General features: G+C 67.6%; 57 protein-coding genes (2 of these 57 only partly in view). 25 read left to right on the plus strand and 32 right to left on the minus strand.

Annotation, left to right across the window (positions count from 1 at the left end):
• Together ACN0RJ_RS04765 and ACN0RJ_RS04770 are read left to right on the plus strand one after the other, a co-directional pair.
• A protein-coding gene (locus tag ACN0RJ_RS04765; protein ID WP_417723560.1) for a DUF1028 domain-containing protein crosses the window boundary here: on the plus strand, window positions 1–515 show its 3' portion. The gene continues 163 nt to the left of window position 1, outside the view; only the last 515 of its 678 coding nucleotides appear in the window; its start codon lies beyond the left edge, outside the window; its stop codon occupies window positions 513–515.
• Between the two features lie 4 nt (window positions 516–519).
• On the plus strand, window positions 520–1,464 hold the full coding sequence (locus ACN0RJ_RS04770) for a LysR family transcriptional regulator (RefSeq protein ID WP_417723561.1): 945 nt from the start codon (window positions 520–522) through the stop codon (window positions 1,462–1,464).
• Here the strand turns inward: ACN0RJ_RS04770 and ACN0RJ_RS04775 are convergent.
• A complete protein-coding gene (locus ACN0RJ_RS04775; protein WP_417719497.1) occupies window positions 1,461–1,745 on the minus strand; it encodes a YrhK family protein in 285 nt (94 codons plus the stop codon). The two genes, ACN0RJ_RS04770 and ACN0RJ_RS04775, sit on opposite strands and share 4 nt — an antisense overlap.
• Window positions 1,746–1,866: 121 nt before the next feature.
• The gene (pheS, locus tag ACN0RJ_RS04780) at window positions 1,867–2,937 is read right to left on the minus strand and encodes a phenylalanine--tRNA ligase subunit alpha (protein WP_417723562.1); all 1,071 of its coding nucleotides are present in this window, start codon (window positions 2,935–2,937) and stop codon (window positions 1,867–1,869) included.
• Window positions 2,938–3,130: 193 nt separating this feature from the next.
• On the opposite strand from pheS, the gene ACN0RJ_RS04785 reads away from it, so the two are divergent.
• Window positions 3,131–3,799, plus strand: a complete 669-nt coding sequence (locus tag ACN0RJ_RS04785) for an SGNH/GDSL hydrolase family protein (protein WP_417723563.1) — start codon at window positions 3,131–3,133, stop codon at window positions 3,797–3,799.
• A gap of 72 nt (window positions 3,800–3,871) precedes the next feature.
• Here ACN0RJ_RS04785 and rplT read toward each other — a convergent pair whose 3' ends face one another.
• The 4 genes from rplT to pyk form a co-directional block, all read right to left on the minus strand.
• A complete protein-coding gene (rplT, locus tag ACN0RJ_RS04790; RefSeq protein ID WP_417719500.1) occupies window positions 3,872–4,237 on the minus strand; it encodes a 50S ribosomal protein L20 in 366 nt (121 codons plus the stop codon).
• A gap of 15 nt (window positions 4,238–4,252) precedes the next feature.
• Entirely contained in the window at window positions 4,253–4,453 is a 201-nt protein-coding gene (rpmI, locus tag ACN0RJ_RS04795) for a 50S ribosomal protein L35 (protein ID WP_009504408.1), read from the minus strand.
• A 123-nt stretch (window positions 4,454–4,576) separates the two neighbouring features.
• On the minus strand, window positions 4,577–4,801 hold the full coding sequence (locus ACN0RJ_RS04800) for a hypothetical protein (RefSeq protein WP_417719501.1): 225 nt from the start codon (window positions 4,799–4,801) through the stop codon (window positions 4,577–4,579).
• Between the two features lie 76 nt (window positions 4,802–4,877).
• On the minus strand, window positions 4,878–6,323 hold the full coding sequence (gene pyk / locus ACN0RJ_RS04805; protein WP_417719502.1) for a pyruvate kinase: 1,446 nt from the start codon (window positions 6,321–6,323) through the stop codon (window positions 4,878–4,880).
• A 155-nt stretch (window positions 6,324–6,478) separates the two neighbouring features.
• Between pyk and ACN0RJ_RS04810 the strand changes: the two genes are divergently transcribed.
• On the plus strand, window positions 6,479–7,216 hold the full coding sequence (locus ACN0RJ_RS04810; protein WP_417723564.1) for an N-formylglutamate amidohydrolase: 738 nt from the start codon (window positions 6,479–6,481) through the stop codon (window positions 7,214–7,216).
• Window positions 7,217–7,228: 12 nt separating this feature from the next.
• On the plus strand, window positions 7,229–7,543 hold the full coding sequence (locus ACN0RJ_RS04815) for a DUF1244 domain-containing protein (protein WP_417723565.1): 315 nt from the start codon (window positions 7,229–7,231) through the stop codon (window positions 7,541–7,543).
• 83 nt (window positions 7,544–7,626) lie between these two features.
• Here the strand turns inward: ACN0RJ_RS04815 and ACN0RJ_RS04820 are convergent, their stop codons facing one another.
• The gene (locus ACN0RJ_RS04820; RefSeq protein ID WP_417719505.1) at window positions 7,627–8,883 is read right to left on the minus strand and encodes a glycosyltransferase; all 1,257 of its coding nucleotides are present in this window, start codon (window positions 8,881–8,883) and stop codon (window positions 7,627–7,629) included.
• A gap of 192 nt (window positions 8,884–9,075) precedes the next feature.
• Between ACN0RJ_RS04820 and leuS the strand changes: the two genes are divergently transcribed.
• From leuS to holA, 3 genes are read left to right on the plus strand one after another with little or no spacing between them, the layout of a single operon-like run.
• Window positions 9,076–11,646 carry a leucine--tRNA ligase gene (gene leuS, locus ACN0RJ_RS04825; RefSeq protein WP_417723566.1) on the plus strand — a complete coding sequence of 857 codons (2,571 nt, stop codon included), beginning with the start codon at window positions 9,076–9,078 and terminating at the stop codon, window positions 11,644–11,646.
• Window positions 11,633–12,115 (plus strand): LPS assembly lipoprotein LptE, encoded by a 483-nt coding sequence (gene lptE / locus ACN0RJ_RS04830; protein ID WP_417719507.1) that lies wholly within the window; start codon window positions 11,633–11,635, stop codon window positions 12,113–12,115. Before leuS ends, lptE begins: the two co-directional genes overlap by 14 nt.
• Window positions 12,112–13,140, plus strand: coding sequence for a DNA polymerase III subunit delta (holA, locus tag ACN0RJ_RS04835; protein ID WP_417723567.1), 1,029 nt, complete (start codon window positions 12,112–12,114; stop codon window positions 13,138–13,140). The genes lptE and holA overlap by 4 nt, the downstream gene beginning before the upstream one ends.
• A gap of 18 nt (window positions 13,141–13,158) precedes the next feature.
• On the opposite strand, the gene ACN0RJ_RS04840 is transcribed toward holA, so the two are convergent.
• The gene (locus ACN0RJ_RS04840) at window positions 13,159–13,680 is read right to left on the minus strand and encodes a DUF3576 domain-containing protein (RefSeq protein ID WP_417719509.1); all 522 of its coding nucleotides are present in this window, start codon (window positions 13,678–13,680) and stop codon (window positions 13,159–13,161) included.
• A 273-nt stretch (window positions 13,681–13,953) separates the two neighbouring features.
• Between ACN0RJ_RS04840 and ACN0RJ_RS04845 the strand changes: the two genes are divergently transcribed.
• The 3 genes from ACN0RJ_RS04845 to ACN0RJ_RS04855 all read left to right on the plus strand — a co-directional run bounded on the left by ACN0RJ_RS04845 (window position 13,954) and on the right by ACN0RJ_RS04855 (window position 17,119).
• Window positions 13,954–14,928: a porin gene (locus tag ACN0RJ_RS04845; protein ID WP_417723568.1), complete on the plus strand. Its 975-nt coding sequence runs from the start codon at window positions 13,954–13,956 to the stop codon at window positions 14,926–14,928.
• A 77-nt stretch (window positions 14,929–15,005) separates the two neighbouring features.
• The gene (locus ACN0RJ_RS04850) at window positions 15,006–16,475 is read left to right on the plus strand and encodes a tetratricopeptide repeat-containing sulfotransferase family protein (RefSeq protein WP_417723569.1); all 1,470 of its coding nucleotides are present in this window, start codon (window positions 15,006–15,008) and stop codon (window positions 16,473–16,475) included.
• Window positions 16,466–17,119, plus strand: a complete 654-nt coding sequence (locus ACN0RJ_RS04855) for a YggS family pyridoxal phosphate-dependent enzyme (protein WP_417723570.1) — start codon at window positions 16,466–16,468, stop codon at window positions 17,117–17,119. Before ACN0RJ_RS04850 ends, ACN0RJ_RS04855 begins: the two co-directional genes overlap by 10 nt.
• Before the next feature lie 4 nt (window positions 17,120–17,123).
• On the opposite strand, the gene ACN0RJ_RS04860 is transcribed toward ACN0RJ_RS04855, so the two are convergent.
• On the minus strand, window positions 17,124–18,122 hold the full coding sequence (locus ACN0RJ_RS04860; protein ID WP_417723571.1) for a hypothetical protein: 999 nt from the start codon (window positions 18,120–18,122) through the stop codon (window positions 17,124–17,126).
• A 289-nt stretch (window positions 18,123–18,411) separates the two neighbouring features.
• Here ACN0RJ_RS04860 and ACN0RJ_RS04865 point away from each other — a divergent pair, with 289 nt between their 5' ends.
• From ACN0RJ_RS04865 to ACN0RJ_RS04875, 3 genes are read left to right on the plus strand one after another with little or no spacing between them, the layout of a single operon-like run.
• Window positions 18,412–18,672: a hypothetical protein gene (locus ACN0RJ_RS04865; RefSeq protein ID WP_417723572.1), complete on the plus strand. Its 261-nt coding sequence runs from the start codon at window positions 18,412–18,414 to the stop codon at window positions 18,670–18,672.
• 45 nt (window positions 18,673–18,717) lie between these two features.
• Window positions 18,718–19,383, plus strand: coding sequence for a ligase-associated DNA damage response endonuclease PdeM (gene pdeM / locus ACN0RJ_RS04870; protein ID WP_417723764.1), 666 nt, complete (start codon window positions 18,718–18,720; stop codon window positions 19,381–19,383).
• A 39-nt stretch (window positions 19,384–19,422) separates the two neighbouring features.
• Window positions 19,423–19,836 (plus strand): PaaI family thioesterase, encoded by a 414-nt coding sequence (locus ACN0RJ_RS04875; RefSeq protein WP_417723573.1) that lies wholly within the window; start codon window positions 19,423–19,425, stop codon window positions 19,834–19,836.
• Between the two features lie 9 nt (window positions 19,837–19,845).
• On the opposite strand, the gene folD is transcribed toward ACN0RJ_RS04875, so the two are convergent.
• The 12 genes from folD to tolQ form a co-directional block, all read right to left on the minus strand.
• Window positions 19,846–20,748 (minus strand): bifunctional methylenetetrahydrofolate dehydrogenase/methenyltetrahydrofolate cyclohydrolase FolD, encoded by a 903-nt coding sequence (gene folD / locus ACN0RJ_RS04880; RefSeq protein ID WP_417723574.1) that lies wholly within the window; start codon window positions 20,746–20,748, stop codon window positions 19,846–19,848.
• Window positions 20,749–20,857: 109 nt separating this feature from the next.
• Window positions 20,858–22,534: a formate--tetrahydrofolate ligase gene (locus ACN0RJ_RS04885; protein WP_417719518.1), complete on the minus strand. Its 1,677-nt coding sequence runs from the start codon at window positions 22,532–22,534 to the stop codon at window positions 20,858–20,860.
• 117 nt (window positions 22,535–22,651) lie between these two features.
• Entirely contained in the window at window positions 22,652–23,251 is a 600-nt protein-coding gene (locus ACN0RJ_RS04890; RefSeq protein WP_417723575.1) for an MOSC domain-containing protein, read from the minus strand.
• Window positions 23,252–23,346: 95 nt separating this feature from the next.
• Window positions 23,347–24,048 (minus strand): methyltransferase domain-containing protein, encoded by a 702-nt coding sequence (locus ACN0RJ_RS04895; protein ID WP_417723576.1) that lies wholly within the window; start codon window positions 24,046–24,048, stop codon window positions 23,347–23,349.
• 74 nt (window positions 24,049–24,122) lie between these two features.
• Window positions 24,123–26,036 carry an ATP-dependent zinc metalloprotease FtsH gene (gene ftsH / locus ACN0RJ_RS04900; RefSeq protein WP_417719521.1) on the minus strand — a complete coding sequence of 638 codons (1,914 nt, stop codon included), beginning with the start codon at window positions 26,034–26,036 and terminating at the stop codon, window positions 24,123–24,125.
• Window positions 26,037–26,112: 76 nt separating this feature from the next.
• Window positions 26,113–27,441, minus strand: coding sequence for a tRNA lysidine(34) synthetase TilS (gene tilS / locus ACN0RJ_RS04905; RefSeq protein WP_417723765.1), 1,329 nt, complete (start codon window positions 27,439–27,441; stop codon window positions 26,113–26,115).
• Between the two features lie 29 nt (window positions 27,442–27,470).
• A complete protein-coding gene (ybgF, locus tag ACN0RJ_RS04910; RefSeq protein WP_417723577.1) occupies window positions 27,471–28,307 on the minus strand; it encodes a tol-pal system protein YbgF in 837 nt (278 codons plus the stop codon).
• A gap of 11 nt (window positions 28,308–28,318) precedes the next feature.
• The gene (gene pal, locus ACN0RJ_RS04915; RefSeq protein WP_417719523.1) at window positions 28,319–28,849 is read right to left on the minus strand and encodes a peptidoglycan-associated lipoprotein Pal; all 531 of its coding nucleotides are present in this window, start codon (window positions 28,847–28,849) and stop codon (window positions 28,319–28,321) included.
• A gap of 113 nt (window positions 28,850–28,962) precedes the next feature.
• Complete coding sequence (tolB, locus tag ACN0RJ_RS04920) at window positions 28,963–30,285, minus strand: Tol-Pal system beta propeller repeat protein TolB (protein WP_417723578.1); 1,323 nt, start codon at window positions 30,283–30,285, stop codon at window positions 28,963–28,965.
• Window positions 30,286–30,404: 119 nt separating this feature from the next.
• A complete protein-coding gene (locus ACN0RJ_RS04925; RefSeq protein WP_417723579.1) occupies window positions 30,405–31,613 on the minus strand; it encodes a cell envelope biogenesis protein TolA in 1,209 nt (402 codons plus the stop codon).
• A gap of 76 nt (window positions 31,614–31,689) precedes the next feature.
• Window positions 31,690–32,172, minus strand: coding sequence for a protein TolR (gene tolR / locus ACN0RJ_RS04930; protein ID WP_417719526.1), 483 nt, complete (start codon window positions 32,170–32,172; stop codon window positions 31,690–31,692).
• Between the two features lie 3 nt (window positions 32,173–32,175).
• Window positions 32,176–32,871: a protein TolQ gene (gene tolQ, locus ACN0RJ_RS04935; protein WP_417719527.1), complete on the minus strand. Its 696-nt coding sequence runs from the start codon at window positions 32,869–32,871 to the stop codon at window positions 32,176–32,178.
• Between the two features lie 223 nt (window positions 32,872–33,094).
• Here tolQ and ACN0RJ_RS04940 point away from each other — a divergent pair, with 223 nt between their 5' ends.
• Genes ACN0RJ_RS04940 through ACN0RJ_RS04950 form a run of 3 tightly spaced genes read left to right on the plus strand, consistent with a single transcriptional unit; the run spans window position 33,095 to window position 33,964 of the window.
• Entirely contained in the window at window positions 33,095–33,433 is a 339-nt protein-coding gene (locus ACN0RJ_RS04940) for an ArsR/SmtB family transcription factor (RefSeq protein ID WP_417723580.1), read from the plus strand.
• Window positions 33,430–33,627 carry a hypothetical protein gene (locus tag ACN0RJ_RS04945; protein ID WP_417723581.1) on the plus strand — a complete coding sequence of 66 codons (198 nt, stop codon included), beginning with the start codon at window positions 33,430–33,432 and terminating at the stop codon, window positions 33,625–33,627. The genes ACN0RJ_RS04940 and ACN0RJ_RS04945 overlap by 4 nt, the downstream gene beginning before the upstream one ends.
• Window positions 33,581–33,964: an SRPBCC domain-containing protein gene (locus ACN0RJ_RS04950; RefSeq protein ID WP_417723582.1), complete on the plus strand. Its 384-nt coding sequence runs from the start codon at window positions 33,581–33,583 to the stop codon at window positions 33,962–33,964. Before ACN0RJ_RS04945 ends, ACN0RJ_RS04950 begins: the two co-directional genes overlap by 47 nt.
• 212 nt (window positions 33,965–34,176) lie before the next feature.
• Here ACN0RJ_RS04950 and ybgC read toward each other — a convergent pair whose 3' ends face one another.
• Complete coding sequence (gene ybgC / locus ACN0RJ_RS04955; protein ID WP_417719530.1) at window positions 34,177–34,563, minus strand: tol-pal system-associated acyl-CoA thioesterase; 387 nt, start codon at window positions 34,561–34,563, stop codon at window positions 34,177–34,179.
• A gap of 130 nt (window positions 34,564–34,693) precedes the next feature.
• On the opposite strand from ybgC, the gene ACN0RJ_RS04960 reads away from it, so the two are divergent.
• Both ACN0RJ_RS04960 and ACN0RJ_RS04965 read left to right on the plus strand, forming a co-directional pair.
• Entirely contained in the window at window positions 34,694–35,881 is a 1,188-nt protein-coding gene (locus ACN0RJ_RS04960) for a hypothetical protein (protein WP_417723583.1), read from the plus strand.
• An 88-nt stretch (window positions 35,882–35,969) separates the two neighbouring features.
• Complete coding sequence (locus ACN0RJ_RS04965) at window positions 35,970–37,157, plus strand: TIGR03862 family flavoprotein (protein WP_417723584.1); 1,188 nt, start codon at window positions 35,970–35,972, stop codon at window positions 37,155–37,157.
• A 57-nt stretch (window positions 37,158–37,214) separates the two neighbouring features.
• On the opposite strand, the gene ACN0RJ_RS04970 is transcribed toward ACN0RJ_RS04965, so the two are convergent.
• The 3 genes from ACN0RJ_RS04970 to dgcN form a co-directional block, all read right to left on the minus strand.
• Window positions 37,215–38,078, minus strand: a complete 864-nt coding sequence (locus ACN0RJ_RS04970; RefSeq protein ID WP_417719533.1) for a D-amino-acid transaminase — start codon at window positions 38,076–38,078, stop codon at window positions 37,215–37,217.
• 62 nt (window positions 38,079–38,140) lie between these two features.
• Window positions 38,141–39,106 (minus strand): N-acetyl-D-Glu racemase DgcA, encoded by a 966-nt coding sequence (gene dgcA / locus ACN0RJ_RS04975; protein ID WP_417719534.1) that lies wholly within the window; start codon window positions 39,104–39,106, stop codon window positions 38,141–38,143.
• 91 nt (window positions 39,107–39,197) lie between these two features.
• Window positions 39,198–40,199 carry an N-acetyltransferase DgcN gene (gene dgcN / locus ACN0RJ_RS04980; RefSeq protein ID WP_417723585.1) on the minus strand — a complete coding sequence of 334 codons (1,002 nt, stop codon included), beginning with the start codon at window positions 40,197–40,199 and terminating at the stop codon, window positions 39,198–39,200.
• A 238-nt stretch (window positions 40,200–40,437) separates the two neighbouring features.
• Between dgcN and ACN0RJ_RS04985 the strand changes: the two genes are divergently transcribed.
• Window positions 40,438–41,397 carry an L-malyl-CoA/beta-methylmalyl-CoA lyase gene (locus ACN0RJ_RS04985; protein ID WP_417723586.1) on the plus strand — a complete coding sequence of 320 codons (960 nt, stop codon included), beginning with the start codon at window positions 40,438–40,440 and terminating at the stop codon, window positions 41,395–41,397.
• A gap of 42 nt (window positions 41,398–41,439) precedes the next feature.
• Here ACN0RJ_RS04985 and ACN0RJ_RS04990 read toward each other — a convergent pair whose 3' ends face one another.
• Window positions 41,440–43,875 (minus strand): PIG-L family deacetylase, encoded by a 2,436-nt coding sequence (locus tag ACN0RJ_RS04990; RefSeq protein WP_417723587.1) that lies wholly within the window; start codon window positions 43,873–43,875, stop codon window positions 41,440–41,442.
• A gap of 438 nt (window positions 43,876–44,313) precedes the next feature.
• On the opposite strand from ACN0RJ_RS04990, the gene ilvD reads away from it, so the two are divergent.
• Complete coding sequence (gene ilvD, locus ACN0RJ_RS04995) at window positions 44,314–46,143, plus strand: dihydroxy-acid dehydratase (protein ID WP_417719567.1); 1,830 nt, start codon at window positions 44,314–44,316, stop codon at window positions 46,141–46,143.
• Window positions 46,144–46,165: 22 nt separating this feature from the next.
• On the opposite strand, the gene ACN0RJ_RS05000 is transcribed toward ilvD, so the two are convergent.
• From ACN0RJ_RS05000 to ACN0RJ_RS05015, 4 genes are all read right to left on the minus strand, one after another.
• Window positions 46,166–46,969: a metallophosphoesterase family protein gene (locus ACN0RJ_RS05000; RefSeq protein ID WP_417723588.1), complete on the minus strand. Its 804-nt coding sequence runs from the start codon at window positions 46,967–46,969 to the stop codon at window positions 46,166–46,168.
• A complete protein-coding gene (locus ACN0RJ_RS05005) occupies window positions 46,966–47,856 on the minus strand; it encodes a diacylglycerol/lipid kinase family protein (RefSeq protein WP_417719539.1) in 891 nt (296 codons plus the stop codon). Before ACN0RJ_RS05005 ends, ACN0RJ_RS05000 begins: the two co-directional genes overlap by 4 nt.
• A 93-nt stretch (window positions 47,857–47,949) precedes the next feature.
• Window positions 47,950–49,326, minus strand: a complete 1,377-nt coding sequence (locus ACN0RJ_RS05010; RefSeq protein ID WP_417723589.1) for a phosphomannomutase — start codon at window positions 49,324–49,326, stop codon at window positions 47,950–47,952.
• Window positions 49,327–49,421: 95 nt separating this feature from the next.
• The gene (locus ACN0RJ_RS05015; RefSeq protein ID WP_417723766.1) at window positions 49,422–49,871 is read right to left on the minus strand and encodes a hypothetical protein; all 450 of its coding nucleotides are present in this window, start codon (window positions 49,869–49,871) and stop codon (window positions 49,422–49,424) included.
• A gap of 281 nt (window positions 49,872–50,152) precedes the next feature.
• Here ACN0RJ_RS05015 and ACN0RJ_RS05020 point away from each other — a divergent pair, with 281 nt between their 5' ends.
• Window positions 50,153–51,070, plus strand: coding sequence for a YihY/virulence factor BrkB family protein (locus tag ACN0RJ_RS05020; RefSeq protein ID WP_417719542.1), 918 nt, complete (start codon window positions 50,153–50,155; stop codon window positions 51,068–51,070).
• Window positions 51,071–51,270: 200 nt separating this feature from the next.
• Here ACN0RJ_RS05020 and ACN0RJ_RS05025 read toward each other — a convergent pair whose 3' ends face one another.
• Window positions 51,271–52,320, minus strand: a complete 1,050-nt coding sequence (locus ACN0RJ_RS05025; protein WP_417719543.1) for an AI-2E family transporter — start codon at window positions 52,318–52,320, stop codon at window positions 51,271–51,273.
• Window positions 52,321–52,566: 246 nt separating this feature from the next.
• Here ACN0RJ_RS05025 and ACN0RJ_RS05030 point away from each other — a divergent pair, with 246 nt between their 5' ends.
• Window positions 52,567–53,169: an exopolysaccharide biosynthesis protein gene (locus tag ACN0RJ_RS05030; RefSeq protein WP_417723590.1), complete on the plus strand. Its 603-nt coding sequence runs from the start codon at window positions 52,567–52,569 to the stop codon at window positions 53,167–53,169.
• A gap of 7 nt (window positions 53,170–53,176) precedes the next feature.
• Here the strand turns inward: ACN0RJ_RS05030 and ACN0RJ_RS05035 are convergent, their stop codons facing one another.
• Window positions 53,177–53,629 carry an Lrp/AsnC family transcriptional regulator gene (locus ACN0RJ_RS05035; protein ID WP_417719545.1) on the minus strand — a complete coding sequence of 151 codons (453 nt, stop codon included), beginning with the start codon at window positions 53,627–53,629 and terminating at the stop codon, window positions 53,177–53,179.
• Window positions 53,630–53,701: 72 nt separating this feature from the next.
• Between ACN0RJ_RS05035 and ACN0RJ_RS05040 the strand changes: the two genes are divergently transcribed.
• Complete coding sequence (locus ACN0RJ_RS05040; RefSeq protein ID WP_417719546.1) at window positions 53,702–54,295, plus strand: LysE family translocator; 594 nt, start codon at window positions 53,702–53,704, stop codon at window positions 54,293–54,295.
• A gap of 116 nt (window positions 54,296–54,411) precedes the next feature.
• Window positions 54,412–54,551 carry the start of an acetyl-CoA carboxylase carboxyltransferase subunit alpha gene (locus ACN0RJ_RS05045; protein WP_417719547.1) on the plus strand. Its footprint extends 823 nt past the window's final position, so the window shows 140 of its 963 coding nt (coding positions 1–140); the start codon lies at window positions 54,412–54,414; its stop codon lies beyond the right edge, outside the window.

Raw genomic sequence — 54,551 nt, forward strand, 5'->3', positions numbered from 1 at the left:
TCGACCGCCTCGCCGCGGGCGACACGGCCTCCGCCGCCGTCGCGGCGGCACGCGACAGCGATGACTTCAGCGCCTTCCGCCAGATCCTCTGTGTCGACGCGGACGGGCGCGCCGCCATCCATTCGGGAGCACGGGCGCTGGGGATCTGGACACAGGCCGAGGGTCCGGGCTGTGCCGCCGGGGGCAACATGCTGGCCGATGCCGGCGTCCCCGCGGCGATGATCGCAGCATTCGGGACAACCGCCGGCGCGCTCGGCGGCCGGTTGGTTGCGGCCCTGCGCGCAGGACTCGCCGCCGGCGGAGAGGCCGGTCCCGTGCATTCCGCCGGGCTGCTGATCGTGGACCGCGAAAGCTGGCCCTACGCCGAGCTGCGCTGCGATTGGGAGCCCGAGGCCTGTCCGATCGCGCATGTCGCGCGGGCCTGGGCGGTCTACGCTCCGCAGGCGGCAGACTACGTGACCCGCGCGCTGTGCCCCGAGGCGGCGCCCTCCTACGGCGTCCCCGGCGACGACTAGGACCATGCCGCTCCGCTTCACCCTGCGCCAGCTCGAATACCTCGTGACCGTAGGAGACTGCGGGTCGATCTCCGAAGCGGCGGCGCGGCTGAACGTATCGTCGCCCTCGATCTCCTCGGCGATCGCACAGCTGGAAACCGAATTCGGCCTGCCGCTTTTCGTGCGCCGCCATGCGCAGGGACTGAGCCCGACCCAGAGCGGGCGCAGGATGATCGCGGGGGCGCGGCAGGTGCTGGAAGGTGCGGCGGGCCTCAACATCCTCGCCGGCGACATCGCGGGGCTGGTGCGCGGCCCGCTCAACGTCGGTTGCCTCGTCACCTTCGCACAGATCGTCCTCCCGCGGCTCCGCAGGGGATTCTGCGACGCGCATCCCGCCGTCGCCTTCCACCAGTTCGAACGCGACCAGACCGAGCTGTTCGATGCGCTGCACCGGGCGGAACTGGATGTCGCGATGACCTATGACATGCAGATTCCTTCGGATCTGGACTTCGTGCCGCTGGCCTCCCTGCCGCCCTACGTGCTGCTGCCCGAGGCGCATCCACTGGCGGAGCACGAGGCCGTATCGGTCACGGATCTGGCGGCGCACCCGATGATCCTGCTCGATCTGCCGATGTCGGCGGACTACTTCCTGTCCTTCTTCGAGGCGCAGGGACTGTCGCCGGAAATCGCCGAGCGGACGCGGGATTTCGCGGTGATGAGGTCGCTGGTGGCGAACGGTTTCGGCTATTCCATCGCCAATATCCGCTACCGGTCCGACCTGGCGCCGGACGGACGGCGCCTGCGCCACGTTCCCTTGGTCGGTGCGCCGCGGCCGATGCGTCTCGGCCTGCTGACCGCGCGCGGCGCACGCGCGTCGATGACCGTCCGGGCCTTCATCGATCATTGCACGGCAGAGGTCGCCGGGGGCGAGGTGCCGGGCCTCGCGCCCCTGCCGCCGGAGCGCAGCTAGTCCTCCTCGACGCGCTCGGCGAGACGGTCGAGCTTGCCCATCCGGTAGAGCTTGATCTCGCGCGCGAGGCGGAGCGTGGGCTTGGCCATGAAGAACAGCGAGCCGACCGTGAACAGCCAGATGGCCTGAACCTCGAACTGCTTCCAGAAGAACAGTACGGAGCCGATGGTGAAACAGAGCGCGGCCGCGAAGTCGACGAAGGTATGGACGAGCTCGAAGCGGGCATAGACGCGCCGGGTGTCGGCATTGCGCTGGCGGTTGGAGTGGTCGAACAGCTTCATCCGCGCACCCTACCCCTCCCCGGACGCCATGTCAGCCAGCGGCGCGGCGCAAATTCCTTCCAAGGAATTTGCAAATTTGTTCGAACAAATTTGCGTCGCACCCGGTGGCCGGCGGCGGTCCCTAGCGGCTCAGACCGCCGTGCAGGGTCGGCACGTCCAGCGAGGCGAAGCCGTAGTGCCGCAGCCAGCGCAGGTCGGAATCGAAGAACGCCCGCAGATCGGGAATGCCGTACTTGAGCATGGCAATCCGGTCGATCCCCATGCCGAAGGCAAATCCCTGCCATTTGTCAGGGTCGATCCCGCCTGCGCGGAGCACGTGCGGGTGCACCATGCCGGACCCGAGGACTTCGAGCCAGTCGTCGCCCTCTCCGACGGCAACGGAACCGTCCTTCCACTGGCACTGGATGTCGACCTCGGCCGAGGGTTCCGTGAAGGGGAAGTGCGAGGCCCGGAACCGGGTCTTCACCGCCGTACCGAAATAGGCCGAGAAGAATTCCTCCAGCACCCATTTCAGGTTCGCCATCGAGATGTCCTTGTCGATGGCGAGGCCCTCGATCTGGTGGAACATCGGCGTGTGGGTCTGGTCGTAGTCGGCGCGGTACACGCGGCCCGGAGCGATCACGCGGATCGGCGCGCCCTGCGCCTGCATCGAGCGGATCTGCACGGGCGAGGTATGGGTGCGCAGCACGTGCGGCGGACGGTCGTCGCCCTCGGCGCGGTGCATGTAGAACGTGTCCATCTCGGCCCGCGCGGGGTGGTGGCCGGGGATGTTCAGCGCGTCGAAGTTGTACCAGTCGGTTTCGATCTGCGGCCCCTCGGCCACGGCAAAGCCCATGTCGGCGAAGATGGCGGTGCATTCCTCCCAGACCTGGCTGACCGGGTGGATGGTGCCGGAGCGCCGATCGCGTCCGGGCAGCGTCACATCGAGCCATTCGGCCCGCAGACGTTCCTCGAGCGCGGCATCCCCCAGCGCGGTCTTGCGCGCGGCGAGGGCCGAATTGATCTCATCCTTCAGGGCGTTCAGCTTCGGGCCCATGATCTGGCGCTCTTCCGGGCTCATCTTGCCCAGTTCGCGCATCTTCAGGCTGATCTCGCCCTTCTTGCCGACGGCCTGCACGCGCAGGTCCTCCAGCGCGGCTTCGTCACCCGCGCCGGCAATGAGGTCGACATACTTGTTTCTCAGATCGTCCATGTCCGGGCTCCCAGATACGCGAGGGTCGGGTTACCGGGCAAGGACGCCGGTGACAAGGCCGCGCAGGCGCGCGGCAGGCGGAAAGTGCAGGAACCGGGGGCGCAGACCTGCCCGCACGACGACGCCGGGGCTTGAACCCCGGCGCCTTCGCGCCACCATCCCGGTCTGGTGCCCGGTTTGAAAGGTGGTCGTGATGCGTCTTGTGGTTTGGGCTGTTCTGGTCGTGCTTGCCGGTTGCGGGCGGGGTGTTCCCGAAAACGCGCGGGTGGTCGTCGCGGGCGACTCGGTCATGGCGTGGAACCGCTCGGCGGGCGGCGCCGTCGCGGACGAACTCTCGCGTCTGCTGGCAGAGCCGGTGGGGGACGTCTCCCTGCCCTATGCCAAGGTCACCGGCACATCGGCGCTTCCCGGCCTCGACATCCGTCGGCAGGTGGCGGGGCTCTCGGCGCACTGGGTCGTCCTGAACGGCGGCGCCAACGACCTGGGCGTCGGCTGCGACTGCACCGATTGCGGCGATGTCCTGGCGCGGCTGATTTCGGATGACGGGCGCAGCGGGGCCATTCCTGCGCTCGTCTCCGGGCTGCGGGCGCGCGGGTCGCGGGTGCTCTGGGCGGATTACTACACCGCGCCGGTCTACGCGGGGACGGCCTGCACCCGGCCCTACGACCGGCTTCAGGCGCGGCTGGAAAGGCTGGCGGCGGCAACGCCGGGCATGGAACTGGTCGACATGGGAGCGGTCCTCCCCTCCTCCGACGAAACGCTCTTCGCCCGCGACCGGACCCATCCCTCGCCCGCAGGCTCGGCCCGGATCGCGGCACAGATCGCCGAGCGGCTTCGCGCGGTCGACCCGGCCCTGCGCTGAGACGCGCGGGGCGGAAAAAGGGCCCGGAACGACGTCCCGGGCCCTTTCGGAAATTCAGCGATGCGGGCGCCCTCAGGCGGCCAGCGCGCCCTTGGCCTGTGCGACGATCGCGCCGAAGGCTTCCGGCTCGTGCACGGCCAGATCGGCGAGCACCTTGCGGTCGACTTCGATGCCGGCCTTGGTCAGGCCGTTGATGAACACCGAATAGGTCAGCGATTCATCGTGCGACCGGACCGCGGCGTTGATGCGCTGGATCCACAGGGCGCGGAAGTTGCGCTTGCGGGTCTTGCGGTCGCGGGTCGCGTACTGGTTGGCCTTGTCGACGGCCTGGGCTGCAACCTTGAAAGTGTTCTTGCGACGGCCGTAGTAACCTTTGGCTGCCTTGATGACCTTCTTGTGACGGGCGTGGGTGACGGTACCACCTTTGACTCGGGACATATCTCTGGCCTCCTATCAGCGGTCGTAGGGCATGTAGCCCTTGACGATCTTGGCGTCGGGGGCAGAAAGAGTCGTGGTGCCGCGGGCGTCACGAATGAACTTGGTGGTGCGCTTGATCATGCCGTGGCGTTTGCCGGCCTGACCCGCGACGACCTTGCCGGTCGCGGTCACCTTGAAGCGCTTCTTGGCGCTCGACTTGGTCTTCATCTTGGGCATTTCGGTCTCCCTTCCAGGTACGTTTCAGGCGCGACTCGGCATGCCACTATCGGCCGGACGCGCGGGTAGAGGCGCCGCTATAGGCAAGAGGGGTCACGGATGCAAGCGGGATTTTCCGCCCCGTCAGCGCAGGATGTCGGCGATCACGCCATAGACCGCATCCGACACCTCCTGCGCACCGTAGCCGCCCGGACGGGTGTCGATCGCATGCAGCACGAGGCCGAGCCCGCCGATCAGCACCACTGCGCCGACGCGCGGCGTGCGCCTGTCGGACCAGGCGGACAGGATCGCGGGAATCGCCATGACCCCGAGAAACAGGCCGAGGACGAGAAACTGGTCGGGTTGCACGGGGTCGGGCCCTCTCGAAGCCGGGCTGCAGGGCGCAGCCTAGCCGAGGGGCCGCGCCCCGGCAACCGTCCGGCCCCTATTCGGGATCGGTCGAGAAGATCAGCCGCTCGTCGCAGGGCGCGACGCGCAGGATGTTGGTGGTTCCGGGCATGTTGAAAGGCACGCCGGCGGTGACGATGATCTGGTCCTCGGTCCCGGCATAGCCCTGCGCGCGGGCGGCGCGGGCCGCGTTGACCACCGCCTGCTTGAAGCGCTCGAGCTCTCCGGTCATCACGCAATTGGTGCCCCAGGTCAGCGCCAGCCGCCGCGCGGTGCCGCGCAGCGAGGTCATGGCGATGATCGGAACCCGCGGACGTTCGCGCGCCACCTTGGACGGGGTGGTGCCCGAGGAGGTGAAGCAGCAGATCGCCTTGACGTTCGCCGTCTCGGCGATCTCGCGCGCGGCGGCGACGATGCCGTCGGCCACGGTCACGCGCTTGATGTTGCGCGAGGCCTCGATCACCTCGGTATAGGTCGGATCGCTTTCGACGCTGATCGCCACGTTGTTCATCGTCGTGACCGCCTCGACCGGGTACTGCCCGGCCGCCGATTCCGCCGAGAGCATGATCGCGTCGGTGCCTTCGTAGATGGCTGTCGCCACGTCCGAAACCTCGGCCCGCGTCGGCATCGGGCTTTCGATCATCGATTCGAGCATCTGCGTCGCCACGATCACCGGCTTGCCGGCCGCGCGGCACTTGCGGATCAGCTGCTTCTGGATCGGCGGCACCGCATGGACCGGCAGTTCGACGCCAAGGTCGCCGCGCGCCACCATGATGCCGTCCGACACTTCGAGGATCCTGTCGAAGCTCTTCACCGCCGAGGGCTTTTCGATCTTCGACAGGATCGCGGCGCGGCCGTCGCAGAGCCTGCGCGCCTCTTCCACGTCCTCGGGGCGCTGAACGAAGCTCAGCGCGAGCCAGTCGACGCCGAGCGCAGAGGCGAATTCCAGATCCTTGCGGTCCTTCTCGGACAGGGCGGCCAGCGGCAGCACGACGTCGGGCACGTTGACGCCCTTGCGGTTGGAAATGGTGCCTCCCGCCTCGACGACGCAATTGGCGAAATCCTCGCCGCATTCCTCGACGCGCAGGCGGATCTTGCCGTCGTTGACCAGCAGATGCGCCCCGACACCCAGCGCCTGGAAGATTTCCGGATGCGGCAGGTTCACCCGCGTGCGGTCGCCGGGCGTCTCGTCGAGATCGAGGCGGAAGGTCTCGCCCCATTCCAGCTCTTCCTCGCCATTGGCGAATTCGCCGACGCGCAGCTTCGGCCCCTGAAGGTCGGCCAGAATGGCGATCGGGCTGTCGAGGTCCTTTTCCACCTGCCGGATCATCCGGTGCATCTTGGTGATGGTCTCGTGGCTGCCGTGACTCATGTTGAGCCGGAACACGTCTGCGCCCGCCTCGTGCAGGGTGCGGATCATCTCGTAGGTGTTGCTGGCGGGGCCCAGCGTGGCCACGATCTTCACATTGCGCAAACGTCTCATCTCGGTCTCCCTGCTCCGGGTCGGAGGCGCCCGGAAAATATTCGTTTACCGCTAAACTATCCCGGTCAGTTATCGCTAACGGCCTGAACGGTTATTGTCCAATTCCCTTCGTCGCGCAACTGCTCTATGTCATCGGGGCAAGTTGCGACGGTGTCATGACATACAATCCCTACCATATCGAAGGGGTCGACCGGAAAGGCCGCTTTCTGGTCACCTGCGATCATGCTTCCAATATGGTCCCCCCCGATCTCGGGGGAACCCTCGGCCTGCCCGACGCGGACATGGCGCGCCACATTGCCTATGATGTAGGCGCTTTGGGGGTATCGCGGGCGCTGGCCGCGGAACTCGACAGCCCGCTGATCTGGGCGGATTTCTCGCGGCTGGTCATCGACCCGAACCGGGGAGAGGACGACCCCACCCTGCTGATGCGGCTCTATGACGGGTCGATCATCCCCGGCAACCGGCACGCCGATGCGGTGGAGCGCGAGCGCCGGCTCGACGCCTATTACCGCCCCTACCACTCGGCGCTGGAATCGCTGGCGGAGGCGCGCGGAGAGGTGGCGATCGTGTCGGTCCACTCCTTCACCCGGCAATTGCGCGGGCGCCCCACCCGCCCCTGGCACGTGGGCATCCTGCATGCCTGGGACTCGCGCCTGTCCGACCCGCTCATCGCGCTGCTCGAGGCCGAACCCGACCTCACCGTCGGGCGCAACGAGCCTTATCCGGGGCACCTGCCCGGCGATGCCATCGACCGCCATGCCCTGAAGCATGGCCGCAACAACACCCTGATCGAGGTCCGCAACGACCTGATCGAAACCGAACGGGCCCAGGAACATTGGGGACGGAGGCTCGCCCCGCTGCTCGAAGCGGCGCTGGCCCGCGTCCCGGACTGAAGGAGGATCGACATGGAAGACCAGACACGCATCGAACTCGAGGCTGCGGCGTTCCGGCGGCTGCGCAAGCACCTGATGGAAGACCGCAGGGACGTGCAGAACATCGACCTGATGAACCTTGCCGGATTCTGCCGCAACTGCCTGTCGCGCTGGTACATGGAGGCCGCGCAGGAGCGCGGGATCGACATGGGCAAGGAAGAGGCGCGCGAGATCTACTACGGCATGCCCTACGACCAGTGGAAGGCGGAAAGCCAGACGGACGCGACCGACGCCCAGAAGGCCGCCTTCGACGAGGCCTTTGCGCGCAACGTCACCAAGGACGGCTGAGCGATACCGTTCGCGCGGGCGCACCGTTCGCGCAAGCGGGACCATGAGCCTGCCCCCCTGGCGGGGGCACGGGCCTGCGGCCGTCAGTCACGCGGCGGCCGCGCCTCCAGCGTTTCGAGCTTGTGAACCCAGTCCACGTGCTGCGGCAGGCAGATCTTGCGCAGGTCGTAATTCTCGACCACGTGCCGGCGTGCGTTGCGCCCCAGCCGCGCCCGGAGTTCCGGATCGTCGAGCAGGGCGCAAAGCTTGTCGACCAGCCCCTCGCGGTCGAAGAAATCCACCATCATCCCGGTCTCGCCCTCGGTCAGGGCCTCGCGCACCGGGGTGGTCCCGCTGGCGACGATGGCGCATTCCGCGCTCATCGCTTCGAGCAGCGACCAGCTCAGCACGAAGGGATAGGTCAGGTAGACATGCGCCCGGCTGACCTGCATCATCGCGAGGAAGCGCTCGTAGGGCACCCGGCCGAGGTAATGCACCCGCTTCCAGTCCTCGGCGGAAATCCGGTCCTTCACCTCGTCGATGAAGATCTGTTTCCACGATTTGCCGTCCGGAGCCTTGGCGCCGTAGCTCACCTCGTCCCCCCCGATCATCGTGACATGGGCGTTCGGACGGCGCTTCAGGATCTCGGGGAGCGCGCGCATGAAGATGTGATAGCCGCGATAGGGTTCGAGATTGCGGTTGATGAAGGTGATGACCTCGTCCTCGCGCGAGAACACCATGCCGTCGACTTCGAGTCGCGCGGCGGGGTTGGGCACGACGAGGTCGGTGTTGATGCCGTCATGCGCGACGGTCAGCCGGTCCTGCCAGCTGTCGGGAAAGGTCGAGGCCTGGAACCGCGTCGGGCTGATCCCGGCATCCATCACCTCTTCGTGCAGGCGGTTGTTGAGGTTCTTCATGCGGATGCGCAGCGGGTCGGTCGCGCTCTGCCCCGAGGCGAACTCCGGATCGAAGCCGACGAATTCCCTGGTCGTCAGATGGTAGAGCTCGCAATAGAGCCCCAGCCGCGCCGTCGGCCAGACATCCTTGAGGAACATGCTTTCGCCCCAGCCGTGATGGGCGAGAATGACATCGGGCGTGAACCCCTGGTTCTTCAGCGCCATCGCCGCGCCGTAGCAGCTTGTGGCGCGCAGGATCTTGGTCTCGAAATCGGACACCCAGGGGTGGATGCCCTTGGTGCTGCCGCCCTTGATGACATAGGGCAGCACGGTCACGCCGTTCCACTGCGCGACCTTCTTGACCTTGGGCGTGAGCGCCACGACCTGGTGTCCGAGCCGCGCCAGCTCCGGGGCGAGGTGCTTGTACTGGCCGGGGAAATTCTGGTGGATCAACAGGATCTTCATTGCAATCTTTTCGGTTCTTTCGGCGGATGACCGCAGTTGTGCCACCCCGTCGCCATTCCGCCAATGGCCGAATACCCGACCTTGCGGCCTTTTCCGGCGCGCGGTTGCGGAAATGTCGCCTTGCACTGGACGTCACCGGGCCTTGGGCCTATCACCCCGCCCCAAGACTTCTCCGCCCCCGAGGGACCCATCATGTCGCGTTACGACCCCGCAGTGATCGAGCCGAAATGGCAACAGGCCTGGGACGAGGCCCTGACCTTCAAGGCCACCCGTTCCGGCGACAAGCCGAAATACTACGTGCTCGAGATGTTCCCCTATCCGTCGGGGCGCATCCACATCGGCCATGTGCGCAACTACACGATGGGCGACGTGATCGCCCGCTACAAGCGCGGCCAGGGGTTCAACGTGCTGCATCCGATGGGGTTCGACGCCTTCGGGATGCCGGCGGAAAACGCCGCCATGGCGTCGGGCGGGCACCCCAAGGACTGGACCTACGGCAACATCGACACGATGGTCGGCCAGATGAAGCCGCTGGGCTTCGGTCTCGACTGGTCGCGGATGTTCGCCACCTGCGACCCGGAATATTACGGCCAGCAGCAGGCGCTGTTCCTCGACTTCCTCGACGCCGGGCTGGTCTACCGCAAGAACGCCGTGGTGAACTGGGACCCGGTCGACATGACCGTGCTGGCCAACGAGCAGGTCGAGAACGGCCGCGGATGGCGCTCCGGCGCGCTGGTCGAGCGCAAGGAACTCACCCAGTGGTTCTTCAAGATCTCGGACTATTCAGGCGAATTGCTCGATGCGCTCGACAGTCTCGATGACTGGCCCGCCAAGGTGAAGCTGATGCAGGCCAACTGGATCGGCCGCTCGCGCGGTCTTCAGTTCGCCTTTTCGACGGTCGACGGGCCCGTCGGCTTCGACCGCATCGAATGCTACACCACCCGCCCCGACACGCTGCTGGGTGCAAGCTTTGTCGGCATCTCGCCGGATCACCCGCTGGCGCGTCATCTCGAACGCGACAATCCCGAGGTCGCCGCCTTCGTCGCCGAATGCCGCCGCATGGGCACCTCCGAGGAAGAGCTGGAAAAGGCGGAAAAGCGCGGGCTGGATACCGGGATCACCGTGCGCCACCCCTTCGACACCTCGTGGGAACTGCCGGTCTACATCGCCAACTTCATCCTGATGGACTACGGCACCGGCGCCATTTTCGGCTGCCCGGGCCATGACCAGCGCGACCACGACTTCTGCGCGAAATACGACCTGCCCATCGTCGACACTTTCCTCCCGCTGGAGGGAGAGATCGACATCCAGGCCGCGCCCTTCGTGCCCGCCAAGACCGAAAAGGTCCGCTACACCCGGCTGATCGCCGGTGAAGAGATCCAGACCGGCGACGAGGCGGTGAACGCCGCCGTCGACTTCTGCGAAAAGAACGGCGTGGGCCAGGGCGTCACCAAGTACCGCCTGCGCGACTGGGGCCTGTCGCGTCAGCGCTATTGGGGCTGTCCGATTCCCGTGGTGCATTGCGACGCCTGCGGCGTCGTGCCCGAGAAGAAGGAAAACCTGCCGATCCAGCTTCCCTACGACGAGGGAGGCAAGCCCATCGACTTCTCGATTCCCGGCAACCCGCTCGACCGGCACCCGACCTGGCGCGACTGCGCCTGCCCGTCCTGCGGCAAACCGGCCAAGCGTGAAACAGACACGATGGACACCTTCGTGGATTCCTCGTGGTACTTCGCCCGCTTCACCGCCCCCCGCGCGACGACCCCGACCGACATGGCCGAAGCCGAATACTGGATGAACGTCGACCAGTACATCGGCGGCATCGAACACGCGATTCTGCACCTGCTCTATTCCCGCTTCTTCGCGCGGGCGATGAACATCACCGGTCACCTGCCGGAGAAATCGCGCGAGCCGTTCAATGCGCTGTTCACCCAAGGCATGGTGACCCACGCGATCTACCAGACGACATCCGCCGAGGGCCGCCCGGTCTATCATTACCCCGAGGCGGTCACGCTGAAGGACGGCAAGGGCTTTCTCGAAGACGGGACGGAGGTCGAGATCATCCCCTCGGCCAAGATGTCCAAGTCCAAGAACAACGTGGTCGATCCGGTCGCCATCGTCAGCCAGTACGGCGCCGATACCGCGCGCTGGTTCGTGCTGTCCGATTCCCCGCCCGAGCGGGACGTGGAATGGACCGCCTCGGGCGCCGAGGCCGCGAACCGGCACCTTGGCCGGGTCTACCGCATCGCCGCCGACATCGCCGAAAGCGACACCGCCCCGACCCGGGAAGACGAGGCGCTGCTGCGCGAAATGCACAAGGCGATCCACGACGTGACCCTCGGGCTGGAAAGCTTCGGCTTCAACGCGGCGATCGCAAAGCTCTACGGCTTCACCAACGCCCTGTCGAAATCCCGCGCCGGAACGGCGGTCAAGCGTGCGGCGGCGAAAACCCTCGCACAGCTCATGGCGCCGATGACCCCCCACCTGGCCGAGGAATGCTGGACCCTGCTGGGCGGCGAAGGGCTGATCGCCGATGCGCCCTGGCCCGTCGCGGACGAGGCGATGCTGGTCGAAGACAGCGTCACCCTGCCCATCCAGGTCAACGGCAAGCGCCGTGGCGAACTGACCGTTCCCCGCGACATGGCCAAGGAAGAGATTGAAAAGCTGGCGCTCGCGCATGATGGTGTGGTGCGGGCGCTGGACGGCGCCACGCCCAAGAAACTCATCGTGGTGCCGGGCCGGATCGTCAATGTGGTCGCCTGATCGAAGACTCTTCCTCGCGTCGTTCGCAGCCCTCGGGGGCTGCGGCTTTACCCCTGCCTACGGACCGCAGGGGGGCGGCGGCGCACTGCTGAACAGCGTCGCCCTGGCCGAACCGGACACCACCGATCAGTATGCCTTCAACCGCAGGTTCGAGGACCGGATGGGCCGGGGCTCGGGCCCCTACGTGCTGACCACCCGGATCGAAACCAACGAACAGGGCCTCGGCTCGCTCGCCGACGGGTCGACCACGCGGGTGCGCCTGCTGGGGCGGGTGTTCTACACGCTTCGCGATCCCGACGGCGCGACGCTCGTCACCGGGCGCACCAATGCCTTCACCGGCTATTCCATCACCGGCTCGACCCCCGCGACCGAAGCGGCGCAGCGCGATGCGCAGGACCGGCTGATGATCCTGCTGGCCGATCAGGTCATCGACCGGCTGCTTCTCGATGCGGACAAGCTGACGCGATGAAGCTCTCGCCCCGGGACGCGCAGGCCTTTTTCCGCAAGCCCGACCCGTCGCGGCCGGCCGTCCTGCTCTACGGAGAGGACGCCATGCGCGTCGCCCACCGTCGGCAGGAGATCATCCTCGCCCTCGTCGGCCCCGAAGCCGAGGCCGAGATGCGACTCGCCCGGGTTTCCGGCGCCGATCTGCGCAAGGACCCGGCGATGCTGCTCGACGCAATCAAGGCGCAGGGGTTCTTTCCCGGTCCGCGCGTCGCCTTCGTGCAGGATGCGACCGACGGGCTGACCGACACCCTGCGCGTCGCGGTGGACGACTGGCGCGACGGAGATGCGCAGATCGTTGTGACGGCAGGACAGCTCAATGCCCGCTCCAAGTTGCGGGTCCTGTTCGAAAAACATCCCGCCGCCCTGGCCATCGGCATCTATACCGATCCGCCCGGCCGCGAAGAGATCGAGGCCGCGCTCAAGAAGGCCGGGCTGGAGCGGATCGAATCCGACGCCCGCGATGCGCTGGAAAGCTTGGCGCGCGCGCTGGAACCCGGGGATTTCCGCCAGGTGCTGGAGAAGGTCGCGCTCTACAAGCTGGACGATCCGCTGCCGCTGACCGCGAGCGAGGTGGCCGCCTGCGCCCCGGCCTCCATCGAGGCCGAGCTTGACGACATCCTGAACGTGGTGGCCGACGGCCGCACCCGCGACATCGGCCCGCTGGTGCAGCGCCTTGCCGCCCAGGGGGTCGCGCCGGTGACGCTGCTCATCATGGCGATGCGCCATTTCCGCATTCTCTACACGCTGGCCGCCGCGCCGGGCGGACCCCAGGCCGGGGTACAGCGGATTCGCCCGCCCCTTTTCGGCCCGCGCCGCGACCGGATGCTGCGTCAGGCCCAGGGCTGGAGCGCGGACCGGCTGGAAACCGCGCTGGAAATGCTGCTGGATACGGACCTGTCGATCCGTTCGGCCGGTCAGAAGGCCCCGGCGATGGCGCTGGTCGAGCGCGGCTTCGTCAGGCTGGCCTGGCTGCGCCGGGCCTCCTGACGGCGATCGGAACGAAGATCAGAGACGACTGTCCTGCGCGCGGAGCTGGCGTGCCCGGGTGAGGACCGCATCCTCCACCGCGCGCACGGTCGCCGCGTCGGCGGGGCCGGAGTTGGTCATCAGCGCGATGTTGAGCGAGCGTGCATCAAGTGCCGGATCCGAAATGTAGATCGTGGCGCGATAGGCGCGGCCCCCGCCCGGAGGCGTGCCGAAACCCGTGGTGATCACCCCGGTGAAGGGGTCGACCGATTCCACCGGCAGGAAATCGAGAACCTGCAGCGAGGCGTTCCAGATGTACTTGTTGACGGCACCGACCTTGCCGGCATCCGCGCGGGGCTTGAAGATGTCCCAGATGGTCGAGGTGGGCGCCTTGCCGGGACCGTAGATCTCGTCATCGGCGATCTCGGACGCGGGCCGCGTTTCCACCACGCGCCCGGAGGAGCCGCTGCCGCCGAACCAGGAGTTCACGGCCCCGCATCCGGACAGGACCACCAAGCTGGCGACCAGCGTGACGCCCTTTGCCATCCGCATCATATCCATGAACCCGCGCTCCTGCCCGTCCCGTCTAAACTGCCCCCTGCATACCCGTGGCGCGGCTGCCCGACAAGTCGTCTTTGCCCTTTGCCCGCTTGGCTTTAGGCGGGGATATGACAGGCGCCCGGCTGTTTTGTGGCAATTGCGCATCACTGAATGGCTTGTTGGACCACCCCCTCAGCGACCGGTTGCAATGCCGGGGCCGGAAAGCGCATAGAAGCGTCATCAAGGCCGGGCTATCCGGATTGGTACGTGCCTTACGAACACATGAGGGAAACAATGAAAAAGATTCTGCTTGCCACCACGGCACTGGTCGCTTCCGCAGGCGTTGCCTCGGCTGAGATCACCCTGTCCGGTTTCGCCGAAATGGGTATCTACGACAACGGTAACGACGACACCCAGTTCTTCACCGACATCGACGTCACCTTCACCATGTCCGGTGAAGCAGACAACGGCCTGACCTTCGGCGCGAACATCGACCTCGACGAATCCGATGGCTCCGGCGCATCCGGTGCTTCCGGCGCGTTCTCGCCCAGCACCCAGGGCGGCGAAGCAATCTTCGTGTCCTACGGCGGCGCAACCCTGACCATGGGCGACACCGACGGCGCGTTCGACAAGATCCTGCCGGAAATGGCACTCGCCGGCGGCTCGCTCGCTGACGACGAAACCGTACACGCCGGCTTCAACACCGGTGACGGTAACAACCTCGGCGCAGACGGCCTCGACAAGTTCGGCGACGGCCAGATCGCTCGCTTCGACTACGCCTACAACGCCTTCACCTTCTCGCTCTCCGCTGAGCAGGTTGCAGACGGCGCACAGGTTGCCGGCGCAGGCGAAACCATCTGGGGTCTCGGCGTTGGTTACTCCGGCACCGTTGGTCCGGTCGACCTGACCGTTGGTCTCGCATACCAGGACTGGGCTGACGTCGGCAACGTGACCGGCATCGCAGCAACCGGCGCCTTCTCGTCCGGCTTCTCCGCTGGCCTGACCTACTCCGTGTTCAACTTCGACACCTCGGGCATCGACGACATCACCCACGTCGGCCTGGGCTTCGGCTACGAGATGAACGCGATCGCAGTCGGCGTGAACTGGGGCAAGTACGAGCAGGGTTCCTGGGAGCAGTCCGGTTGGGGTCTCGCAGGTTCCTATGACCTCGGCGGCGGTCTGTCGGCTCGCATGGGCTACGGCAAGTCCGAGTTCAACAACGGCACCGACATGGACACCTGGTCCCTCGGTCTGCGCATGAACTTCTAATCTCCCCGGAGATTGGTTACGGAAAGAGCGGGCATTTGCCCGCTCTTTTCTTTTTTGACAAAGGCCCGCCGCAAACGATGCTGCCGCTATCGGACCAACAGAAATCGACCCTGGCCCACCAGGTCCGCACCAGCCTCGCCCGCGGCGACTGGACCACGGCGCGGAGCGGCCTCGAACAGCTTTTCCGCTCGGAGCCCAAGCGCGCCGATCTCGCCTTTCAGCTTTCCCGCGTCGCGTTCGAAGCAGGCGACCGCGCGGCCTGTCTTTCCTGGATGGACAAGGCCGTCGCGCTGGCCCCCGCCAACGGCAAGCTGACCCTTGCCGCCGCCGAACGATTCCGCCAGCTCGGCGCGGACGAGGCCGCGCTCCGGGCCTACGACCTCGCCATCGCGAGCGACCGCAAGGCCCTGAAACCGCGGGCCGACAAGGCGCATTACCTCCAGCTTCTCGGCCGGTTCGAGGAATCGGACAGCCAGTTCCGCAAGCTCATCTCGCAACACCCGGAAGAGGCGGAACTGTACCGCATCTTCCTTGCCACGAAGAAACCGGGTCCGGGCGATCCGCTCCTCTCCGCGATGGAGCGGCTGTGGGACTCGTCCCGCCTCACTGACCCGCGCCGCGTTCACCTTGCCTATGCACTCGCCAAGGCGATGGAAGAGACCGCGCGCACGGATCGCGTCTTTGCCTTCCTGCGCCGCGCCAACGAATTGCAGCGCAGGGCCGCGCCCTTCGACAGCGCCGCGCAGGAGCGGGAATTCGCCGGGGTGCTGGCCGCGCAGGACGGGCTTCCGACCGAACCGTTCGGCGCACCGCTGGCGATCCGTCCCGTCTTCGTCACGGGGATGCCGCGCTCCGGCACCACGCTCGTCGAACGCATCCTCGCAGCCCACGGCGACGTGACCGCCGGCGGCGAGATCGGCCATGCCATGCGGCTGGCCTACCAGATGTTCGGCGTAGGCGAGGCCATGCGCCCCCTCGCCGCCGAACCCGAGGCGCGCCTGCGCCGCTTTGCCGAACGCTATGCCACCCTGGTGACCCGTGATCTCGGGCCGAAAACACCGGTAATCACGGACAAGTCGATCCTCTGCCACCTGATCTTCGGCCTGCTGAACCGCACCCTGCCCGGCGCGCGCATCATCGTCGTTCTGCGCGACCCGCGCGATATCGCGCTGTCGATCTACAAGAACCACTTCACCACCGGCAGCCATCGCTATGCCAACGATCTCGCCGACATCGCCGTCGCGATCAAACGCTTCCGCCGCAACGTGGCGCACTGGAAATCCCGCCTGCCGGGCGTGATCCATGAAATCCGCTACGAAGACCTCGTCACCGAACCGGAGGCGCAATCGCGTGCGCTGGTCGCCGCGGCGGGGCTGGGCTGGCAGGATGCCTGCCTCGACTTCCACAGCGCCGGCGGCGCGGTCAAGACGCTGAGCGTCAGCCAGGTGCGCCAGCCGATATACCGCGGCTCCGCCGAGGCGTGGCGCAAATACGAAACCGAACTGGAGCCGTTCATCGCGGCATGGGGGACCGATTCATGGGACTGACCGACATCAAGGCGCGCATCACCAAGGCCGAAACCGATGCGGGGCGGGCGCCGGGCTCGGTCAGCCTGATCGCGGTGAGCAAGGTGCAGCCGCTCGACCGGGTCGAGGCGGTGCTGGAGGAGGGCCACCGCCTCTTCGGCGAGAACAAGGTGCAGGAAGCCGCCGGAAAATGGCCTGCCTTCAAGGAGCGTTTCCCCGGCGTCGACGTCCACCTGATCGGGCCCCTGCAAAGCAACAAGGCGCGGCAGGCGATGGAGCTGTTCTCGGCCATCCACTCCGTCGACCGGCCGAAGCTGGCCACCACCCTCGCCCGGCTGGCGCAGGAACTGGGCCGGTGTCCGGAGCTGTTCGTGCAGGTAAACACCGGCGAGGAACCGCAGAAGGCCGGGATTCTGCCCGCTGATGCCGACGCCTTCATCGCCGAGGTACGCGGTCTCGACCTGCCGCTTGCCGGGCTGATGTGCATTCCTCCGGTCGAGGAGACCCCCTCCCTCCATTTCGCGCTGCTGGCGAAGATCGCCGCGCGCAACGGGCTCGAAGGGCTTTCCATGGGGATGAGTTCCGACTTCGAGGAGGCGGTCGCGCTGGGGGCGACCCATGTCCGGGTCGGCTCCGCGATCTTCGGCGAACGCAGCTACGGCTGAGCGGTCAGCCGCCGAAATCCGCCCCGAGGGCCGCCGCCATCCGCGCGATCGCGGCAATCTGCGGCGCCTCGCGGCTGAGGTAGTCCTTGCCCGCGTAGCCCCACCAGTCCCAGCACCCGTTCGGATTGCCGGAAAACGGCGCGTACCAGGGGGACGGCACGCTCAGCGCCTGCGGGTAGAGCACCACGATGCGGTTGGATTCGGCCCAGCCGTTGTAGCCGGTCAAGGTGGCGTATGCCTCGCCGATCCGCTCGCGGCCCTGCTTGCAGCCATGCAGTGCGATATGCAGGCGGCAGGTCTCGCCCGCGGCGCAGGCCTGCGGCACGTAGACAAAGCCCGTATCGTCCATGCCCGCCGCGCCCCCGGTGTAGAGCGTCTGATCGAAGCGCAGCAAGGCGCCCGGCGCGGCGGCAGGCTCCAGCGGGCCGAGCAGCCACATAAGGATGCTCCCGGCCTGGTCGATATCGCAATCGTTGAGGAAATCCGGCGCGGTGCGCCAGCATTCCACGTTCCCCGCCTCGGTCAGAAATCCGTGCCCGGCCTCCACGTCCGAGACATAGCGAATCGACGCGTCCGGCACCCCGAGCGCCAGGTATGTGTCGCGCAGGGCATCCATCGACGGACGTCCCACGGTGTCGTCCTCGGTGCCGTGGAACAGGTACACCCGGTCATCGGCCAACCCCTCCGGCGGGTCGATCCGCCCGTCCAGCGCCGCGATCTTGTCCAGCGTCCGCGTGGTGTCCGGCCAGATCCAGAACTGGTCCATGCAGACATACAGCGCCCGTGTCACGCTGCCCCCCGCGCAGTCGAAAGGACCGCCCGCGACCACGCCCGCGCCGGCGATCGCGCCGGAAAAGGCAGTCTGCACCTGCACCGTCATGAAAGCGCCGCTCGACAGTCCCGAAATCGTGGTCGCGCCCGGTTCGAGGGCAAGCGGAGGAAGAGGATCGGCCGCGGCCACAGGCGCGGCCAGCAGCAACAGGAAGGGAAGGAGGGTACGCATCGGTGAGCCCCGGAAATGAATTGCGAGAATTGCCGTCAGCCTACCACAACCATGGCGCGTTTTGCACTTGCAGAAATTTCGCCTACCCCCCGTGCTTCCACGCATCCGGGCCGACGACTTGTCCGGCGCGCGTGGCGGGATGAAGCACCGAGCGGCATCCTGCAGGGTGCGCAGCCTCCGGGCAGACCCCTTCGGCAACCTGTCCAGTCCCGTTCCCGGCTCCCGCTTGACGGACAACCCGCCACCGATCATTAACGTTGCGTTAACCTTGATCAAGGGCGCCGCCGCCATGCGATCTGCCGTTCTCGCCATTGTACTGTTGTCCGCGCCTCCGGCGCTGGCGCAGGCCTGCGATCCGAACTACGGGATGGCCTGCGTGCCGGTCGCGTCGGATGTGGATTGCGCGGGCGGCTCGGGCAACGGCCCGGCCTATGTTCGGGGGCCGGTCAGCGTTGTCGGGCGCGATATCTACAAGCTCGACCGCGACAAGGACGGCTACGGCTGCGAGCCCCCGGGCTGGACGCCCGCCTCACTCCGCACCGGCGGCTAGGCACCGCACCTTGCGCCCGAGCGCGGGATGGCCCATGAACATCTCATGAACATCCTTGCCTTTGCCTTCCACGGTGCCACTCTTTCCGCGCTGCCCTCCGGCGCCCTGCACTGGCAGGACGAAGGATTGCTCGTCGTCTCCGATCTGCATTTCGGAAAGTCGGCCCGGCTCTCTGCCGTCGGCGGCGCCCAGTTGCCGCCCTACGAAACCCGCGACACGCTGTCGAAACTCGAAGCCGATCTGGACCGGACGGGCGCGCGCCGGGTGATCTGTCTCGGCGATTCCTTCGACACCCCCGATATCGCCGACACCCTGCCCGAAACCGACCGCCTCCGGATCAGCAGCCTTCAGGCCGGGCGCGACTGGACCTGGATCGAAGGCAACCACGACCCCGGCCCCGTCGCGCTCGGCGGCGCGCACCGGGCCGAAGTGCATCTCGGCCCGCTGACCTTCCGGCACATCGCCACGACCGGCGGGATCGGCGAGGTCTCCGGCCACTACCACCCCAAGGCCCGACTGACCCTGCGTGGTCGCAGGCTGTCCCGTCCCTGCTTCCTGGTCGACCGAAGGCGGCTGATCCTGCCCGCCTACGGGGCCTATACCGGCGGCCTCGGCACGGACAGCGCGGTGCTCGACACCCTGATGGAGCCCGGAGCGACCGCCATACTCACCGGCCCCGCCCCGGCGGCGATCCCGATGCCCCGGCGCTGACCGCTTGCCACGGGCCGGACGCCGTGCATGAGTGACGCCATGGACATGACCGCACGCATCCGCAGCAGCTTCGATCGTCAGACGATGATGACCACCCTCGGCGCCGAACTGGTCGCGGTCGAGCCGGGCGCCGTGACGATCACCGCCCCCATCCTCCCCGGCGCACAGCAGCAGCAGGGCTTCGCACATGCCGCGCTGACCTTCGCCATCGGCGACAGCGCGGCGGGCTACTCCGCGCTCACCACGCTGCCGGAAGGGATGGAGGTCGTGACCTCCGAGATGAAGATCCACCTTCTCGCCCCCGGGCGCGGCGACCTGCTCGTTGCGCGCGGCCGGGTGGTCAAGGCCGGGCGCAGGCTGGTCATCGTGACGGCGGATGTCTACGCGCGGCAGGACGGGGCGGAAACCCACATCGCCTTGCTCAGCGGCACGATGGTGCCCGTTACCGCCTGACGCAAAGACTCAGGCCGTCAGCCCCTCCGGCTCCGGCAGGCCGTGCGCACGGCAGCAGGCGGTCACGGTATTGGCCAGAAGGCAGGCGATGGTCATCGGCCCCACCCCCCCCGGAACCGGCGTGATCGCCCCCGCCACGGCTGCGCAGCTCTCGAAGTGACAATCCCCCACCAGGCGGGTCTTGCCCTCGCCACGCTCCGGCGCGGGAATGCGGTTGATGCCGACGTCGATGACCACCGCGCCCGGCTTGATCCAGTCGCCCGGCACCATCTCCGGCCGTCCCACCGCAGCCACCACGATGTCGGCCCGGCGCACCACCTCCGGCAGATCGCGGGTGCGCGAATGGGCGATGGTCACCGTGCAGCTCTGCCCCAGCAACAACTGCGCCATGGGCTTGCCGACGATGTTCGACCGCCCGATCACCACCGCATCCAGCCCCGACAGATCCCCGAGCCGATCCTTGAGCATCATCAGGCAGCCCAGCGGCGTGCAGGGCACCATCGCCTTCTGCCCGGTGCCGAGCAGCCCGACATTGGACAGGGTGAACCCGTCCACGTCCTTCGCAGGGTCGATGGCATTGATCACCGCATCCGCGTCGATATGCGCGGGCAGCGGCAGTTGCACCAGGATGCCGTGCACCGCGTCATCCCCGTTGAGGCGCGCCACCAGATCCAGCAACGCCGCCTCCGACGTCTCCGCCACCAGCTTGTGCTCGAAAGAGGCCATGCCGACCTCGACCGTCTGCCGCCCCTTGTTGCGCACGTAGACCTCCGAGGCCGGATCCTCCCCGACCAGAACGACCGCCAGTCCGGGCACGATGCCGTGCGCCGCGCGCAACCCGGCCACATGCCCCGCCACGCGCTCCCGCAGTTCCGCCGCGAATGCCTTGCCGTCGATCAATTCCGCCGCCACTGGGCCCATCCTTCTTCTGGCTTCAAATATCCCCGCGCGGAGCGCAGGAGCCGCCTCGGCGGCGGCCGGGACGGAGGGGGCTCGATGCCCCCTCCGTCCCGCCCCCTTATCAGAACAACCCGTCGATCTGTCCAGCCGCGTTCAGCCGGATCGACTCCGCGGCAGGCACGCGCGGCAGGCCCGGCATGGTCATGATCTCGCCGCAGATCGCCACGACGAATCCCGCGCCCGCCGAAAGCCGCACCTCGCGCACCGGCACCACATGTCCCTCAGGGGCGCCCCGCAGCAGCGGGTCGGTCGAGAACGAATACTGCGTCTTGGCCATGCACACCGGAAGGTGGCCGTAGCCCTGCGCCTCCCAATCCAGCAATTGTTCCCGCACGCGCTTGTCCACCGTCACTTCGCCCGCATGGTATATCTGTCGCGCGATGCATTCGATCTTGGCAAGGAGCGGCAGATCGTCCTCGTATAGCGGCGCGAACTGGCCCTGGCCCGCATCGGCGATTCCCGCCACGACCTCGGCCAACTCGGTGATCCCCGCCGATCCCTCGGCCCAGTGCCGGCACAGGATCGCCTTGCACCCGAGATGACCGACATAGGACCGCACGGCGGCGATCTCGGACTCGGTATCCCCGGCAAAGTGGTTGATCGCCACCACCACCGGCACGCCGAAACTCTTGAGATTGTGCAGGTGACGGCCGAGGTTGGCGCAGCCGCGTTCGACCGCCGCGACGTCTTCGCCCGCCAGCGCGTCCTTCGCCAGCCCGCCGTTCATCTTCAACGCCCGCACCGTCGCCACCAGCACCACGCAATCGGGCGCTAGGCCGGCCTTGCGGCACTTGATGTTCATGAATTTCTCCGCACCGAGGTCGGCCCCGAACCCGGCCTCGGTCACCACGTAATCCGCCAGCTTCAGCGCCGTCCGCGTCGCCACCACCGAATTGCAGCCATGGGCGATATTGGCAAAGGGCCCGCCATGCACGAAGGCCGGGTTGTTCTCCAGCGTCTGGACGAGGTTCGGCAGCATCGCGTCCTTCAGCAGCACCGCCATCGCGCCATCCGCCCCGATGTCGCGGCAGAAGACCGGCGTCCGGTCCCGCCGGTAGGCGACGATCATGTCGCCGAGCCGCCGTTCCAGATCCCCGAGGTCGGCGGCAAGGCAGAGGATCGCCATGACCTCGGAGGCCACGGTGATGTCGAACCCCGTCTGCCGCGGATAACCGTTGCTCACACCCCCGAGCGAGGACACCACATCCCGCAGCGCCCGGTCGTTCATGTCCAGAACGCGGCGCCAGACCACCCGCCGCGTGTCGATTTCGAGCGCATTTCCCCAGTAGATGTGATTGTCGATCATCGCCGCCAGCAGGTTGTGGGCGCTGGTGATCGCGTGGAAATCCCCGGTGAAGTGAAGGTTCATCTCCTCCATCGGCACGACCTGAGCCAGGCCGCCCCCGGCGGCCCCGCCCTTCATCCCGAAATTCGGTCCGAGCGAGGCTTCGCGGATGCAGATCGCCGCCTTGCGCCCGATGGCATTCAGCCCGTCGCCGAGCCCGACGGTGGTCGTGGTCTTGCCCTCGCCCGCAGCGGTGGGGCTGATCGCGGTCACGAGGATCAGCTTGCCGTCGGGTCGGTCGGCGAGCGAGGCGATGAACGCCTGATCGACCTTGGCCTTGTCATGGCCGTAGGGCAGCAGGTGCTCCGAAGGGATGCCCAGCCGCGCCCCGATCTCCTGGATCGGCCGCTTGGTGGCCCCGCGCGCGATTTCGATATCCGTTCTGACAGTCATGCGACCCTCCCGAAGCCTTTCGCCCTGTCTGGACCAGACTTGGCTGCTCAGGCAAGGCACGACACGGGGAAAGCGACCATTTGCCAACCGCTTGCGGCGCAAACCGATCCGAAAGGATCAGTGGCGGCGCGCAGCCTCCAGCTCGGTCCACACCGGCTGGTCGGGAATGTGCAACCGCAGGGCCTGTCCGACGACCAGCCGCCCCGGCCGTTCGACCCAGGCCGTCACCCCCCGCCGGCCCGCCGCGGCCGCCTTGAACCGCTTGCCGAAACCGGGGGCCTCCTGCTCGATCTCTCGCGCGGGAAGGTTGCAGGGGCGATTCTCCATGTCGACGATCAGCGTCGCGCCGTCCGGTCCCTGAAGCCGCGACGACGGCGGCACATGGCTGAAATCGGGGATGCCGGAAAGGATCATCGAGGCGCCGAGCCATTCCGGCCGGATCGTTTCCAGCCCCATCTGCGCGCGGATGGCTTCGACTTCCTCCGCGGAAACGATGGAAAGCTGGCGCACGTTGGCGATCTCGGTTCCGCGCGGATGCTGGGAGGTGACCCGGCTGCACGAGGGGCGCGTGCGGCTGGAATGCCGCTCTCCCGCAGGTCCGGCAAAGTCGAGCGTCAGCGAGCCGGCCTCGCCGGACCGGATATCCTCGCCCTCTTCCGGGACCTGGCCCAGCCAGACGATTTCGGCGACGAATTCCGTGGGTTTCAGCGCGGGCATGGTCTTTCTCTCCTCGTGGACGCGCGGATCCTGACCGAGCGGCCCCGCGCTGCCAAGCGGGGCGGCGGCGATTCACGCAGAATTCGCGTCACGCATCAGGTGGTTAACGTGAAGAACAATCGCCGGAACGGGAACAGGACCCGGCCGGTCGGACCATCGGGATAGCCCTTGCCGATCACCGCTTCGTAAGCGGCAATCAGGGCCCGCCGCTCGGAGTCGTCGAGCGGGGCGAGGATCGGGCGGGCGAAGGTCGCTTCGGTGAAGCGGCGCACCGGGTGGCCATCCGTCGCCGGGTCGAGGTCCTGATAGTATTCGGTTTCCCACAGCGAGACATGGCCGAGTTCCGACAGGATGCGGTGATATTCGGCGGGCAGCAGGATGCCCGGAATCTGCGCGTGATCGACCCGGCCGGGAAACATCTCGTCCGCGAGGCTGACCCAGAGCCGGTGCGACAGCGCGTTGTTCTGATGCGGCAGCTGCACCGCCAGAGTGCCGCCCGGCGCAAGCATCGCAGCCAGCCGGGGCAGCAGCGCCGCGTGATCCGGCAGCCAGTGCAGCACCGCGTTGGAAAAGATCAGCGCCACCGGGTCCGGAGCGCTCCACCGCGCCAGATCCGCTTCGACGAGGGTCGTGTAGGCCCCCGTCGCCCGCGCCTTGTCGAGCATCGCGGGGCTGAGATCGACGCCGGTCAGGGCGCGCCCGAGCCGGGCCAGCGCCGGACCCGCCGCGCCGCTACCACATCCCAGATCGACGATCCCGCCGTCCGGCAGCGGACCGACCGCGCGCAGCAGGTCCATGGCGGGGCGCAAACGATGACCCCGGAACCTGTGATAGATCCCGGGGTCCCAATCCTGTGCCGTGGCGGCTGCGCTCATGCAGAGGGTTCCGGCTCCAGACCGCCCTCGCCCGCAGGCCGCGCCTTGGGCTTGGTCTTGGGGATGGCGGTGACGCTCGGCGTCTCTTCGGCCTCGGACCCGCTGTCGCCGCTGGCATGGGGCGGTTCGCCCTTCATCACGCGCTTGATCTCGTCGCCGGTCAGGGTTTCGTATTCCAGAAGGCCCTGCGCCAGACGCTCCCAGTCTTCCTTGTACTCGGTCAGGATCTGGAACGCGCGTTCGTAGCCGGTCTGGATGAAGGTCCGCACCTCGTCCTCGATCAGCTCCTTGGTATGGGCCGACACCGACAGACCCGCGGTATTGCCCTGATAGCCCTCATGCGCTTCGGAATAGTCGATGTTGCCGATCTTGTCCGACATGCCCCAGCGCAGCACCATCGCGCGGGCCAGCGCGCTGGCCTGCTGGATGTCGCCCGCCGGGCCGTTGGAGACGTTCGGCTCACCGTACTTGATGATCTCCGCGGCCTTGCCGGCCATGGTCATGGCGAGCTTTTCCTCGCATTCCGACTTGTGCCAGTTCAGACGGTCGATCTCCGGCAGCGACACCACCATGCCGAGCGCACCGCCGCGCGGGATGATCGTCGCCTTGTAGACCGGATCGCACTGCGGCAGCTTCAGGCCGACGACGGCGTGACCGGCCTCGTGATAGGCGGTCTTTTCCTTCTGCTCGGCAGTCAGGACCATGGAGCGGCGCTCGGCCCCCATCATGACCTTGTCCTTGGCGTTCTCGAAATCTTCCATCGTCACGAAGCGGCGGCCCACACGGGCGGCCATCAGCGCCGCCTCGTTCACGAGGTTGGCAAGGTCCGCACCGGAAAACCCGGGGGTGCCGCGCGCGATGATGCGCAGGTCCACATCGGGGCCGAGCGGCGTCTTGCGGGCGTGCACGCCGAGGATCTTCTCGCGGCCCTTGATGTCGGGATTGCCGACCATGACCTGCCGGTCGAAGCGGCCCGGGCGCAGCAGCGCGGGGTCGAGAACGTCACGGCGGTTGGTGGCGGCGATGATGATGACACCCTCGTTGGCCTCGAACCCGTCCATTTCGACCAGAAGCTGGTTCAGCGTCTGCTCGCGTTCGTCATTGCCGCCGCCGTAGCCGGAGCCACGGTTGCGACCCACGGCGTCGATCTCGTCGATGAAGACGATGCAGGGAGCGTTCTTCTTGGCCTGCTCGAACATGTCGCGGACACGGCTTGCACCCACACCGACGAACATCTCCACAAAGTCGGAGCCCGATATGGTGAAGAACGGCACACCGGCCTCGCCCGCGATGGCGCGCGCCAGCAGCGTCTTGCCCGTGCCCGGAGGGCCGACCAGCAGCGCGCCCTTGGGGATCTTGCCGCCGAGGCGCGAGAATTTCTGCGGATTGCGGAGGAATTCGACGATCTCCTCCAGCTCTTCCTTGGCCTCGTCGATGCCGGCGACATCGTCAAAGGTGACACGACCGTGCTTTTCGGTCAGCAGCTTGGCCTTGGATTTGCCGAAGCCCATAGCCCCGCCTTTGCCGCCACCCTGCATCCGGTTCATGAAGTAGATCCAGACGCCGATCAGCAGCAGGAACGGCAGGAGAGACAACAGGAAGGACTGGAAGCCAGACTGTTCCTGCTGTTCGGCGCGGACGTTCACGCCCTTGTCGACCAGCATGTCGGTCAGCTGCGCATCCTCCGGCTTGACCGTCACGTAATCGGTGCCGTCCTTGGTGCGGTAGCGCACCTGCTCGCCGTCGATGGTGACGGAGGCCACGCTCTGGGCATCCACAGCCTTGACGAATTCCGAATAGCTGATCTCGCGGCTTTGCAGCGTGCTGCCCCCTCCGGAGAAGAGGTTGAAAAGCGCCAGGATCAGTAGGAACAGGACCACCCAGAAGGCGATGTTTCGAGCGTTGCCCAAGGAAATTTCTCCTCACATGCGTCACGCGCCCCGGGCGGAGCGCGATGGTCCTAACATAAGGATCGTGCGCGCCGGTTCAATGCGAAAGAAGGAAACGATCGAAGCCGTCGCCCCGGCCCGACATCGGGCACAGGGTCGCGGTTTGCCCCGGCCCGACGTCCAGCGCGTCGCAGGCGACGAGGGCCGCACCGTCCCAGATCGCCGGAAGGCTGCGGGCGGCATGGTGCGGCGGGGCGACGGCGGGGCGATCCGGCACTTGGCGCCAGCCGTCCTCGCCAAGGGCGCGCACTTCCATCCCGTTGAAATCAGGGTGAAAGATACGCCACCGTCTGTCCCAGAGCCCGGGGGCTCCGACCACGGCGCGATGCTGGTCCACCGACTTCAGCTCGCGGAAGATGCGCAGCGCGTCGCGCTCCATCCGCGCCTCGCAGCCGTGCAGGGTGCCGCCGCCGCCGCCGAGCAACCGGTCGAGCAGGTTTTCCAGCGCCTCTGCGCGCGGGCGATGAATGGCCGAGGCGACATATTGCAGCGCCGCGGCCAGCAGGCGCATGGCGGTGTCGCGGTCGAGGTCTTCGAACAGTTCCCGCGCAAAGAGCAGATCCCCGGTGCGCGCGCCGCCGGCTCCCGCCCCCTCGGTGCCCATGCGCTGCCATGCCTCCCGCGCGCGCAGCCGCAGCGCCTCGCGGGCGCGGGTCATGCGGTGCGCGGTGGCCGAGAGGGTCTCGGCCGTCAGCCCGACCTCGGCAAGATGCCGCAGGGAATGGCGGATCCTGGCCCGGTCGAACCCGGGGTCGTCATTGCTCGGATCGTCGACCCAGCGGCCTTTGAGCGTGCGCAGGTAGTGGCGCAGCTCCTCGCGCCCCATGTCGAGGCAGGGCCGCACGAGGGTGAAGCCTTCGGCGTCGGTGTCGGCACCACCCGGCGGCAGAGCGCCGTCGCGATCCCGCTCGGGAAGCGGGCTCTTGTCCGACGCGCCCTCGATCCGGCGCGTTGCGGCCATGGCCGACAGCCCGTCGACCCCGGACCCGCGGGCAAGCCGCATGAGAAAGGTTTCGGCAACGTCGTCGCGGGTATGGGCCATCAGCACATGGCCGAGCCCGCCGCGCCAGCGGTCGATGAGGGACAGCCGGGCATTGCGGGCCGCCTCCATCAGGTTGCCGGCCCCCTCGCGGTGCCAGCGCAGCGTCGCGTGCGGATGGCCGAGCAGGGCACATTCCGAGGCGACCATGCGGGCCTCGTCAGCGGCTTCGGGGCGCAGCCCGTGATCGACGGTCACCACCCAGAGCCGCACGCCCCACCGATGCGCCCAGTTGTGGGCAAGGGTGAGCATGGCCATGCTGTCACCGCCGCCGGACACGGCAAGCGCGATGTCTCCGGGGAAATCGGGCCCGAGTGCCGCGCCCATGGCATCGGCAAAACGCTGGTCGAGGCCGGTCACTGGCAGCCGAGGCGCCCCTTCTGGGCCTCGGCCTCCTCTACGGCGGGGGTGCCGGGATAGCGCATCGCCACTTCGGAGAGGGTCACGCAGGCCTCGGACACGCTGCCGAGCGATCCGAGCGCGGCCCCGAGCCGCCACAGCGCCTCGGGGGCGGCATCGCTTTCGGGGTAGTTGGCATAGGCGCCGAGGAAGCGGCGCGCCGCCTCGCGGGTGTCGCCGAGCCCGTCGAGCGCCTTGCCCTCACCGACGAAGGTCGCCGCCTCTAGGGGAGAGCCCGGGTAGGTCTGGCGGAAGGCCGCAAAGAGGTCCGAGGCGGATTGAAAGTCACCGCTGGCGAGCGCCTCCTGCGCCCGCCGGTAGTCCGTCTCTTCGCCGACGGCAAGCTGTGCGCCGCCCGAGGGCAGCGTTTCGGGTTGCGGCACCGGCGCCGGAGCCGTCGCGGCGGTCGAGGGCGGGGTGCCCCCGATCGGCTTGGTCTGCCCCACGCTGCCGAGATCGCAGCCCGGTTCGATTTCGCAGATGCGGAATTCCAGATCGCCGATGCGGTTGGTGCCGTCGGTCACCACGCTGTCGATGCGATGCTGCAGTTCCTCGGTCCGGTTGGTGACGCGCACCAGCTCGGATTCGATGGCGTTGATGCGGTCCAGCGTCCCGCCTCCGATGGCAACGGAGCTGCCGCCGGAGGTGTTCAGTTCCCGTTTCAGCCGCTGCAGTTCGACGGACAGGACCGAAAGATCCTGCCGCAGATCCGCCAGCGTCGAAGCGTCCTGCGCCCAGGCCCCGCCGCCCGTCAGCAGCAGGGTCAGACCGATTGCGAAGCCCTGGAACCGCATCCCGGCGCGCCTCAGCTCGTCATGCCCATGGAGATGACCGTCACCGCGCGGCGGTTCTTGGCATAGCAGGATTCGTCCGAGCAGATCTCGATCGGGCGTTCCTTGCCGTAACTGATGAACTTCAGCCGACTGGAGGGGATGCCGCGCGAGATCAGGTATTCCATCACCGCGTTGGCCCGGCGCGCGCCGAGGGCGAGGTTGTATTCGCGGGTGCCCTGTTCGTCGGCATGGCCTTCGATCACGGCGAGATAGTCGGAATTCGTGGTCAGCCACTGCGCCTGCCCGTCCAGCGTGGCGCGGGCCTCGGGGGAGAGGGTCGACTGGTCGACGGCGAAGAGCACGCGGTCTCCGACGGTCTGGCTGAAATAGGCGGGCGAGGCCGGATCGTTGGCGGAGCCGGGGATGATCCCGCCGGAAACGCCACCCATGCCCGCGCCGGTGCCGGCTCCGGCCATGTTGTCGTCGTTGAACCGATTGCCGTTGGTGCATGCCGCGAGGCCCAGCGCGGCGATAAGCATCAGGGCCTTGGGAAGCTGTGTCATGTGACTGTCCTGCTCGTTGATTGCCCGCAGGCTAACACAGCCTGCGGGTCTTGAAAATGTGCCCTCGGGGTCTGCGAACCTTCGTCGAAAATTCGCGCGCCCGGTGACAGGGGTCATTGCAGCGGGCCCCAGCCCGGGTCGGAACCGCCGTCCGGGGTGCGCACCCGCTTGAGATTGCGCCCCGAGATATCCACCGAATAGAGCGCCGAGGCCCCCTGCGCGCCCTGCGTCTCGCGGGCGAACATCAGCACCCGGCCGTTCGGCGCCCAGGTCGGACCCTCGTCGAGGAAGGAGGCGGTCAGCAGCCGCTCTTCCGAGCCGTCGGTGCGCATCACCCCGATGTGGAACCGGCCCGCGTTCTGCTTGGTGAAGGCGATGAGATCCCCGCGCGGCGACCAGACCGGCGTGCCGTAGCGCCCCTGCCCGAAGCTGATACGGGTCGGCTCTCCGCCGTTCGCGGACATGATGTAGAGCTGCTGCGTGCCGGAGCGGTCGCTCTCGAACACGATGCGGCTGCCGTCCGGCGAAAAGCTCGGCGCGGTCTCGATCGAAGGCGAGGAAGTCAGCCGGCGCGTCGCGCCCGAGGCGATGTCCATCTCGAAGATGTCGGTGTTCGAGCCTTCCTGCGTCAGCGAATACAGCACCCTGGAGCCGTCGGGCGAAAACCGCGGCGCAAAGCTCATCACGCCGTCACCCGATTGCAGGATGCGACTCTGGACCGAACCGACGTCGAGAACGTGGATCCGGGGAAAGCCGGACTGGTAGCTGGTATAGAGCACGCGCCCGCCATCCGGCGAGAAACGCGGCGCCAGCACGATGGAGGCGGAATCGGTCAGGAACTGCACGTTCGCGCCGTCATAATCCATGATCGCGAGACGTTTCTTGCGGTCGTCCTTGGGACCGGTTTCCGAGACATAGACCACGCGGCTGTCGAAATAGCCGCCCTCGCCCGTGATGCGGGCATAGACCTGGTCGGCCACCTTGTGCGCGAGGCGGCGCCAGCCGTCCGGAACGGCAGCGAACTGCATGCCCTGCCCCAGCTCGGTTCCCGCGAAGACATCCCAGACCCGGAATTTCACCACGACCCGCCCGCCTTCGACCGAAACCGCCCCGGTGACCAGCGCCTGCGCGTTGATCGCCTTCCAGTCGGCGAACTGCACCGGGCTCTGGAACGAGGTGATCCGGCTGATGTGGGCATCCTTCGGGATCTCGCGGAACAGGCCCGTGCCGGTCAGATCCTCGGCCACCACGCGGGCGATATCGGTCGCATATTTCGCCGCGTCGCCGGTTTCGGCCACGAAATCGGGCACCGCATAGGGCAGCGGTTCCACCACGCCCTCGGTGATCTCGATGCGAAGCGGCCCGTCCTGGGCGGCGACCGGCCCGGCGCAAAGCGCCGCCAGTGCCACAAGCATGGCCAGGAAGTGTCGTTTCATGCTGCTCTCCTTGCCGGAACGGCCTGCACTCGTTGTTTCTTTGCCCATATCATAGCGTTCGGCGCCACGCTGGACAAAGGGTCGCATGACCCGGGATGAGCAATTCCCTGCCGTGTGCATCACCGCAGCCTCATCTCTTCGGGGTTGAAGGTCATCTCGATGCGCTTCCACTGGCCGTATTTCTCGGCCGGAAGGTCGTAGCCCCCGCCCTGGCAGCGCAGGATCGCGCGACGCGCGGCCTGGAAGGCGGTCTCGGCGGCCGCGCCGGAGCCGCCGCTCGACCCGATCATCTTCATGCTGGAGGCGACGACCGTGCCGGACTGGTCCATGTCCATGGAGACGGTCACGGTCACGTTCGCGGCCTGGCTGCCCACGTCGACAACCCAGCATTTCTGCACCGCGAGGCGCAGCGACTCGCGCTCGCCCCGGGTCAGGGGCGGACCGGAGGGCGCATCCTGCGCGGCCCCGGCACCGGCCCCGGCAAGGGCCTCGGCGATCGCATCCTTCACGCCGGTTTCGGCAGACGCGGCGGGGCGCTGCGCCGTGGCCGGCTTGTCCGGCTGGGTCGCGGGTTTGGCGGGCGTCGTCGCGGGCTTGGCCGGTTCCGTCGCCGGTTTGGCCGGCTGCGCCGGTTGCGCGGGGGTCTGAGGCTGCGCCGCGGCGATGTCGCGCGGGCGCGTCTTGGGCCGCATCGAAGCCGCGGGAGCCGCGGCTGCGGGCTTTTCGGCCTCGGTCACGATCTCGGTCGCGGTTTCCTCCGGGGCGGTCGCCTCCTGCTCTTCCTCGACCACATCCGGCGTCTGCGCATCCGGAGTCGCGGCCTGCCGGACCTCGTCCGCGACCGTCGTGTCGGGTTCGGGCGGCGCCACGGGTTCGGGTGCCACGCGCGGCGCGGGGCGGGGAATCGGACGCGGCGCGGTTTCCGGCGCGCGGATCGGCGGAGCGGGCACGGCCTCCGGCACCGGCGGCGCGTCGGGCGTGACGGCCTGCGGCGGCGCGACGGGCTGCGGCGGGGCAACGGGCTGCGGCGGCACCTCGGGCGCGGGCTGCGGCGCGGGCGCGGGTGGCTCGGGCGCGGGCTGGGGGTCCGGTTCCGGCTGCGGCGCGGGTTCCGGTGCGGGCTCGGGCTCGGGGGCGGGTTCGGGTTCCGGCGCGGGCGCGGGCGCGGGTTCGGGCACCGGGTCCGCCACGGGTTCCGGAGCCGGGGGCGTCTCCGTTTCGGACGCGGCGGAGGCACCCGCCGCCGCCTGCGTCATCGCGGCGAACTGTTCCTCCGAAATGACCGACACCTCGGCCACCTCGAACTTGGGCGGGTCCGCACGGAACACGTTCCCGAGGAGAAACCACAGGATCAGAAGGGCATGCGCCCCTGCCGATATGTAGAAACTTTTCCGCACCGCTGCCTCAGTTGCCGCCCGTGCTGTCGAACGCCGGGCCTCCGGTATCGGTCACGAGCCCGACCGAGGAGAATCCACCCCGGTTCAGCGCGCCCATGACCTGCGCGACGGTCTCGTAGGGGACGGAGCCGTCGGCCCGCAGGAATACCCGGTCATCGGCCCGCTCCGCCGCGATCGCCTTGAGACGGTTTACGAAATCTTCGCGCGGGACCTCCGTCGTCATGATCATCACGGTGCCTTCGGCGGTGATGGTGACGGTCAGCGGCTCTTCTGCCTCGTTGGGCAGCGAGGACGCGGCGGTCTTGGGCAGTTCCACCGGCACGCCGACGGTCAGAAGCGGCGCCGCCACCATGAAGATGATGAGCAGCACCAGCATCACGTCGACCATCGGCGTGATGTTGATTTCCGCCATCGGCTGGCTGTGGGTTCCACCCCTGCGGCGTCTGCGGCCACCGCCGCCTCCGCCCGATTTCATCACACCCCCGCCCATGCCTCAGGAATCCAGCTGGCGGGAAAGGATGGTCGAGAATTCGTCGGCAAAGGCCTCGTATCCCGCGATCACCCGGTCGGCATCGGCCGAAAGCTTGTTGTAGAAGATCACCGCCGGAATCGCGGCCATGAGGCCCAGCGCCGTTGCGAACAGCGCCTCGGCGATGCCGGGCGCGACCACGACGAGCGAGGTATCCTGCTGCTGCGCGATCTCGATGAAGGCGTGCATGATCCCCCAGACCGTGCCGAACAGACCGACGAAGGGCGCGGTCGAGCCCACTGTGGCGAGGACAGGAAGCCCGCGCTGCAGCTCTTCGGCCTCCTTCTGGATCGCCACGTCCATCGACCGGTCGATCCGGGCATGGGCCCCGGCGATCAACCCGCCGTCATCGCGATGCGAGCGCCGCCATTCCGTCATGCCCGCCACGAAGACACGCTGCGCGCGGCCCTTCGGGTCGATTCCGATCTGGTCGAAGAGTTCGTCCAGCGGCTCGCCGGACCAGAAGGCGCGGTCGAACACCGCCGCCTCGCGCCGCGCCTTGCGGTAGGACACCAGTTTTTCCAGGATGATCGCCCAGCTCCAGATCGAAGCGATCAGGAGGAGGACCATGACCAGCTTCACGGTGAGCGTCGCGCGCGCGAACAACCCCCACATGGAGAAGTCGATCCCCTGCGCGATGGCGAGAGTTTCCGTTTCCATTAGCCTGCTCTTTCTCGTCGGCCCCTGATTTGTCCGAGGCTCATTACCCTTCTGTCTAGCCGATTTGCAGGGGAAAGGCCAACACATTGGCGTCATCCGGGAAACGATCCCTGTAACACGCGGGCTTCCGCCTAGGCTTTGCCGGCTATCGGTTAACTTTTTGGTTTACCGATAGCCGCGCCGCGCGTAACTTAACGATATGGTTGAACGAGAATCACCCGAGATGAACATCATCTTCCACGCCCTCAGCGACGCGACGCGACGCGCGATGCTTCACCAGCTTGCCGAAGGCGAGCGCACGGTGAGCCAGCTCGCCGAACCGTTCGCCATGTCGCTTCCCGCCGCCTCCAAGCACGTCAAGGTGCTGGAGAAGGCGGGCCTCCTCACCCGGGAGGTCCGCTGGCGCACCCACTGGTGCCGGCTGAATGCCGCCCCTCTCGCCGAAGCCCACTCCTGGCTGGGCTTCTACGAACGCTTCTGGACCGGCCGCCTCGACATTCTCGAACGGCTGCTGCGCGAGGAGGCCGCGACCCCCACCCCGGACAAAGGAAACAAGGAATGACGATGCACGACCTTCCCGACGACTACGGCACCCTGGCCGAACCCGGCACCCTGACCATCCAGCGCTTTCTTCCCGGCCCCATCGAGCGGGTGTGGGACCATCTCACCGATAGCGAGCTGCGCCGGAAGTGGCTGGCCGGGGGGCGTGATGACGCCCGAGGTCGGCTCGACGGTGACGCTCACCTGGCGCAATGACGAACTGACCACGCCCCCGGGCGAGCGCCCCGAGGAGTTCGGCAAGGAGCACAGCCTCGACAGCCGCATCACCGTATACGAGCCGCCGCATCGGCTGGGCTTTACCTGGTGGGGCGACGGCACGGTACTGATCGAGCTTGCCGCCAAGGGCGACCGCGTCCTGCTGACGCTGACCCACGACGATCTGACCAGCGCGCAGGGGCGGGTCATGGTCGGCGCGGGCTGGCACGCGCATCTCGACATGCTCGTGGCGCGCGTCTCCGGGACGGAGCCATCGCCCTTCTGGGATCGCTGGCTGGCGCTGCGCGAGGACTACGACCGCCGGTTCGGCCTGTAGCTCCGCCCGGCCCCGCGCGAACTGCGGGAAGCGCTCAGGCAGGACCCGCGCGGTCAGCGGCCGGGTGGGTGCTGCCTGCGACCGAGCAGGCCGATGACCCGGTCCCGTCCCGACTGCGGCCCGAAAAGGTCGGGCCGGCGACGGAGCGCGGGGGCCGCCCGCCTCGCCACGGCATGGACGGCCTCACGAGAAGAGCCCTTCAGCCGCGAAAGTCAGTGCACCCTGCGCCGGATCTGGTCCGGAAGGCGGGCGGGGTGGCCTTCGGTGGTGATCGTGACGACGGTCACGTCGGCGGCAAAGATCGGCTTGCCGTCGCGCACCACCTCCTGATGCAGCATCAGGCGCACGCCGCTCACCGACTTGACCGAGGTTCGGACCAAGAGCTGTTCCTCGAAATGGGCGGAGGCGAGGTAATCCGCCTCGATCCGGCGGACGACAAAGACGATGCCTTCGCGTTCGCGCAGGACGTTCTGGTCGATGCCCAGGCTGCGGACCCAGTCCGACCGGGCCCGTTCGATGAACTTGAGATAATTGGCGTGATAGACGATCCCCGCCATGTCGGTGTCCTCGTAATACACCTGAACCGGAAATTCGTGCATGAGCGCCCTCCTTGTCGTCCCGGACCCTAGGAGCGGCGGGCTCGGGGTGCAAGCGCCCGGCGGCACGTCCGGGGCGGCGCCGGTATCCTCCCCCTTTCGCCGCCCCCGGAATGGTCCTAAGCCTCGGGCAATGCTGAACGCCCTGATCCTGACAAGCGTGCTCGCCACCGGCGCGCTGCTGCTCTGGCCCCGCCTGTCGCGGGCGCCGTCATGGCGCGCCACGGTCACGCCGCTGGCCTCGATCATCGGCAGCGGGTTCCTTGTCCTCGGGCCGATCCTCGCAGCCAATTACGGCGCGCTGGCGCCCCTGGTGATGGCGCTGCTCTGCCTTGCGGCCTGGAGCTTCGGCGCCGCGATCCGGTTCAACATCGCCTGCCGGGCCGAAGGCACGCGCGGCGACGCCGAAACCCGGCTGGAAACGGTGGCGTCCTGGGCGCTGTCCTTCGCCTACGTGATCTCGGTCTGCTACTATCTCAACCTGTTCGGCGCCTTCGGCATGCGTCTGACCCCCTGGCACGGAGAAACCGGCGCCCGGCTTCTGACATCCGCCATGCTGCTGACCATCCTCGCGGTCGGCTGGTTGCGCGGCTTTTCCGCGCTCGAACGGATGGAACAGGTCTCGGTCGGGCTGAAGCTTGCCATCATCGCCGGGCTTCTCGCCGGGCTGGCGTGGTATTTCGTCGACAGGGCCGCCGCAGGGGCGTTGCTGCGCAATCCCGTGACGATTTCGGGCGCGGGTGCCGTGACGCTTGCCTTCGGGCTGATCGTCACCGTGCAAGGGTTCGAAACCTCGCGCTACCTCGGCAACAGCTACGATGCCGCGACCCGCATCCGGTCGATGCGACTGGCGCAGGGTCTCTCGACGGCGATCTACATGGCCTATATCGCGCTAGTCGCCTATGTCTTCGCGCCCGGAACGGTCGCACTGAGCGAAACGGCGATCATCGACCTGATGGGGCTGGTCGCCCCGATCCTGCCGCTGCTGCTGACCGCGGCGGCGCTGGCAGCCCAGTTCAGCGCGGCGGTGGCCGACACCGGCGGTGCCGGAGGGCTGATCGAAGAGCTGACGCGCGGCAGGGTTCCGGTCCGCATGGCCTATGCGTTTCTCGTAGGCACCGGGCTGGCGCTTACATGGACGCTCGACGTGTTCGAGATCATCTCCTGGGCCTCGCGCGCCTTCGCGCTCTACTACGCGATCCAATGCGCCATCGCGGCGGCGGGCGCGCATCGGCGGGGCTTGATGGGCAAGGCGGCCTGGTTTGCCGCGCTCACTACCCTCGGACTGGCCATCACCCTGTTCGGCGCGCCGGTGGAATGACCGCCCCCCTTGTGCCGCGCATCCCCACGGGGCAAGAGTCCGGCCCTGAATGCCGCGGTGGCGGCGGCTGGCAAAGGCGGGAGAGCGCATGACGCAGGCACTGGTCATCGGAGGCGGCCCCGCCGGGCTGATGGCCGCGGATGCGCTGCTGTCCGCCGGGCATCGCGTCCTGCTTGCCGAATCCATGCCGACCCTCGGGCGCAAGTTCCTGATGGCCGGCAAATCCGGGCTGAACCTGACCCGCGCGCAACCCTTCGGACCGTTCCTGGCCGCCTACGGGCCCGCCTCTGCCGAGCTGCGCCCGATCCTGTCCGGCTTCACGCCCGACGCGGTGCAGACCTGGGCCGAAGGGCTGGGCCAGACCACCTTCACCGGCTCGACCGGCCGGGTGTTTCCCACGGTCATGAAGGCCTCCCCGCTGTTGCGGGCCTGGCTTGCCCGGCTCGACGGCATGGGACTCGAGCGGCGGACGCGCTGGCGCTGGACCGGATGGGAAGGGTCGGCCTGCAGCTTCGACACGCCGGAAGGGCCGCAGGCGGTGTCCGCCGCCGTCACCGTCCTGGCACTCGGCGGGGCAAGCTGGTCGCGGCTCGGCTCCACCGGAAGCTGGGCGGCACCGTTGCGCGGGGCCGGGGTCGCCGTGACGCCGTTCAGGCCCTCCAACGCCGCGCTGTCCGTTCCCTGGAGCGCGCACATGCGCACCCATTTCGGCGCCCCGCTCAAGGGCGTTGCCTTTCGCGCGGGCGGCCTGACATCGCGCGGGGAAGCGGTGATTTCGGCGCGCGGACTGGAAGGCGGCGGGCTCTATCCGCTGACGCCCGCCCTGCGCGACGGCGCCGCGCTGACCGTCGACCTCGCCCCGGATCTCGACCCGGAGACCCTCGCAGACCGGCTCGCCGCGCCGCGCGGCAAGCTGAGCCTCGCCAATCACCTGCGCCGGGTGCTCAACCTCGCCCCGGCCAAGCGCGCGTTGCTGACCGAAGTCGTGCGCCCGCTGCCCGACGATCCCGCCGCGCTGGCCGCCCTGCTCAAGGCCCTGCCGATCCCGTCGCATGGCCCGCGTCCGATGGACGAGGCGATCTCGACCGCCGGCGGCGTGCCGTTTTCCGAACTGGACGAAGGGCTCATGCTGACCGCGCGGCCGGGAACCTTCTGCGCGGGCGAGATGCTGGATTGGGAGGCCCCGACGGGCGGCTACCTGCTCACCGCCTGCCTCGCGACCGGCCTCTGGGCCGGACGCCACGCGGCTGCGCGGCTCGCCGGGGGCAGGGCCTAGGGGCGGCCCCGTTCCCGGCCCCGACTCCGGTCGTGGCGGAGGCGGGGAAGGCGGTCGTCAGACCCCGGCCTTGCGGCTTTCGTCAAGATAGATCTCGCGCAGCCGCTGTGCGACGCGCCCCGGCGTGCCGGTGCCGATGGCGCTGCCGTCGATCTCGACCACGGGCGTGACGAAGGCCGATGCGGAGGTCACGAAGGCCTCGTCCGCCGCCTTGGCCTCGTCGATGGTGAAGGGGCGTTCCTCGACCTCCATCTGCGCCTCGCGGGCAAAGCGCAGCACGGCGGCGCGGGTGATGCCGTGCAGGATGTCCGAGGACAGGTTCCGGGTGATGATCTTGCCGCCCTTGACGATGTAGGCGTTGTTCGAGGTGCCCTCGGTCACCGCGCCGTCCTCGACCATCCAGGCATCGTCGCATCCGGCCTTCTTGGCCATCATCTTGCCCATCGACGGATAGAGAAGCTGCACCGTCTTGATGTCGCGGCGGCCCCAGCGGATGTCCTCGATCGAGATCACCTTGATGCCGGTCCGGGCCGACGGGCTGTCGGCAAGGCCGGGCTTGTTCTGGGTGAACAGCACGACGGTCGGCGCGCAGGTCTCGGGGTCCGGAAAGGCGAAATCCCGGTCGCCGGGCGAACCGCGGGTGATCTGGAGATAGACCAGCCCGTCCTCGATCCCGTTCCTGGCGACCAGCTCGCGATGGATCGCCAGCAGGTCTTCGGTGGTCAGCGGCTCGCGGATGTCGAGCTCGGAAAGCGACCGCTTCAGGCGCTTCGCATGTCCGTCGAAGTCGATGAGCTTGCCGCCGAGGACGCTGGTCACCTCGTAGACGCCGTCCGCCATCAGGAAGGCGCGGTCGAAGATCGAGACCTTCGCTTCGGTTTCGGGAAGGTACTCGCCGTTGACGTAGACGGTGCGGGTCATGCTCAGGTCACTCCATTCGGGTCGGTCGGCCCGAGGGACGGGCCGGGTCATCGGGTCGCGTTTCAGCCCCAGAGCGCGGCAGAGGGCGGATGCACCCCCTGGGCGTCGAAGAGCAGCGGCTCTTCGCGGTCTTCGGCCAGAAGCAGCGGCCCGTCAAGATCGGTAAAGGCCGCGCCCTGCGCCAGAAGCACCGCCGGGGCCATCGCCAGCGAAGAGCCGACCATGCAGCCGACGAAGATGCCGTAGCCTGCCGCCAGCGCCGCGTCGCGCAGCAGCAGCGCCTCGGTCAGACCGCCGGTCTTGTCGAGCTTGATGTTCGCGATGTCGTACTTGCCCGCCAGCCCGGGCAGACTGGTGCGGTCATGGCAGCTTTCGTCGGCACAGACCGGAACCGGGCGCGCCATGTCGAGCAGGGCCTCGTCCTCGCCGGCGGGGAGGGGCTGCTCCACCATCGCCACGCCGAGCCGCTTCAGATGGGGCGCGAGATCGGCGTAGACCTCGGGTGTCCAGCCCTCGTTGGCATCGACGATGATGGTGGAGGCGGGCGCCCCCGCCCGCACGGCTTCGAGCCGGGGCATGTCGTCGGGCGTGCCGAGCTTGACCTTCAGCAACGGCCGGAAGGCATTCTTCGCCGCCTGCGCCATCATCGTCTCGGGCGTGGCCAGCGACAGGGTGTAGGCGGTGATCTCCGGCCCCGGCGCGGGCAGCCCGGCCAGGTCCCAGACCCGCCTGCCCGCCGCCTTCGCCTCGAGATCCCAAAGCGCGCAGTCGACCGCGTTGCGCGCGGCACCGGCGGGCAGCAGCCCCTGCAACGCCGCACGCGTCACGTCCTGCGGCAGCGAGGCGATCTCGGCCTCCACGCTGTCCAGCGTCTCGCCGTAGCGGGCGTAGGGCACGCATTCGCCCCGGCCGGTCAGCCCGCCCCGCGTCACCGTCACGGTCAGGACCTGCGCTTCGGTCCGGCTGCCGCGCGAAATGGTAAAGACCTGCGCCAGCCGGAAGACATCCCGTCTCACTTCGATGACCAAGAGCCCATCCCCCTATCGTTGTTCGGAATTCGCATGGAGGCGGCGACATCCCCGCCGCCGCCGCGCGATGGTTGCGTTCGGAGCGTCCGGCTCAGCAGGCCGCGACGGCTTCGGCCAGGCGCTGTGCGCCGTGGCGGAACGGGTCCACCGTCGGAAGGCCCAGCCGCGCCTCGACCTCGGCGCAATAGGCGCGGGCCTCGTCCTCGGCCATGTGCTGGGTGTTGATCGACACGCCGATCACCTTGCAGTCCGGGTTGGCCACCTGCGCCAGCGTCAGAGCCATGTCGCGCACGGCTTCGAGCGTCGGAAGCCGATACCCCGGCAGTCCGCGCATGTGGGTGCGGGTCGGCTCGTGACACAGGATCAGCGCATCGGGCTGGCCGCCGTGCACCAGCGCCATGGTCACTCCGGAATAGGAGACGTGGAACAGGCTGCCCTGCCCCTCGATGATGTCCCAGTGATCCTCGTCATTGTCGGGGGTCAGATATTCGATCGACCCCGCCATGAAATCCGCGATCACCGCGTCCAGCGGCACGCCGTCGCCGGTGATGAGGATGCCGGTCTGGCCGGTGGCGCGGAAGGTCGACTTCATCCCCGCCTCGCGCATCGCCGTATCCAGCGCCAGCGCGGTGTACATCTTGCCGACCGAACAATCGGTGCCCACCGCCAGCAACCGCTTGCCCCTGCGCGGCTCGCCGTTCGCGATGGGGTATTTGACCGACGGGATGCGCACGTCGTGCAGCGTCCGCCCGGTCGCCTTGGCGACGGCGGCAAGGTCCTCTTCCTCGCGCAGCAGGTTGTGCAGGCCGGAGGCGAGGTCGAACCCCTCTTCCAGCGCCTCGATCAGCACCTTCTTCCAGGCCTGCGAGATCACGCCGCCCCGGTTCGCCACGCCGATGACCAGGGTCTTCGCCCCGGCGGCCTTCGCCTCGGCGAGGGTCATGTCCGCAAGACCCAGGTCGGCCTTGCAGCCGTCGAGACGCAACTGCCCGACGCAATTCTCGGGGCGCCAGTCCTTGATCCCCTGCGCCACCTTTGCGGCCAGCGGGTCCGGCGCGTCGCCGAGGAACAGAAGATATGGCGTCTCGATCATGGGTGGCTCCCTTCGTTGAATTTGGCGGATCATGCCCCGGACAGGGCGCAATTCCTTACCTTTTACCGCCTAACTGGGCCCGCCCGCGCACATTTCAAATGCATTCCTGTCGCTTCGCCGAAGAATCGTGCACCATCGTCGCGCTGCGCTGCGGCGGATTTCGCTTGCGCAGCATTTGGTAATTTAATAACCCTGCAGCCGATCCGAACGAAATATCCTTACTCATCCGAGGTGATTCATGAGCTTCCGCATCCAGCCTGCCCCGGCCGCCCGCCCCAACCGCTGCCAGCTTTTCGGCCCGGGATCGCGTCCCGCGATCTTCGAGAAGATGGCCGGAAGCGCGGCGGATGTCATCAACCTCGACCTCGAGGATTCGGTGGCCCCCACCGACAAGGACAGCGCGCGCGACAACATCATCCAGGCCATCGGCGACATCGACTGGGGCAAGAAGACCCTGTCCGTGCGGATCAACGGGCTCGACACGCCGTGGTGGTATCGCGACGTGGTGGATCTGCTCGAGAAATCCTCGGACCGGCTCGACCAGATCATGATCCCCAAGGTGGGTTGCGCCGCCGACCTCTATGCCGTCGACGCACTGGTAACGGCGGTCGAGCGCGCCAAGGGCCGCACGAAGCCGATCAAGTTCGAGGTCATCATCGAATCCGCCGCCGGCATCGCCCATGTCGAGGAAATCGCCGCCGCCTCGCCCCGCCTGGAGGCGATGAGCCTCGGCGCCGCCGACTTCGCGGCCTCGATGGGCATGGCGACCACCGGCATCGGCGGGACGCAGGAAAACTACTACATGATCCGCGAGGGGCAGAAGTTCTGGTCCGATCCCTGGCACTGGGCGCAGACCGCCATCGTCGCCGCCTGCCGCACCCACGGCGTGCTGCCCGTGGACGGACCCTTCGGCGATTTCTCGGATGACGACGGCTTCCGCGCGCAGGCGCTGCGCTCGGCCACGCTGGGCATGGTCGGCAAATGGGCGATCCACCCCAAGCAGGTGGCCCTCGCCAACGAGGTCTTCACCCCCTCCGAAGCCGCTGTCGCCGAAGCGCGCGAGATCCTCGCCGCGATGGATGCCGCCAAGGCCAAGGGCGAAGGCGCCACGGTCTACAAGGGCCGCCTGGTCGACATCGCCTCGATCAAACAGGCCGAGGTCATCGTCCGCCAGTCCGAGATGATTGCCGCGAACTGAGCCCCCGCGCCCGGCCGGGACCGCCCCGGCCGGCGCCTTGCCTCAGATGACGAGCTCCGCCATATCCTCGTCCTCCTCGGCCGCCTCGTCGAGCTCCTGAATCAGGATGTCGTTCATCACCTTGGCCGAAGCGATGGTGACGCCGTCGCCGCCGAGCGTGTATTCGTCGGCCACGTATTCCCGCATCAGCCACTCCTCGTAGGCGTCGATCAGCGTGCCGTCGCTTTCCCAGACCTGCGCGTCGTGCTGGGCGTATTGCATGAAGGTCTCGCGCACGGTGTCGTAGACCGCACCCTCCACGTTTTCCTCGAAACCCCAGGTGGCATAGCCGTGGTAGCTCGTCACGGTCAGCTCGCCCGCGTAGTCCTCGGCGGCGAGGGCCGCGTATTCCGAGGCGTGGAAATGGTCGGAATGTTCGAGGTCGGAATGCACGCTGGTATGGTCCTGGATGTGGATCTGGTCCGGCGCATGCATCTCCATCAGCGCGGTCAGCATCCCGGCCAGATCCGCGCTGGTATAGGTCGCGGTGCCGTCGACCGTGGTCGCATCCGCGATGCTGCCGTCCCAGAGCTTTTCGAGGCTGTCATAATCGTAACGCGCCGATCCGGTGCCGGAAAAGCCGTCCGGCAACCGCAGGAAATAGAGCCGGATGTCGGGCTGGCTGGCCAGATAGGAACTGGCCACGTCGTAGTCGGTGCCGTTCACGGACAGCCTCACCGTCTCGTCCACCCAGTCGTTCGCCCCGGCCATGTGGGCATAGGCGTCCTTTTCCCCGGCCTCGCGTTCGCCCCAGTATTCCTGGCCCAGCCCGAAATCCCCCGCGGTGATGTAAACGGTGGTGAGGGGGCTGTCGCCCTCGATGGCTTCGAGGATCGTGGGGTTCATGAACAGGATGTCATCGTCCTGGTGGGCGACGATCACCATGTCCCCGGCCCCGTTTCCGGGCACCGGATCGCCACCGCCGTCATCCACCGGCGGTTCGCCCTCGTCCGGCGGGACGTCGTCGACGGGCGGGTCGCCCCCGGTGTCGCCCGAGCCGTCGCCTGTCACCGGAAAGACCGTCAGCCCCGAGACCTCGCCGATGAGCGGAGAATCCCCCGGCCAGTTGGATTCGCCGATCAGAAGGTTCTCGCGGTCCACGTCGGCGGGAACGACCGCCGCGCCCTCGGCCAGGCGGACGCCCTCCTTGTCGATCCACATGGTGCCGTCGGGGTCGATCCCGACCGACCATTGCGCGGTTTCGCCCTCCACGATCGCTTCGGGGGCGTAGACATGGTAGGGAATCCCGTCCTGCCAGATCTCCAGCATCACGTCCGGGGTGTTCTCGTACTGGGTGAACAGGATGTTGTTGGTCGCCGGACCGCTCCCGAAATCGAAGACCCGCTGCCAGTAGCCGCCCTGAACGTCATCGAAACGCACCGTCATGTCGATGCGGAAGGCGCCGTCGATCTCGAGCGAACCGGACCCGCCCCCGTCGACGGGATCGCCCCCATCCACAGGATCGCCACCGTCCACGGGATCGCCACCGTCCACGGGGTCGCCACCATCCACGGGGCCGCCACCGTCAACCGGGGCGCCGTCGCCATCGACCGGCGTGACCGTCAGGTCGAGCACCGTACCGTCAAGCGGGTCCTCGCCCGGCGCGCCGGAACGGCCGATGACCATCTCGCCGCGATCCACGTCGGCGGGAACCACGCCCGGGCCCTCGGCCAGCCGCGTGCCGTCCGCCTCGATCCACATCTGCCCGTCCGGGTCGACGCCGACCGACCATTGCACCAGCGCGCCCTCGGTCAGGGCGCCTTCGGCGGTGACGCTGTGAATGGCGCCGTCCTGAACGATCTCGAACATCAGATCGTCGCTTGCGCCGACCTGGGTCAGGGTGATGCTGTTGTCGCCCGATGCATCGCTGGCCGAAAACACCGCCTGCCATTGCCGCCCGTCGAGATCGTCGAACTGCGCCGTCACGTCGATCTGAAAGGCCCCCGCGATCGCCGCGGGCGTGTTGAGCCGCCCTCCGTCATCGGCATCGCCCGCGTTGGTGACGTCGATCCCCAGCACCGCCCCTTCGAGCGGGTCATCCTCGGCCCAGTTCGATGTCCCGAGCAATTCGTGAATCCGCGAGGTGTCCGACGGCACGACCCCCTGCCCCTGTGCCAGCCGCACGCCGTCCTTGTCGATCCACATCAGGCCGGAGCCGTCGACGCCGATGGTCCAGGTCGCGGTTTCCCCCTGCACGATGGCTTCGGGCGCAACGACGTTGTGCGCGGTCCCGCCCTCGAAGATCGAGAACATCATGTCCCCGGTGTTGTCGACCTGGGTCAGAAGAATGTTGTTGGTCGCGGGCCCGTTGCCGAAGTCGATCACCCGCTGCCAGTAGCCGGACAGCAGATCGTCGAAGCGGGCCACGACCTCGATCTCGAAGGCGCCGTCGATGTCCTCCATGTCGCTCGGCTGGAGGATGGGGGAAATGGGGGGCATGTCAGCTCCTGGAAATGACGCGAGGAAAACGGACGTAGGGTAACAGGATGCCACCATGTGGCGGAATTGTGTCCCTGTCTGATTAGTCCCGCATCGGGAAACAGTCTGTTTCCGAAGCCTCGGCGGAGGATTTCCAATGCCATGTCAGTCACTTGCCGCCGATACCACGCGCCAGGCCCTCCCGGCCCGCTGGTGCCCCGGGGGAACCAGACCACTGATCGAGGCGGCTTTGTGTCCCCCGCGGCGGCAATCCGGACCCGCGCCGGGACCGATTCGCCCACCCGAGGGCCACGCGGCACCGGCACACCGCAGGGTTGCATCGCACAGCTTTCGGGCCGCAATGCGCGGCGGTGCCCGCGCGAGACCGGTCCGCCCGCCCTTGCCGCGAGGGCGACGCAGGGGTAAACACCCGTGATACCGCAAACGAAGGGGATGACCATGCCCGCCTACCGCTCCCGCACGACAACCCACGGACGCAACATGGCCGGGGCCCGCGGCCTCTGGCGCGCGACCGGCATGACCGACGGCGACTGGAACAAGCCGATCATCGCCATCGTGAACAGCTTCACCCAGTTCGTGCCCGGCCACGTGCACCTCAAGGACCTGGGCCAGATGGTCGCCCGCGAGGTCGAGAAGGCCGGCGGCGTCGCCAAGGAGTTCAACACCATCGCGGTGGATGACGGCATCGCCATGGGCCACGACGGTATGCTCTATTCCCTGCCCTCGCGCGAGATCATCGCCGACTCCGTGGAATACATGGTCAATGCCCATTGCGCCGACGCGATGGTCTGCATCTCGAACTGCGACAAGATCACCCCGGGGATGCTGATGGCCGCGATGCGCCTCAACATCCCGGTCGTGTTCGTTTCCGGCGGTCCGATGGAAGCGGGCAAGGTCAACTGGGACGGCACCGAAAAGGCGCTCGACCTGGTCGACGCGATGGTCGCCGCCGCCGATGACAAGTACACCGATGCCCAGGTGCAGGCGATCGAAGAGGCCGCCTGCCCGACCTGCGGCTCCTGCTCGGGCATGTTCACCGCGAACTCGATGAACTGCCTGACCGAGGCGCTCGGCCTCTCGCTGCCGGGCAACGGATCGACCCTGGCCACCCACTCGGACCGTCAGCGGCTGTTCGTCGAGGCCGGCCACCTGATCGTGGACCTGGCCAAGCGCTACTACGAACAGGACGACGCCACCGTGCTGCCGCGCTCCATCGCGACGGTCGAGGCGTTCCGCAACGCCATGACGCTCGACATCGCCATGGGCGGATCGACCAACACCGTGCTGCACCTGCTGGCCGCGGCCGTCGAAGGCGAGGTCGATTTCGACATGGCCGCCATCGACAAGCTGTCGCGCAACGTGCCGGTTCTGTGCAAGGTCGCGCCGGCCAAGGACGACGTGCACATGGAAGACGTGCACCGCGCCGGGGGCATCATGGCCATTCTCGGCCAGCTCGACCGCGCCGGGCTGCTCGACACCTCGGTCAACACCGTGCATGCCGAAACCATGGCCCATGCGCTCGACCGCTGGGACGTGTCGCGCACCAATTCGGAATCGGTGCACGAGTTCTTCCGCGCCGCCCCGGGCGGCGTGCGCTCGACCACGGCGTTTTCCCAGTCCAAACGCTACGACACGCTGGACCTCGACCGGCAGGGCGGCGTGATCCGCGAGGCGAAACACGCCTTCTCGCAGGATGGCGGCCTGGCCGTGCTCTACGGCAACCTGGCCGAGGACGGCTGCATCGTGAAGACGGCGGGCGTCGACGAGTCGATCCTGACCTTCACCGGCCCGGCGCGGATCTTCGAATCCCAGGACACCGCGGTGTCGGCGATCCTCACCGGCAAGGTCCACAAGGGCGATATCGTGCTGATCCGCTACGAAGGTCCGCGCGGCGGCCCCGGCATGCAGGAAATGCTCTACCCGACCTCCTACCTGAAGTCGAAAGGCCTCGGGAAGGACTGCGCGCTGGTGACGGACGGCCGGTTCTCGGGCGGCTCCTCGGGCCTGTCGATCGGGCACGTGTCGCCCGAAGCGGCCGAAGGCGGCGCCATCGGCCTGGTGGAGGAAGGCGATCTGATCGAGATCGACATCCCCGCCCGCAGCATCCACCTTGCCGTCGACGACGCGGTCCTGGCCGAACGCCGGGCCGCGCGGGACGCGAAGGGCTGGCAGCCGGACGAGACGCGCAAGCGCAAGGTCTCCAAGGCGCTCAAGGCCTATGCCGCGCTGACCACCAGCGCCGCCAAGGGTGCCGTGCGCCAGATCTGACGGCAACGGACCGCGCCCCGGATCAGCTTCGGGGCGCGGGTTCCTCGCGCCAGCCATCCTCACCGAACAGGAACCGCCGGGTGCCGTCCGCGACAAAGGCATCGTCCCGCGCCACCATCCGCGTGACCTCCGCCGTCGACGGGTCGAGGTCGAGAACGGCGAAATCGTTCTGCTGCCCCCGCAACCGCGTCGACAGCCCCGTGCCCACATGCACCTGCAACACCTGCCGCCCGTGCTTGCGGGACAGGAACGGTTCGGCCCGCCAGCGATGAAGGTGGCCCGTCAGCACCACGTGGGCACCGCATTCCGACAGCCGTTCGATGGCCTTGTTGGCGCCGCGCATCAGGCTCTTTTCCACATCCGCATCCTGCTCGAACGGGTGGTGAGCCAGCACGACCTTGATGCCCTCGGTCTCGCCGAAGGTGCGGCAGGCTGTGCGCATCTGATACCAGCGCACCTTGCCGCGCTGCCAGCGGAAGCGATCCACCGTGTTGAGACCGACCATCACCAGCCCGTCCTCGGCATGGACCGGGCATAGATTGTCGCAGATGTAGCTGCGATACCGCCGGAACGGACGCATGAACCGCCGCCAGAGGTTTTCCAGCGAGATGTCGTGATTGCCCGGCACCGCCATCCAGGGCGCTTCCAGCCGGTCGAGAAAGGCGCGGGCATCGTCGTACTGGTGCCGCCGCGCCCGCTGGGTGAAATCGCCGGTCACCGCGACCATGTCCGGCCGCGCCGCGTTCACCGCGTTCAGGAGCGGTTCGAGAAGTTCTTCGTCCGTACGACCGAAATGCAGGTCGGAAATATGGGCAATGCGTTTCATGCGTCCTCTTGGGGAACCGGCACCACGACCCTGAGCGGGCGCTCCCGTATCCGGAACCGGATCGGTGTGTGCATCAGTTCCTTTTCGCCATCCCGCGCCACCAGGGCGCGCTTCTTGCCGGTGTCGATCACGATCTCCCGCCCGGTCATCAGTTCGAACTCCTCGCCCTTCTGCGCCCGCCCGGTGCCGAGCCGGAGCGCGTCGCGCACCAGCGCCATGCGGCTTGTCCCGCGCGAGGTGAAGAGGGCGAAGCGCCCCTTGCGGACCTCCTCCGCCCCGTCGAGCCTGAACTCCTCCAACTGGTAGGCGCTGTTGGCCACGAAGGCGAGGGGGGTCCGCAGACGCTTCGGCTGTCCGTCGAGCGTGATGCGCAGCCTCAGCGGTCGCCGGAAGCCGACAAGCGCGAGGATCACCGACCAGTAGGCCGCGATCCGCGACCGGCCCCAGCGGCTGTAGACCCCCTCGCGGGTCTTGAGGATCAGCGGATAGATCCCGAGCGAGGCATTGTTGAGAAAGACCTGGCCGTTGACCTCGCCCAGCGCGAGATCGCTCAACCGGCCCTCGGCCAGCACCCGGATCGCGCCGTCCATCTCCTCGGGGATGTCGAGGCCCCTCGCGAAATAGTTGAACGTGCCCTGCGGGATCACGCCCATCGGCACATCCGCGTCATGACAGGCCGAGGCGACGGCGCCGATGGTTCCGTCCCCTCCGGCGGCGACCAGCATGTCGTAATCGCCGGCCATCAGGACATCGCGGGCGAAGGCCACGAAATCCGATCCGGCCTCGGGGCTGTGCAGGTCCGCATCCAGCCCGTGACTGGCCAAAAGCGTCGTCATCTCGGCGCGGCGGGCTTCGGCTTCGGGGTGATCGCCCGATTTCTCATTCAAAATGATTGCAATCTTGTCGGGCACGATGGCCGAAGCTCCCCAATGATCTGTCCGCCGGACAACGTCCGGCGGCGCAGCGGGGTTCCCTTGCGGTCAGAGCTTCAGGGCGATTCGCAACTGCGCGAGGCCGTCGCGCAGCAGATCCGCCGCGCCGTCGGGATCGCCCGCCTCGACATACAGCCGCAATTCGGGGGCATTGCCGGAAGGACGGACATGCACCGTGCGCCCGTCGGTCATCACCATGCGCACGCCGTCGGTCAGATCAAGCGCCCGTTCGGTGCCGCCGAGCGCACCCAGAAAGGCCGCCCGCACGTCGGCATCCTCCGCCAGCGAGGCGACATAGGGGGCGGAGACGTCCTGCGGCACCTCCTGGAGACGGTCCGCCACCGTGACCACCGGCGGTTCCTTGGCGACGCGTTCCGACAAGGTTCCCTCGCCCGCCGCGATCAGCGTCATGACCAACGGCAGCACGCAGTCCCGCGTCACCAGGGGCGCGATCCGGCCCACCGGACCCTCGGCCTCGAACCCGAGGAGAAAGCCGCCGTTGGCCTCGTATCCCACGACGTTGCCGCCCGCAGCCTCCATGCCCGCGATCACGAAGGGGGAGCCGATGCGCGTCCGCTCGACCGCTCCGAAACCCTTTTGCGTCACGCCGCTGTTGGACGAGATCGGCGTCACCACGGTGTCCGCCGCCAGCGCCTGCGCGGTGATCTGGCCGAGGATGTCGCCCGGCACGATGGTTCCGGTCTCGTCCGCCAGCAGGGGGCGGTCGGAATCCCCGTCGGTGGAGACCAGCGCATCGAGCCGGTGCTCGGCCACCCAATCCGCGATCATCGCGCGGGTCCCGGGATCGACGGCCTCGGTGTCCACGGGAATGAAGCTCTCCGAGCGGCCGAGTTCGATCACGTCCGCGCCGAGCCCGGTCAGGATGCGGGCCAGCCCGTCGCGCCCGACGGCGGAATGCGAATAAAGCCCGATGCGCCGGCCCGAGAGCGCGTTTGCCCCGCAGGCCGCGACATAACGCTTTTCGAAGGCGCCGTTGACCGAGAGGTCCTGTTCGAGCTGCGCCTGCGGCGCGCGCACCGGTTCGGCCCCGAGCGCACCGGTGATGGCGGTTTCGTCGGCCTTGGTGATCTCTCCGGTCCGGGAGTAGAACTTGATCCCGTTGCGATCGGCGGGAATGTGGCTGCCGGTGATCATCACCGCCCCCGCGCCGAGCGTCTGCGCCGCAAGGGCGAGCGCCGGGGTCGGCACTTCGCCGCAGTCGATGACCCGGACACCGGCGGCCAGCGCCGCATCGGCGGCATCCTTGGCGATGCGCGGCGAGGACGGGCGCAGATCCCGCCCGATGCAGAGCGCCGTGCCGGTATCGCAGGAAGAGACGAAGGCGCGGATGTGGTCGGCGACCAGCTCCGGCGTCAGTTCCGTGACCAGGCCGCGCAGGCCGCTCGTGCCGAATTTCGGTGCCATGTACCGCCCCCTTCGTGGTTCCGTCCCGTGACCTTCCGGAACAAGGATCTACACGCTCGGGCCGGGGAGGGAAATGGTCGAAACGGGCGGACCGTTCAGCAGCGGGGCACCCCCAACTGGATCAGTTCCAGACCCGACACGGTGGCATGTCGCTTGGTCAGAAAGCGCGCGTAGCTCAGGAACCAGCCGCGCACCGGGGCGGGATAATAGGCCGCCATGATGCGCGACCAGCGGTCGAACCGGGCATAGCGGTTGCCGCCTTCGCGGAAGCTCGGCCCGTGAAAGCCGAATTGCGTGCGGGGCGAGACGCAGACATTCGCCACCCCGAGGTAGATCGTGCAGGCCGACATGCAGTAATCGCCCCGTATCTCGACCCGTCGGCCGTTTGCGCGCAGTCGGTTGACCTCCGCGATGCGGGGCCGCAACCGGCCGCCCGGATCGTTGCCCACCACCAGAGGGGCGGACCGGCTGATCGGCTGGGCGGCGACGACCGGATCGGGCAACACACCGAAGATCGCCGCAAGGGCAAACAGCAACGGGGACACAAGACGAACGGGCATCGCGGGCAACCTTTCCGGGTCCGGTGTGACGCATGACCGCGCGCACCGGAGACCACGCGGGACCCGTGTTTCAGCAGACCGCCCTTAAATCCGGGTTGAGGTTCGAATTCGTCTCAAATGCCCGCCGCATTTCCCCCGAGCGCCCTTTCGGGGCCCCCTCGCATTGACTGCGGGGCCCGGATTTCCAAAGGTCGGGCATGGACACCCGGCCGCGTCCCGATACATGGGTAAGGGACCGCTGCAGCGGGAACAGGAGAACAGACGGCATGAGCGACACCGCTACCGCCCCGATGCAGACGCCGCGCATCAGCGTCCGGAACTGGCTTCTGGCGATCTGGCGCACCTGGCTTCGGATGGACGAACGCAACCTCGGGTTGATCGCTGCGGGGGTGGCCTTCTACGCGTTTCTGTCGCTGTTCCCGGCGATGACGGCCGTGGTGGCGATCTGGGGATACCTCGCCGATCCGGTGGTCATCTCGGACCAGATGGAGCTGCTGCGCGACATGGTGCCGGAAGAGACCTTCAGCCTGCTGACGGCGCAGGTCGGGGCGCTGGTCGGGGCGAACCGCTCGACGCTGCAATGGGCGTCGATCTTTTCCATCGTTCTGGCGATCTGGACCGCGCGGGTGTCGGTCGCGGCTCTGATACGGGGCCTGAATGCCGTCTACGAGAAACCGCACCGGAGCAATTTCTTCCGCCGCACCGCCGTGGCCTACCTGCTGACCGCCCTGCTGGTGGTGGTCGCGCTGGTGGCCTTTGCGGCGGTGGTCATCATTCCCGCCGCGCTCGCATTCCTGGGCTTGCCCGTGAAGATCGAGATCGCGGTCGAGGCGCTGAAATGGCTGATCGTGCTCGGCGTGGTGTTCTTTGCCATCGCTCTGGTCTACCGCTACGGGCCGAACCGACGCGCCCGCCGCATCCGCTGGTTCACGCCCGGTGCGACCCTGGCCATGCTGGGATGGGCCATCGGGTCGTTTGCCCTTGCCAGCTACGTGCGCAATTTCGACCGCTTCAACGAGGTCTACGGATCGCTCGGAGCGGTCGTCGCGCTGCTGCTTTGGTTCTATCTCAGCGCGCTGGTGACCTTGCTCGGCGCGCAATTGAACGGAGAGCTCGAAAACCTCGCTCCCGGCTCGGCGGACGGCACGCTGATCCCGTCCGACGACGACCCCGAAAAAATGTGATCTTGCGCAGGAACCTTTTGCGGGGGGCGACGTTCTCATCTCAAGGACGCCTGTCCTGTCCCTGCCCCGGGTCGCACCCTGTCCCGACTTCCCTCAGCGACCCGGAACCCTCATGTGCCCCGCCTCTCCCCAGGCGGGGCCTTTTTTTGTCCTGGGCCTTTGTGTCGGGGGCAGCGCGCGGGCGGCGCCGCCCGCGCGCCTCAGGCGGCGCGGACGTTGGACCGGGCGGTGGGGCGCTCGTCGAAGATGTCGAACAGCTTGATGAGCATGACCGTGATCGGGATCGCGAGAATGCCGCCGGCGGGCCCCCAGAGCCAGAGCCAGAACACCAGCGAGACGAAGATCAGGAACGGGTTGACGGCGATGTGCTTGCCGACGAGGCCCGGCGTCACGAACTGCGCCTCGATCATGTTGAGCGCCAGGTAGATCGCGGGCGGCGCAAAGCTGAGCAGCCCGTCATAGTTCAGCATCCCCGACAGCAGCAGGGCAATCGCCATCGCCGCCGGCCCGAGGTAGAGCACGAAGTTCAGCAGCGCCGCGGCAATGCCCCAGACGATCGCGCCGGGCAGGCCGAAGATCGTCAGCGCGATGCCGACACAGACCCCCAGCCCCAGATTGATGATCGAGATCATCGCGAAATACCGCGAAACCGCGTGTTCGGCGGCGCAGAACCTTTCCTTGATGACGCCGGTATCGACCCGCGAGCCGATATGGCGCGACATCCAGTCGTAGATGCCGTTGCGCGTGAGCATGAAAAAGAACATGCCGCCGAGAAAGATGAGGAACTGCGCCAGCAGGATCGGCGCGAGCAGCAGGGCATCGGTCAGACCGGGCATGTCCGCCACCGGCGAATCCCCCCCGTCGCTGCCGAGCGCCTGCCCCATCTCGCGGTTCACTTCGTCAAGACCCCGGATCAGGTCGCGGTATTCGAACAGCAGGCGGCGGATCTCGTACTTGACGGTCGGAATCTGGTCCACGGCCGTCCAGAAATACGGCTCCGCCATGAACGCGATGGCCCCGGCGACGAAGAACAGCAGGACCATCAGGATCAGCACCACGGCCGGGCGCGGCAGACCGAGACGCTCTCCCCTGTCGACGAGCGGGGCAAAGATCACGCCGGTCACCACCGCCATGAGCAGCGGGGCAAAGATGTCCTGCGCGAGTTTCAGCCCGACCAGAACCGCGAGAACGGCGAGGATCAGCGCGGAAATCCGCAGGGTCGTATCTGAAGTTGTGGGGGTCCGGCTCATGGCATACCTGCATTGGGGGTCAATGCAACGCAACCTCCCGCAGCACGCGCGGGTTCCCGCCAATGTGAACATCCTTCGCGGAACCTTGCGTGTTCCCCCCGCGCCCGACCTGCCCTAAACGGGGGGCGCCGGCCTGCAGGGCGACGTGTCCGGGGCCGGCAACAGGTTCCGGGTGCAGGTCGGGAACCGCGGACAAGGCCGTCGCGTTCCCCCCTTCGGCCGGGGCTGACCGGGAGCAGGGATGACATGACCGAATATGCCGCTGGAAACGCGCGCCGCCCCGTGGGCGAAATCGTCGACAAGCTGAATGATGCCGTACCCGAAGGCGACGTCACGATCGGAGAATTGCTGAAATCGCTCGGTGAATCTTCGCTCGTGACCGTGCTCTTCGTGCCGGCACTGCTGGTGGTGTCGCCGCTGTCGGGCATACCGCTGTTCTCGTCGGTCTGCGGGCTGCTGATCGCGGTGATATCGGCGCAGGTGCTGTTCGGACGCAAGCACCTCAGCCTGCCCGGCTTCATCATGCGCCGCTCGATCAGCGGCGTTCGCGCCCGCGCGGCCTTGCGGCGTGTGCGCGGCATGACGGACTGGCTCGACACCCACACGCGGACCCGGTGGCGGTTCGTCTTGCGCAGCCCGATGCGGCAGTGGATCTACGTGCTGTGCCTGTTCTGCGGCGCCGTGATGCCGTTCCTCGAACTCGTGCCGTTCTCGTCCTCGATCCTCGGCAGTGCCGTGCTGCTCTTTGCGACCGCGCTGATCGCCGGGGACGGCCTGCTGGCAGGGCTGGGGATCGGTGTGATGACCGCCGCAGCGGTGACGACGCTCTATCTCTTCGACGTGCTCTGAGCCGCGCTCAGGCCCGGTCGTCCTTGGGCGAGCCCATCACCACGTAGGAGGTGATGGCATTGACCTGCGGCAGCGTGCCCAGCACCTCGGTGTGAAAATGCTTGTAGGCGGCAAGGTCCGCCGCCTCGATCCGCAGCATGTATTCCACGTTGCCGGTGATGTTGTGACATTCCCGCACCTCGGGCGCCCGCGCCATGGCGCGCTCGAACGCCTCCTGGGCGCTCTTGGTGTGGGAATTGAGGCCGACCGTCACGTAGGAGGTGAACCCGACACCGGTCTTCTGCGGATCGAGGACGGCACGATACCCCTTGATGACCCCGGCCCGTTCGAGCGCGGCCACCCGCCTCAGACAGGCCGAGGGCGACAGCCCCACCTTTTCGGCAAGGGCAAGATTGCTGATCCGCCCGTCGCGAAGCAGTTCCTGCAATATCCGGTCGTCCAATCGGTCACGTGTCACCATAAATTGCATGATGAACGCCATGACGCGCCAAATTGCAATCAAATGCCATGCGCTATGCGCGATTATTGCGGCATGACACCGGATCTCCTCCTCGCTCTCTCCGCCTTCGCGCTGGTCACGGTCATCACGCCCGGCCCCAACAACCTGATGCTCATGGCGTCGGGCGCGAATTTCGGCATCCGACCCAGCGTGCCGCACATGCTGGGCATCGGCATCGGCTTTCCGGCGATGGTGCTGCTGGTCGGGCTCGGGGCGATGCAGGTGTTCGACCTTTGGCCGCCGCTGCTGGTCATTCTGAAGGTCGCCTCGGTCGCCTACATGCTCTGGCTGGCCTGGAAGATCGCCCATGCGGCCGCCCCCGGCGAAGGCAGGAGCGCCGCGCGCCCCCTGTCCTTCCTGCAGGCTGCCGCCTTCCAGTGGGTCAATCCCAAGGCCTGGTCGATGGCGCTCGGCGCGATCACGCTCTACGCCGCGGACCGCCAACTCTCGGCGGTGCTCTGGGTCGCGGGCACCTACGTGGTGATGTCGGTGATCTCGACCACCGCCTGGACCGCCATGGGCAAGGGATTGCGGCGGATGCTCACCAACCCCGTGCGCCTGCGGGCCTTCAACTGGACCATGGCGGCGCTGCTGCTCGCCTCGCTCGCGGCGGTCCTGCTGCGATGACCCCGGCGCGTCGGCCCCGGTCGTGCGGGGCACCGCGAGGCGGCGCGGCGCCGCTTGCTTTGTTGCATCCCCCCGCCACTGTCGCCATATAGTCGCCCAGCAACAAGGTGCCGGGCATGACGCATTATCTCGACTTCGAAAAACCGCTCGCCGAAATCGAAGGCAAGGCGGAAGAGCTGCGCGCGATGGCGCGCAAGAACGAAGACATGCATGTCGAAGAGGAAGCCGCCGCGCTCGATCGCAAGGCGGCGGATCT

It is taken from the genome of Salipiger sp., from assembly GCF_048261495.1.
Lineage (GTDB): Bacteria > Pseudomonadota > Alphaproteobacteria > Rhodobacterales > Rhodobacteraceae > Salipiger.

Coding starts and splice junctions, on each gene's coding strand:
- ACN0RJ_RS04770 (WP_417723561.1), top strand. CDS start 520: ATGCCGCTCCGCTTCACCCTGCGCCAGCTCGAATACCTCGTGACCGTA.
- ACN0RJ_RS04775 (WP_417719497.1), bottom strand. CDS start 1,745: ATGAAGCTGTTCGACCACTCCAACCGCCAGCGCAATGCCGACACCCGG.
- pheS (WP_417723562.1), bottom strand. CDS start 2,937: ATGGACGATCTGAGAAACAAGTATGTCGACCTCATTGCCGGCGCGGGT.
- ACN0RJ_RS04785 (WP_417723563.1), top strand. CDS start 3,131: ATGCGTCTTGTGGTTTGGGCTGTTCTGGTCGTGCTTGCCGGTTGCGGG.
- rplT (WP_417719500.1), bottom strand. CDS start 4,237: ATGTCCCGAGTCAAAGGTGGTACCGTCACCCACGCCCGTCACAAGAAG.
- rpmI (WP_009504408.1), bottom strand. CDS start 4,453: ATGCCCAAGATGAAGACCAAGTCGAGCGCCAAGAAGCGCTTCAAGGTG.
- pyk (WP_417719502.1), bottom strand. CDS start 6,323: ATGAGACGTTTGCGCAATGTGAAGATCGTGGCCACGCTGGGCCCCGCC.
- ACN0RJ_RS04810 (WP_417723564.1), top strand. CDS start 6,479: ATGACATACAATCCCTACCATATCGAAGGGGTCGACCGGAAAGGCCGC.
- ACN0RJ_RS04815 (WP_417723565.1), top strand. CDS start 7,229: ATGGAAGACCAGACACGCATCGAACTCGAGGCTGCGGCGTTCCGGCGG.
- ACN0RJ_RS04820 (WP_417719505.1), bottom strand. CDS start 8,883: ATGAAGATCCTGTTGATCCACCAGAATTTCCCCGGCCAGTACAAGCAC.
- leuS (WP_417723566.1), top strand. CDS start 9,076: ATGTCGCGTTACGACCCCGCAGTGATCGAGCCGAAATGGCAACAGGCC.
- lptE (WP_417719507.1), top strand. CDS start 11,633: ATGTGGTCGCCTGATCGAAGACTCTTCCTCGCGTCGTTCGCAGCCCTC.
- holA (WP_417723567.1), top strand. CDS start 12,112: ATGAAGCTCTCGCCCCGGGACGCGCAGGCCTTTTTCCGCAAGCCCGAC.
- ACN0RJ_RS04840 (WP_417719509.1), bottom strand. CDS start 13,680: ATGGATATGATGCGGATGGCAAAGGGCGTCACGCTGGTCGCCAGCTTG.
- ACN0RJ_RS04845 (WP_417723568.1), top strand. CDS start 13,954: ATGAAAAAGATTCTGCTTGCCACCACGGCACTGGTCGCTTCCGCAGGC.
- ACN0RJ_RS04850 (WP_417723569.1), top strand. CDS start 15,006: ATGCTGCCGCTATCGGACCAACAGAAATCGACCCTGGCCCACCAGGTC.
- ACN0RJ_RS04855 (WP_417723570.1), top strand. CDS start 16,466: ATGGGACTGACCGACATCAAGGCGCGCATCACCAAGGCCGAAACCGAT.
- ACN0RJ_RS04860 (WP_417723571.1), bottom strand. CDS start 18,122: ATGCGTACCCTCCTTCCCTTCCTGTTGCTGCTGGCCGCGCCTGTGGCC.
- ACN0RJ_RS04865 (WP_417723572.1), top strand. CDS start 18,412: ATGCGATCTGCCGTTCTCGCCATTGTACTGTTGTCCGCGCCTCCGGCG.
- pdeM (WP_417723764.1), top strand. CDS start 18,718: ATGAACATCCTTGCCTTTGCCTTCCACGGTGCCACTCTTTCCGCGCTG.
- ACN0RJ_RS04875 (WP_417723573.1), top strand. CDS start 19,423: ATGGACATGACCGCACGCATCCGCAGCAGCTTCGATCGTCAGACGATG.
- ACN0RJ_RS04885 (WP_417719518.1), bottom strand. CDS start 22,534: ATGACTGTCAGAACGGATATCGAAATCGCGCGCGGGGCCACCAAGCGG.
- ACN0RJ_RS04890 (WP_417723575.1), bottom strand. CDS start 23,251: ATGCCCGCGCTGAAACCCACGGAATTCGTCGCCGAAATCGTCTGGCTG.
- ACN0RJ_RS04895 (WP_417723576.1), bottom strand. CDS start 24,048: ATGGACCTGCTGCGCGCGGTCGGTCCGCTGCCGGACGGCGGGATCGTC.
- tilS (WP_417723765.1), bottom strand. CDS start 27,441: ATGGGCGCGGCACTCGGGCCCGATTTCCCCGGAGACATCGCGCTTGCC.
- ybgF (WP_417723577.1), bottom strand. CDS start 28,307: ATGCGGTTCCAGGGCTTCGCAATCGGTCTGACCCTGCTGCTGACGGGC.
- pal (WP_417719523.1), bottom strand. CDS start 28,849: ATGACACAGCTTCCCAAGGCCCTGATGCTTATCGCCGCGCTGGGCCTC.
- tolB (WP_417723578.1), bottom strand. CDS start 30,285: ATGAAACGACACTTCCTGGCCATGCTTGTGGCACTGGCGGCGCTTTGC.
- tolR (WP_417719526.1), bottom strand. CDS start 32,172: ATGGGCGGGGGTGTGATGAAATCGGGCGGAGGCGGCGGTGGCCGCAGA.
- tolQ (WP_417719527.1), bottom strand. CDS start 32,871: ATGGAAACGGAAACTCTCGCCATCGCGCAGGGGATCGACTTCTCCATG.
- ACN0RJ_RS04940 (WP_417723580.1), top strand. CDS start 33,095: ATGAACATCATCTTCCACGCCCTCAGCGACGCGACGCGACGCGCGATG.
- ACN0RJ_RS04945 (WP_417723581.1), top strand. CDS start 33,430: ATGACGATGCACGACCTTCCCGACGACTACGGCACCCTGGCCGAACCC.
- ACN0RJ_RS04950 (WP_417723582.1), top strand. CDS start 33,581: ATGACGCCCGAGGTCGGCTCGACGGTGACGCTCACCTGGCGCAATGAC.
- ybgC (WP_417719530.1), bottom strand. CDS start 34,563: ATGCACGAATTTCCGGTTCAGGTGTATTACGAGGACACCGACATGGCG.
- ACN0RJ_RS04960 (WP_417723583.1), top strand. CDS start 34,694: ATGCTGAACGCCCTGATCCTGACAAGCGTGCTCGCCACCGGCGCGCTG.
- ACN0RJ_RS04965 (WP_417723584.1), top strand. CDS start 35,970: ATGACGCAGGCACTGGTCATCGGAGGCGGCCCCGCCGGGCTGATGGCC.
- ACN0RJ_RS04970 (WP_417719533.1), bottom strand. CDS start 38,078: ATGACCCGCACCGTCTACGTCAACGGCGAGTACCTTCCCGAAACCGAA.
- dgcN (WP_417723585.1), bottom strand. CDS start 40,199: ATGATCGAGACGCCATATCTTCTGTTCCTCGGCGACGCGCCGGACCCG.
- ACN0RJ_RS04985 (WP_417723586.1), top strand. CDS start 40,438: ATGAGCTTCCGCATCCAGCCTGCCCCGGCCGCCCGCCCCAACCGCTGC.
- ACN0RJ_RS04990 (WP_417723587.1), bottom strand. CDS start 43,875: ATGCCCCCCATTTCCCCCATCCTCCAGCCGAGCGACATGGAGGACATC.
- ilvD (WP_417719567.1), top strand. CDS start 44,314: ATGCCCGCCTACCGCTCCCGCACGACAACCCACGGACGCAACATGGCC.
- ACN0RJ_RS05000 (WP_417723588.1), bottom strand. CDS start 46,969: ATGAAACGCATTGCCCATATTTCCGACCTGCATTTCGGTCGTACGGAC.
- ACN0RJ_RS05010 (WP_417723589.1), bottom strand. CDS start 49,326: ATGGCACCGAAATTCGGCACGAGCGGCCTGCGCGGCCTGGTCACGGAA.
- ACN0RJ_RS05020 (WP_417719542.1), top strand. CDS start 50,153: ATGAGCGACACCGCTACCGCCCCGATGCAGACGCCGCGCATCAGCGTC.
- ACN0RJ_RS05025 (WP_417719543.1), bottom strand. CDS start 52,320: ATGAGCCGGACCCCCACAACTTCAGATACGACCCTGCGGATTTCCGCG.
- ACN0RJ_RS05030 (WP_417723590.1), top strand. CDS start 52,567: ATGACCGAATATGCCGCTGGAAACGCGCGCCGCCCCGTGGGCGAAATC.
- ACN0RJ_RS05035 (WP_417719545.1), bottom strand. CDS start 53,629: ATGGTGACACGTGACCGATTGGACGACCGGATATTGCAGGAACTGCTT.
- ACN0RJ_RS05040 (WP_417719546.1), top strand. CDS start 53,702: ATGACACCGGATCTCCTCCTCGCTCTCTCCGCCTTCGCGCTGGTCACG.